This window comes from Streptomyces sp. NPDC096193 (assembly GCF_040302905.1).
GTDB lineage: Bacteria > Actinomycetota > Actinomycetes > Streptomycetales > Streptomycetaceae > Streptomyces.
This window is the reverse complement of the sequence record NZ_JBEOSJ010000030.1, coordinates 1-57,671: the sequence shown is the minus strand read 5'-3', so window position 1 is coordinate 57,671 and position 57,671 is coordinate 1. Positions and strand designations below refer to the sequence as shown.

General features: G+C 71.3%; 51 protein-coding genes and 2 pseudogenes (1 of these 53 running past the window's edge). 39 read left to right on the top strand and 14 right to left on the bottom strand.

The genetic code is table 11. The annotated features are described in order from the left end of the window. The 4 genes from ABTX78_RS31425 to ABTX78_RS31410 form a co-directional block, all read left to right on the top strand. On the top strand, positions 1-300 hold the 3' portion of the coding sequence (locus tag ABTX78_RS31425) for a TlyA family RNA methyltransferase (RefSeq protein WP_352210177.1). The gene continues 516 nt to the left of window position 1, outside the view; only the last 300 of its 816 coding nucleotides appear in the window; the start codon falls outside the window, past its left edge; the stop codon is at positions 298-300. Continuing rightward, entirely contained in the window at positions 297-1,211 is a 915-nt protein-coding gene (locus ABTX78_RS31420) for an NAD kinase (RefSeq protein ID WP_352210176.1), read from the top strand. The genes ABTX78_RS31425 and ABTX78_RS31420 overlap by 4 nt, the downstream gene beginning before the upstream one ends. Before the next feature lie 118 nt (positions 1,212-1,329). Then, positions 1,330-3,057: a DNA repair protein RecN gene (gene recN, locus ABTX78_RS31415; protein ID WP_352210190.1), complete on the top strand. Its 1,728-nt coding sequence runs from the start codon at positions 1,330-1,332 to the stop codon at positions 3,055-3,057. 186 nt (positions 3,058-3,243) lie between these two features. Further along, on the top strand, positions 3,244-4,332 hold the full coding sequence (locus ABTX78_RS31410; protein WP_352210175.1) for a glycosyltransferase family 4 protein: 1,089 nt from the start codon (positions 3,244-3,246) through the stop codon (positions 4,330-4,332). Positions 4,333-4,986: 654 nt separating this feature from the next. On the opposite strand, the pseudogene ABTX78_RS31405 reads toward ABTX78_RS31410, so the two are convergent. The 4 genes and pseudogenes from ABTX78_RS31405 to ABTX78_RS31390 all read right to left on the bottom strand — a co-directional run. Further along, a pseudogene (locus tag ABTX78_RS31405) lies at positions 4,987-5,289 on the bottom strand (glutamate synthase central domain-containing protein); the annotation flags it as partial. Between the two features lie 242 nt (positions 5,290-5,531). Continuing rightward, on the bottom strand, positions 5,532-7,169 hold the full coding sequence (locus ABTX78_RS31400; protein ID WP_352210174.1) for a PucR family transcriptional regulator: 1,638 nt from the start codon (positions 7,167-7,169) through the stop codon (positions 5,532-5,534). 98 nt (positions 7,170-7,267) lie between these two features. Then, on the bottom strand, positions 7,268-8,662 hold the full coding sequence (locus ABTX78_RS31395) for an FAD-binding oxidoreductase (RefSeq protein ID WP_352210173.1): 1,395 nt from the start codon (positions 8,660-8,662) through the stop codon (positions 7,268-7,270). A gap of 101 nt (positions 8,663-8,763) precedes the next feature. Beyond that, a complete protein-coding gene (locus tag ABTX78_RS31390) occupies positions 8,764-10,566 on the bottom strand; it encodes a glycoside hydrolase family 15 protein (protein WP_352210172.1) in 1,803 nt (600 codons plus the stop codon). 497 nt (positions 10,567-11,063) lie between these two features. On the opposite strand from ABTX78_RS31390, the gene pyrG reads away from it, so the two are divergent. The 14 genes from pyrG (at position 11,064) to ABTX78_RS31320 (ending at position 26,363) form a co-directional block, all read left to right on the top strand. After that, a complete protein-coding gene (gene pyrG, locus ABTX78_RS31385; protein ID WP_352210171.1) occupies positions 11,064-12,713 on the top strand; it encodes a CTP synthase in 1,650 nt (549 codons plus the stop codon). Between the two features lie 119 nt (positions 12,714-12,832). Next, the gene (locus ABTX78_RS31380; protein ID WP_352210170.1) at positions 12,833-13,459 is read left to right on the top strand and encodes an NUDIX domain-containing protein; all 627 of its coding nucleotides are present in this window, start codon (positions 12,833-12,835) and stop codon (positions 13,457-13,459) included. A 161-nt stretch (positions 13,460-13,620) separates the two neighbouring features. Continuing rightward, on the top strand, positions 13,621-15,642 hold the full coding sequence (locus ABTX78_RS31375) for a tetratricopeptide repeat protein (RefSeq protein ID WP_352210169.1): 2,022 nt from the start codon (positions 13,621-13,623) through the stop codon (positions 15,640-15,642). Between the two features lie 143 nt (positions 15,643-15,785). Further along, positions 15,786-16,901, top strand: a complete 1,116-nt coding sequence (gene ald, locus ABTX78_RS31370) for an alanine dehydrogenase (protein ID WP_352210189.1) — start codon at positions 15,786-15,788, stop codon at positions 16,899-16,901. 419 nt (positions 16,902-17,320) lie between these two features. Then, positions 17,321-18,451 carry a ParA family protein gene (locus tag ABTX78_RS31365; protein WP_352210168.1) on the top strand — a complete coding sequence of 377 codons (1,131 nt, stop codon included), beginning with the start codon at positions 17,321-17,323 and terminating at the stop codon, positions 18,449-18,451. Next, positions 18,448-18,990, top strand: a complete 543-nt coding sequence (locus ABTX78_RS31360) for a hypothetical protein (protein WP_352210188.1) — start codon at positions 18,448-18,450, stop codon at positions 18,988-18,990. Before ABTX78_RS31365 ends, ABTX78_RS31360 begins: the two co-directional genes overlap by 4 nt. 48 nt (positions 18,991-19,038) lie before the next feature. After that, entirely contained in the window at positions 19,039-20,322 is a 1,284-nt protein-coding gene (locus ABTX78_RS31355; protein WP_502994019.1) for a segregation and condensation protein A, read from the top strand. A 32-nt stretch (positions 20,323-20,354) separates the two neighbouring features. Next, on the top strand, positions 20,355-20,924 hold the full coding sequence (scpB, locus tag ABTX78_RS31350; RefSeq protein WP_327686925.1) for an SMC-Scp complex subunit ScpB: 570 nt from the start codon (positions 20,355-20,357) through the stop codon (positions 20,922-20,924). Next, on the top strand, positions 20,924-21,976 hold the full coding sequence (locus ABTX78_RS31345; RefSeq protein ID WP_340472334.1) for a pseudouridine synthase: 1,053 nt from the start codon (positions 20,924-20,926) through the stop codon (positions 21,974-21,976). Before scpB ends, ABTX78_RS31345 begins: the two co-directional genes overlap by 1 nt. A gap of 154 nt (positions 21,977-22,130) precedes the next feature. Further along, positions 22,131-22,784, top strand: a complete 654-nt coding sequence (pnuC, locus tag ABTX78_RS31340) for a nicotinamide riboside transporter PnuC (RefSeq protein WP_352210166.1) — start codon at positions 22,131-22,133, stop codon at positions 22,782-22,784. Beyond that, positions 22,781-23,860, top strand: a complete 1,080-nt coding sequence (locus tag ABTX78_RS31335; RefSeq protein ID WP_352210165.1) for an AAA family ATPase — start codon at positions 22,781-22,783, stop codon at positions 23,858-23,860. The genes pnuC and ABTX78_RS31335 overlap by 4 nt, the downstream gene beginning before the upstream one ends. Beyond that, on the top strand, positions 23,860-24,579 hold the full coding sequence (locus ABTX78_RS31330; RefSeq protein ID WP_352210164.1) for an NUDIX hydrolase: 720 nt from the start codon (positions 23,860-23,862) through the stop codon (positions 24,577-24,579). The genes ABTX78_RS31335 and ABTX78_RS31330 overlap by 1 nt, the downstream gene beginning before the upstream one ends. Further along, on the top strand, positions 24,576-25,607 hold the full coding sequence (locus tag ABTX78_RS31325; RefSeq protein WP_352210163.1) for an ADP-ribosylglycohydrolase family protein: 1,032 nt from the start codon (positions 24,576-24,578) through the stop codon (positions 25,605-25,607). Before ABTX78_RS31330 ends, ABTX78_RS31325 begins: the two co-directional genes overlap by 4 nt. Before the next feature lie 3 nt (positions 25,608-25,610). After that, positions 25,611-26,363 (top strand): nucleotidyltransferase domain-containing protein, encoded by a 753-nt coding sequence (locus ABTX78_RS31320; protein WP_352210162.1) that lies wholly within the window; start codon positions 25,611-25,613, stop codon positions 26,361-26,363. On the opposite strand, the gene ABTX78_RS31315 is transcribed toward ABTX78_RS31320, so the two are convergent. From ABTX78_RS31315 to ABTX78_RS31300, 4 genes are read right to left on the bottom strand one after another with little or no spacing between them, the layout of a single operon-like run. Beyond that, positions 26,289-27,032, bottom strand: coding sequence for a nucleotidyltransferase domain-containing protein (locus ABTX78_RS31315; RefSeq protein WP_352210161.1), 744 nt, complete (start codon positions 27,030-27,032; stop codon positions 26,289-26,291). The genes ABTX78_RS31320 and ABTX78_RS31315 overlap by 75 nt on opposite strands. Before the next feature lie 9 nt (positions 27,033-27,041). Continuing rightward, positions 27,042-27,497, bottom strand: a complete 456-nt coding sequence (locus ABTX78_RS31310; RefSeq protein ID WP_352210160.1) for a Rieske (2Fe-2S) protein — start codon at positions 27,495-27,497, stop codon at positions 27,042-27,044. A gap of 11 nt (positions 27,498-27,508) precedes the next feature. Continuing rightward, positions 27,509-27,739: a hypothetical protein gene (locus tag ABTX78_RS31305; RefSeq protein WP_502994016.1), complete on the bottom strand. Its 231-nt coding sequence runs from the start codon at positions 27,737-27,739 to the stop codon at positions 27,509-27,511. A gap of 20 nt (positions 27,740-27,759) precedes the next feature. Then, positions 27,760-28,092: a DUF952 domain-containing protein gene (locus tag ABTX78_RS31300; protein WP_352210159.1), complete on the bottom strand. Its 333-nt coding sequence runs from the start codon at positions 28,090-28,092 to the stop codon at positions 27,760-27,762. Positions 28,093-28,214: 122 nt separating this feature from the next. Here ABTX78_RS31300 and ABTX78_RS31295 point away from each other — a divergent pair, with 122 nt between their 5' ends. The 6 genes from ABTX78_RS31295 to der all read left to right on the top strand — a co-directional run bounded on the left by ABTX78_RS31295 (position 28,215) and on the right by der (position 33,204). Next, a complete protein-coding gene (locus tag ABTX78_RS31295) occupies positions 28,215-28,643 on the top strand; it encodes a YidB family protein (protein ID WP_352210158.1) in 429 nt (142 codons plus the stop codon). A 166-nt stretch (positions 28,644-28,809) separates the two neighbouring features. Then, the gene (gene aroH, locus ABTX78_RS31290; RefSeq protein ID WP_313947194.1) at positions 28,810-29,172 is read left to right on the top strand and encodes a chorismate mutase; all 363 of its coding nucleotides are present in this window, start codon (positions 28,810-28,812) and stop codon (positions 29,170-29,172) included. Then, entirely contained in the window at positions 29,169-30,254 is a 1,086-nt protein-coding gene (locus tag ABTX78_RS31285) for a prephenate dehydrogenase (RefSeq protein WP_352210157.1), read from the top strand. Before aroH ends, ABTX78_RS31285 begins: the two co-directional genes overlap by 4 nt. Before the next feature lie 122 nt (positions 30,255-30,376). After that, entirely contained in the window at positions 30,377-31,060 is a 684-nt protein-coding gene (gene cmk, locus ABTX78_RS31280; protein WP_352210156.1) for a (d)CMP kinase, read from the top strand. Next, the gene (locus ABTX78_RS31275) at positions 31,057-31,701 is read left to right on the top strand and encodes a lysophospholipid acyltransferase family protein (protein WP_352210155.1); all 645 of its coding nucleotides are present in this window, start codon (positions 31,057-31,059) and stop codon (positions 31,699-31,701) included. The genes cmk and ABTX78_RS31275 overlap by 4 nt, the downstream gene beginning before the upstream one ends. A gap of 54 nt (positions 31,702-31,755) precedes the next feature. Beyond that, complete coding sequence (gene der, locus ABTX78_RS31270; RefSeq protein WP_352210154.1) at positions 31,756-33,204, top strand: ribosome biogenesis GTPase Der; 1,449 nt, start codon at positions 31,756-31,758, stop codon at positions 33,202-33,204. A 79-nt stretch (positions 33,205-33,283) separates the two neighbouring features. Here the strand turns inward: der and ABTX78_RS31265 are convergent, their stop codons facing one another. Together ABTX78_RS31265 and ABTX78_RS31260 are read right to left on the bottom strand one after the other, a co-directional pair. Continuing rightward, positions 33,284-33,622 (bottom strand): hypothetical protein, encoded by a 339-nt coding sequence (locus ABTX78_RS31265; protein ID WP_352210153.1) that lies wholly within the window; start codon positions 33,620-33,622, stop codon positions 33,284-33,286. A 67-nt stretch (positions 33,623-33,689) separates the two neighbouring features. Further along, the gene (locus ABTX78_RS31260) at positions 33,690-34,466 is read right to left on the bottom strand and encodes a DUF8842 C-terminal domain-containing protein (RefSeq protein ID WP_313947200.1); all 777 of its coding nucleotides are present in this window, start codon (positions 34,464-34,466) and stop codon (positions 33,690-33,692) included. Between the two features lie 248 nt (positions 34,467-34,714). Here ABTX78_RS31260 and ABTX78_RS31255 point away from each other — a divergent pair, with 248 nt between their 5' ends. From ABTX78_RS31255 to ABTX78_RS31245, 3 genes are all read left to right on the top strand, one after another. Continuing rightward, the gene (locus tag ABTX78_RS31255) at positions 34,715-35,287 is read left to right on the top strand and encodes a transglycosylase family protein (protein ID WP_352210152.1); all 573 of its coding nucleotides are present in this window, start codon (positions 34,715-34,717) and stop codon (positions 35,285-35,287) included. A 113-nt stretch (positions 35,288-35,400) separates the two neighbouring features. After that, complete coding sequence (locus ABTX78_RS31250) at positions 35,401-36,366, top strand: helix-turn-helix transcriptional regulator (protein ID WP_352210151.1); 966 nt, start codon at positions 35,401-35,403, stop codon at positions 36,364-36,366. A 623-nt stretch (positions 36,367-36,989) separates the two neighbouring features. Continuing rightward, the gene (locus ABTX78_RS31245) at positions 36,990-37,205 is read left to right on the top strand and encodes an I78 family peptidase inhibitor (RefSeq protein WP_352210150.1); all 216 of its coding nucleotides are present in this window, start codon (positions 36,990-36,992) and stop codon (positions 37,203-37,205) included. Between the two features lie 289 nt (positions 37,206-37,494). On the opposite strand, the gene ABTX78_RS31240 is transcribed toward ABTX78_RS31245, so the two are convergent. Beyond that, complete coding sequence (locus tag ABTX78_RS31240) at positions 37,495-38,496, bottom strand: phosphatase PAP2 family protein (protein ID WP_352210149.1); 1,002 nt, start codon at positions 38,494-38,496, stop codon at positions 37,495-37,497. 429 nt (positions 38,497-38,925) lie between these two features. Here ABTX78_RS31240 and ABTX78_RS31235 point away from each other — a divergent pair, with 429 nt between their 5' ends. Continuing rightward, entirely contained in the window at positions 38,926-40,560 is a 1,635-nt protein-coding gene (locus ABTX78_RS31235) for an MFS transporter (protein WP_352210148.1), read from the top strand. 79 nt (positions 40,561-40,639) lie between these two features. Then, positions 40,640-41,830: an acyl-CoA dehydrogenase family protein gene (locus ABTX78_RS31230; RefSeq protein ID WP_352210147.1), complete on the top strand. Its 1,191-nt coding sequence runs from the start codon at positions 40,640-40,642 to the stop codon at positions 41,828-41,830. Positions 41,831-41,887: 57 nt separating this feature from the next. Here the strand turns inward: ABTX78_RS31230 and ABTX78_RS31225 are convergent, their stop codons facing one another. Next, on the bottom strand, positions 41,888-42,325 hold the full coding sequence (locus ABTX78_RS31225) for a cell division protein SepF (protein ID WP_352210146.1): 438 nt from the start codon (positions 42,323-42,325) through the stop codon (positions 41,888-41,890). Between the two features lie 288 nt (positions 42,326-42,613). Here ABTX78_RS31225 and ABTX78_RS31220 point away from each other — a divergent pair, with 288 nt between their 5' ends. The 4 genes and pseudogenes from ABTX78_RS31220 (at position 42,614) to ABTX78_RS31205 (ending at position 46,523) form a co-directional block, all read left to right on the top strand. Continuing rightward, positions 42,614-43,834, top strand: a complete 1,221-nt coding sequence (locus ABTX78_RS31220; protein WP_352210145.1) for a DUF5685 family protein — start codon at positions 42,614-42,616, stop codon at positions 43,832-43,834. A gap of 112 nt (positions 43,835-43,946) precedes the next feature. Further along, positions 43,947-44,763 (top strand): annotated as a pseudogene (locus ABTX78_RS31215) (DUF1684 domain-containing protein). Between the two features lie 256 nt (positions 44,764-45,019). Then, positions 45,020-45,919, top strand: a complete 900-nt coding sequence (locus tag ABTX78_RS31210) for a S1 family peptidase (RefSeq protein WP_352210144.1) — start codon at positions 45,020-45,022, stop codon at positions 45,917-45,919. A 124-nt stretch (positions 45,920-46,043) separates the two neighbouring features. After that, a complete protein-coding gene (locus ABTX78_RS31205; protein ID WP_352210187.1) occupies positions 46,044-46,523 on the top strand; it encodes a hypothetical protein in 480 nt (159 codons plus the stop codon). 40 nt (positions 46,524-46,563) lie between these two features. Here the strand turns inward: ABTX78_RS31205 and ABTX78_RS31200 are convergent, their stop codons facing one another. Beyond that, a complete protein-coding gene (locus ABTX78_RS31200; RefSeq protein WP_352210186.1) occupies positions 46,564-47,466 on the bottom strand; it encodes a DUF4231 domain-containing protein in 903 nt (300 codons plus the stop codon). A gap of 230 nt (positions 47,467-47,696) precedes the next feature. Between ABTX78_RS31200 and fxsA the strand changes: the two genes are divergently transcribed. The 5 genes from fxsA to fxsT all read left to right on the top strand — a co-directional run bounded on the left by fxsA (position 47,697) and on the right by fxsT (position 56,230). Beyond that, positions 47,697-47,861, top strand: a complete 165-nt coding sequence (gene fxsA / locus ABTX78_RS31195; RefSeq protein WP_313947211.1) for an FxSxx-COOH cyclophane-containing RiPP peptide — start codon at positions 47,697-47,699, stop codon at positions 47,859-47,861. 9 nt (positions 47,862-47,870) lie between these two features. Further along, on the top strand, positions 47,871-50,087 hold the full coding sequence (fxsBH, locus tag ABTX78_RS31190) for a radical SAM/SPASM protein FxsBH, inactivated beta-hydroxylase extension form (protein ID WP_352210143.1): 2,217 nt from the start codon (positions 47,871-47,873) through the stop codon (positions 50,085-50,087). A 58-nt stretch (positions 50,088-50,145) separates the two neighbouring features. Then, entirely contained in the window at positions 50,146-50,856 is a 711-nt protein-coding gene (locus ABTX78_RS31185; RefSeq protein ID WP_502994020.1) for an AAC(3) family N-acetyltransferase, read from the top strand. An 81-nt stretch (positions 50,857-50,937) separates the two neighbouring features. Beyond that, positions 50,938-52,302, top strand: coding sequence for a TIR-like protein FxsC (locus ABTX78_RS31180; protein WP_352210141.1), 1,365 nt, complete (start codon positions 50,938-50,940; stop codon positions 52,300-52,302). Next, positions 52,286-56,230 (top strand): FxSxx-COOH system tetratricopeptide repeat protein, encoded by a 3,945-nt coding sequence (gene fxsT / locus ABTX78_RS31175; RefSeq protein ID WP_352210140.1) that lies wholly within the window; start codon positions 52,286-52,288, stop codon positions 56,228-56,230. Before ABTX78_RS31180 ends, fxsT begins: the two co-directional genes overlap by 17 nt. Positions 56,231-56,322: 92 nt before the next feature. Here the strand turns inward: fxsT and ABTX78_RS31170 are convergent, their stop codons facing one another. Then, positions 56,323-57,186, bottom strand: a complete 864-nt coding sequence (locus ABTX78_RS31170) for an alpha/beta fold hydrolase (protein ID WP_352210139.1) — start codon at positions 57,184-57,186, stop codon at positions 56,323-56,325. Between the two features lie 189 nt (positions 57,187-57,375). Between ABTX78_RS31170 and ABTX78_RS31165 the strand changes: the two genes are divergently transcribed. Continuing rightward, positions 57,376-57,671, top strand: a 296-nt coding sequence (locus ABTX78_RS31165) for an SPFH domain-containing protein (RefSeq protein ID WP_352210138.1), incomplete at its 3' end; no start/stop codon positions are given.

The window sequence follows — 57,671 nt, the reverse complement described above, 5'->3', positions numbered from 1 at the left end:
GCACTCGTCCGGTGCACGGCCCCGGACGCCGATCTGGTGCTGATGGTCAAGCCGCAGTTCGAAGTCGGCAAGGAGCGCCTCGGCAGCGGAGGGGTCGTACGCAGCCCCGAACTGCGCAAGGAGGCTGTGAGGACCGTGGCCGGCAAAGCCGCGGGTCTCGGTCTGGGCGTACTGGGTGTCACCGCCAGCCCGCTGCCCGGACCCTCCGGAAACGTCGAATACTTCCTGTGGCTCAGGGCCGGCGCGCCCGAGCTCGATCCGGCGGACGTCGATCGCGCAGTTGCGGAGGGACCTCGTTGAGCACACCAGCAGCGACTTCAGGACGCACCGTTTTCCTGCTCGCCCACACCGGCAGGCCTGCGGCGATCCGCAGCGCCGAACTCGTCGTACAGGGGCTGATGCGCAATGGTCTCGGTGTGCGCGTGCTCCAGGCGGAGGCGGCCGACCTGCCGCTGCCGCCGTCCGTCCAGACCGTCCCCGAAGCGACACCGGGCGTGCTCGACGGCTGTGAGCTGCTGATCGTGCTCGGCGGCGACGGGACGCTGCTGCGCGGCGCCGAGTTCGCCCGCGCCTCCGGCGTGCCGATGCTGGGCGTCAACCTGGGGCGCGTCGGGTTCCTGGCCGAGGCCGAGCGCGACGACCTGGACAAGGTCGTCGACCGCGTCGTCACGCGGGCCTACGAGGTCGAGGAGCGGATGACGATCGATGTGGTCGTGCACCGCAACGGCGACATCCTCCACGAGGACTGGGCGCTGAACGAGGCGGTCGTCCAGAAGGTCTCGCCCGACCGCATCCTGGAGGTCGTCCTCGAGATCGACGGCCGCCCGGTGACCGGGTTCGGCTGCGACGGCGTCGTCTGCGCCACCCCGACCGGCTCCACGGCGTACGCCTTCTCCGCCGGCGGCCCCGTGGTGTGGCCCGAGGTGGAGGCGCTGCTGATGGTGCCCATCAGCGCGCACGCCCTGTTCGCCAAGCCGCTCGTGACCTCGCCGACGTCCGTTCTCGCGGTGGAGGTGCAGGCCCACACCCCGCACGGGGTGCTGTGGTGCGACGGACGACGGACGGTGGAGCTGCCACCGGGCGCGCGGGTCGAAGTACGGCGCGGAGCCGTTCCGGTCCGTCTGGCCCGGCTGCACCACGCGTCGTTCACGGACCGCCTGGTCGCCAAGTTCGCGCTGCCGGTGTCCGGTTGGCGCGGCGCGCCCCATTGACCGCCCCGTGACGAGGGCCCCGGAACCGCCTCTCGCGGCCCGGGAGAGTGAATCCGACACCGGGGTCCGTCGCACGGGCGGCCCCGGACCTCGTAAGGTCGTGTCCGTGTTGGAGGAGATGCGGATACGGTCGCTCGGCGTCATCGACGACGCGGTCGTCGAGCTGTCACCCGGTTTCACCGCGGTGACCGGCGAGACGGGCGCGGGCAAGACCATGGTCGTCACCAGCCTGGGGCTGCTGCTCGGCGGGCGCGCCGACCCCGCCCTGGTGCGGATCGGCGCGAAGTCGGCGGTGGTGGAGGGGCGTATCGGCGTACCCGCCGGGGCCCCCGCCGCCGTACGCGCGGAGGAGGCCGGGGCCGAACTCGAGGACGGCACGCTGCTCATCAGCAGAACCGTGTCGGCGGAGGGACGCTCCCGCGCGCACATCGGCGGCAGGTCCGTGCCGGTGGGTGTGCTGTCCGAGCTCGCCGACGAACTGGTCGCCGTCCACGGCCAGACCGACCAGCAGGGGCTGCTGCGCCCGGCGCGGCAGCGCGAGGCGCTCGATCGGTACGCGGGCGGGGCGGTGTCCGGACCCCACGCCAAGTACGCGTCCGCCTACCGCAGGCTGCGGTCCGTCGCCACCGAACTCGACGAGCTGACCACGCGCGCCCGCGAGCGCGCCCAGGAAGCCGATCTGCTGCGCTTCGGGCTGAACGAGATCGCCGGTGTGGAGCCGCGCGCGGGCGAGGACGTGGAACTCGCCGCGGAGGCGGAGCGGCTGGGCCACGCGGAGGCACTGGCGTCCGCCGCGTCCGTCGCGCACACCGCGCTCGCCGGCAACCCCGAGGACCCCGAGGGCGTCGACGCGACGACCCTCGTCGCGGGCGCGGGCCGGGCGCTGGACGCCGTACGCGCCCACGACCCGGCACTGGCCTCGCTCGCCGACCGGATGGGCGAGATCTCCATCCTGCTCGGCGATGTGGCCGGTGAGCTCGCCGGATACGCGGACAACCTGGACGCCGATCCGCTGCGGCTGGCCGCGGTGGAGGAACGCCGGGCCGCGCTGACCGGGCTGACGCGCAAGTACGGTGGGACCGGTGAAGGCATTGCCGCCGTGCTCGCCTGGTCCGAGGAGAGCGCGGGCCGGCTCACCGAGCTGGAGGGCGACGACGACCGGATCGGCGAGCTGACGGCCGAGCGGGATGCGCTGCGCGGCGAACTGTCGGGTCTGGCGCAGACCTTGACGGACGCCCGTACGGAGGCGGCGGCCCGGTTCGCCGAGGCCGTCACCGAGGAGCTGGCGTCCCTCGCGATGCCCCACGCACGCGTGTCCTTCGCGATCGGGCAGACCGAGGACCCGGAGGGCGTCGAGGTCGGCGGCCGGACGGTGGCCTACGGCCCGCACGGCGCCGACGAGGTGGAGCTGCTGCTCGCCCCGCATCCGGGCGCCCCGCCGCGGCCGATCGCCAAGGGCGCGTCCGGCGGTGAGCTCTCCCGGGTGATGCTCGCGGTCGAGGTGGTCTTCGCGGGCACGGACCCCGTGCCGACCTATCTCTTCGACGAGGTCGACGCGGGCGTGGGCGGCAAGGCGGCGGTGGAGATCGGCCGGCGTCTCGCGAAGCTCGCGAAGACGGCCCAGGTGGTCGTGGTGACGCACCTGCCGCAGGTGGCGGCGTTCGCGGACCGGCAGCTGCTGGTGGAGAAGACGAACGACGGCTCGGTGACCCGCAGCGGTGTCACCGTCCTGGAGGGCGAGGACCGGGTCCGGGAGCTCTCGCGGATGCTGGCGGGCCAGGAGGACTCGGAGACGGCGCGGGCGCACGCGGAGGAGCTGCTGGCGACGGCGCGAGCGGACGGCTGACGCCCGGCCCCCGACATCCGGCCCGCCCGCCGGCCGGGGACGCGGCCGCAGGCCGTCCGGTGACGCACCGAAGAGCGACAGCTCGTCACCCGCCTGGGTGAAGACCCTCGCGGGCTGCCGTGGTGCGACACGGGAACGACACCTGGACGGTGCCGGAACGTGCGTACGGGCTGGCATCCTTGGCGGGTGACACAGCTGCGTACGGTCCAGGTCCTGGGCGGCGGCAGCGCGGGCAGCGGCGCGCATGTCCGGTCGCTGGCCTCGGGGCTGGTGGCGCGGGGCGTACGGGTCACGGTGTGCGCGCCCGCCGGACTGGAGCACGTCTACGACTTCCCGGGCGCCGGTGCCCACTTCGCGCCGGTGCCGCGCCGCAGCGACCCCGCCGCCGTCGGAGCCCTGCGCGCGGCGTGTGCGCGGGCCGACGTGGTGCACGCGCACGGGCTGCACGCGGCCGTACGTGCCTCGGTGGCCCTCAGCGGTCTGCGGGTGCCGCTCGTCGTCACCTGGCACAGCCGCCCCGATGCCGACGGACCGCGCGGGCCGTTGCTTCGCCTGCTGGAGCGAAGGGCCGCCCGTGCGGCGGCGGTCGTGCTCGGCACCTGTTCCGAACTGGTCGACCGGGCCCGCGGGCACGGCGCCCGGGACGCCCGCCTCGCTCCGGTGGCGGTTCCCGCCCCGCGTCGCGCCGAGCGCTCGGAGGGTAAGGCCAGGGCCGAACTGGGCGCGGTCGACCGGCCGCTGGTGATGGCCGTCGGCTCCCTCGCTCCGCAGCGCGGGTACGGCACGCTGCTCGACGCGGCCGCGCGGTGGCGCGCCGTCGATCCGCTGCCGCTCGTGGTGATCGCGGGGGAGGGGCGCGAGCGGGCCGCGCTCCAGCGGCGTATCGAGGCGGAGGGTCTGCCGGTGCGGCTCGTGGGCCGCCGTGACGACGTCGGCGACCTGATCTCCGCCGCGGACGTGGCGGTGCTCCCCAGCCGCTGGGAGGCACGCGCCCTGCTGGCCCAGGAGGCCCTGCGGGCGGGGGTGCCGCTGGTCGCGACGGCCGTCGGCGGTGTCCCGGAACTCGTCGGCGACGCGGCGGAACTGGTGCCCTACGGCGACGGGGACGCGCTCGCGGAGGCGGTGGCGCGGCTTTTGCGGGATCCCGCGCGGCGCGACGAACTGGTGGCCGCGGGCCGCGCGCAGGCGGCGACCTGGCCGACCGAGGACGAGACGATCGCGCAGGTGCTGAGCGTGTACGACGAACTGACGGCGGGGAGTGCTCCTCTGGCATGACCAGGGGTCTGGCGGGCTGACCCCCGCGACGCCGGGGGGCCCACGTAGGCGACCCGGGGTCGCCCTGGCTGATTGCCGCGAGGCCGGGGAGGCTCGCCCCACGCCCGGGGCGGGCCCCGCGACGGCGGGAGGGTTCACGCGCGACCTGGCGTCGCCCATGCTGATCCCGCGACCTCGGGCAGGCTCACCTCCGCGCCCTGGGGTAGGTGGGGCCGATGCCCGCGACGGTAGGGAGGTTTATCCGCCCGGCCCGGGTAGATGGAGCTGTGCCGCCATGGCGGGGAGCGCTCACCCGCGCTGGACGGGCTGATGCCCGCGACGGCAGGGAGGTTGATCCGCCCGGCCCGGGTAGATGGAGCTGAGCCGCCATGGCGGGGAGCGCTCACCCGCGCTGGACGGGCCGATGCCGCGACGGCGGGGAGGTTCGCCCCACGCTCCGGGACTGCCCCCACGACGGCGGGCGGGTTCACGCGCGACCCGGGTCACCCTGGCTCATCTCCGCGAGGTCGGGGAGGCTCACCTTCGCGAACCCGGGCTAGTGGGCCTGATGCCCGCGATCCCTGCGCCGGTGGGAGGTTCGTCCGCCCCGCCGGGGATGCTCCGGGCCGATCCCTGCTCCGGCGGGGAGCGCCCACCCGCGGCCGCCGGGCTGATCACGCGACGGTGGTAGGTTCGCCGGCCCGGCAGCAGCGACGGGATGGGCGCGTGCTCGGCGTCGGAGTGCCGGTCGGACAGGACGATCAGACGGGCGCCGTCCTCGATCGCCGCGTCGGTCTCGGCGCAGATCTCCTCGATCCGGGCGGCGAGGGCGTCGCCGCCGCCGCTGACGCGGTAGAGGCCGGAGAGCGTGGCCGCCTTCATGCCGGGCATGTCGCCGTCGGCGTTGATGTGGATGAGCTTGGCCGGCTCGTCGTTGTCGATCACCGGGAAGGGCAGGGTGACGCTGCGACAGGACCCGGGTAGCTGAGCCGCCGCGGCGGGAGTGCTCACACCGCGCAAGCCGGGCTGATCCCGCGACGGCGGGGAGGTTCGCCCACACCACCCGGAGCCGACCGGCCCGATACCCATGACGCCCGGGAGCGCTCACCCCCGCGACCCGGGCCGAACCCGACGACGCCCGGGAGCGCACCCCCGACCCGACCGGGCCACCCGTCACCCGAAACCCGCAGCCCACGGCCACGCCCCGCACCCGCGTCACCTCACGGCAGATGCCGTCTCGCCCCCAGTGCCAGGCTCAGCGCCAGCACCGTCTGCGGGTCGTCCAGGTCCGTGCCCAGCAGTTCGGAGATGCGGGCCAGCCGGTTGTACAGCGTCTGACGGTTCAGATGCAGCTCGCGCGCCGTCTCCGCCTTGCGGCCCGCGTGGGCCAGAAACGTCTCCAGCGTCGGCAGCAGCGGCGGGCGCGAAGTGGCGTCGTGGTCGCGCAGCGGGCCAATGGCGCGCTCCACGAACGCGGCCAGGTCCGGATGGTCCCGCAGCCGCCACAGCAGCAGCTCGGTGTCCAGCCTGCGTGCGTCGTACCAGGGACGGTCGCTCAGCCCCTGGGCCGCTGTCGCCGTCTCGGCGGCATGGCGCAGGCCGGCCGACGCCGCGGCCCAGCCGCCCGCGACGCCCACCACCACGACCGGGGGGTGGCCGCCCGCGCGTTCGAGCCCGGCGCGTTCCACACCCGCCCGCAGCGCCACCGCCACCCGGTCCGCCACCGCCGTGCGTTCGGACTCGGTGCGCAGCCCCAGCAACAGCGGCACCCGGCCCTCGACCGGCCGTACGCCCAGCAGGACGGGCACGCCCACCACGGACAGTTCCTCCAGCACCGCGCGGGCGAGAAGCGCCCAGTTGCCCGACGGCGACAGTTCGGGTGCCAGTCGCATCACGATCGGCAGCAGCGGACCGTCACCGGGCTTGAAACCCAGTACCCGGGCCTGGGCCGGTGCGTCCTCCGCGGTGATGCGGCCCTCGGCGAGGTCGGTCAGGAAGTCACCGCGACCGCGGGCCGCGAGCTCCTCCTCCTGCCGGGCCTGCATCAGGACCACGGCCAGCAGTCCGGCGGCCCGTTCCGCCGCCATGCGGTGGACCGTCAGCAGCGGAGAGCCGACCGCGGGCACCACCAGCCGGGCCCGCACCGAGGCGGCGCCCTGCCCCCCGCCGGGCACGTCCACCAGGACCGTCCCGGCCGGCGGGCTCTCGCGTACGGCAGGCTGTCCGCGCAGTCCTTCCCACACCTGGAGGGGCTCGGCGCCCGCCTGCCCGGACCCGGAGCCCGCCGCGTACAGCAACTGGCCGTCGGCCGTCTCCAGGAAGACCGGGTTGGCGGTGAAGTCCGCGAGGATACGCAGCACCTGGGGCACTCCGCCGCCGCCGAGCAGCACCTCGGTGCACCGCCGGTGCACGTCCTCGGCCCGCCGCAGCAGCGCGTAGTGCCCGTTGACGATCTCGGTGTGGACCTCCTCCGTCACCGAGACGAAGGGGACCTCGCGGTGCAGCTGTACGAGCGGCAGCCCGGCCGCGCGGGCGGTGTCCACGATCGCGGCGGGCAGCCGGCTGAAGCGGGGCCCGAGTTCCACCACCAGCGCGGCGATGCCGCGGTCCGCCAGCTGCCGTACGAACGCGCGCTGCTCGGCGGGCCGGGTGCCCAGCCCGAGGCCCGTGGTGAGCAGCAGCTCGCCGCCCTTCAGCAGGGAGGCGATGTTCGGTACTTCGCCCGCGTGCACCCAGCGGACCGTCCGCTGAAGCCGTTCGGTCCCGGCGACGACCTCCGGAAGGCCGGAGCGCAGCCCCGGCAGCTCCAGTGCCCGGCGGACGGTGATGCCGCCCTGGGGCTCGCCTTGCGTCTCCACTGACGGTCGCCTCGCGCTTCACTCGGCAGTACGGGAGCTTCGGACGCTACCTGGCCGGGGGACTGCCGCACATCACCCGGGCCCCGCAAGGGGCCCGGTCACACAGCGGGCTGAAGCGGCTTGATGTTGTGATTGAGCCGGAACACGTTGTCGGGGTCGTACTCCGTCTTCACGGCCGCCAGCCGCCGGTAGTTCTCCTCGCCGAAGGCGGCGAGGACCCGGTCCTCGCCCTCCAGCCCGATGAAGTTGAGGTAGACGGTGCCGATCGCCCAGGGCCGCATGCCGGCGCGTACGTCACGGACCCACTCGACGGCCCGTTCGTCGTCCGCCGGACTCTCCCAGATCCCGAAGGGGTGCACCGCCCAGAGCGCCGTGCGCCAGGGCAGGGGATGGTCGGCGGGGCCTGAGGCCACGGCACCGCCCATCGGGAACAGGATGTGCTGCGAGCTGGAGGGGACCGGCATGGTCCCGGCGCGAGCGGTGAAGGCGTCGACGGCCGCGTTCGGGAAGCCGGCCAGATGCTCGGCCGACCAGTAGTTCCGCTGCCCGGGCGGGTCGTCGAGCATGCACTGGAGCTCCGCGTACGGGAGTTCGGCGATGAGCTCGGCCTCACGGGGGAGCGCCAGCAGCGGCTCGGCCGCCTTGCGGGCCTGGGCCTCGGTTCCCGCGTAGGTGATCAGCAGGAGGCAGGTCAGCTTGCCGACCAGATGATCGGGCACGAACGGTTCGGGCGGGCCGGTGAGATAGAACAGGCCGCCGCCGAGCTCGTCGGGCGCGGAACTCAGGAAGTCCCGGTAGGCGCGGGCGACTTGGAGTCCTTCCTCGGGCCGGAACAGCAGCATCATCATCGACATCGCCGGCAGGGGGTGCAGTTTCAGCGTGATGGCGGTCGCCACTCCGAAATTGCCGCCGCCGCCGTGCAGGGCCCAGAACAGCTCCGGGTTCTCCTCCGCGCCGGCGTGCACCGTGCTGCCGTCGGCCGTCACCAGTTCGACGGCGACGAGGTTGTCGGAGGCGAGCCCGAACTTCCGCTCCAGCCAGCCCGATCCGCCGCCGAGCGTGAAGCCGCCGACGCCGGTGGTGGAGGCCCGGCCGCCGGTGGTCGCCAGATCGTAGGGCTGGCAGGCCCGGTCGAGATGGCTCATCGTGGCGCCGCCGCCGATGCGCGCCGTACGTTCCACCGGGTTGACGATCACGGTGTGCATCCGGCGCAGGTCCACGACGATTCCGTCGTCGTTGAGCGCCATCCCGGCGACGCTGTGCCCGCCGCCGCGTACCGCGATCCCCAGGTCGTGCTCGCGTCCGAAGCGGATGGCCCGGGCGACATCGGCTCCTGTCTCGCACTGTGCGATGACCGCCGGGTGCCGGTCGATCATTCCGTTGAAGACGGCGCGAGCCTCGTCGTACCCGGGATCACCGGGGGCGATGGCATCGCCGGTCAATTGTTGACGGAGGCCGCCGAGCGCCGCCTCCGCGATGGCGTGGGGCGCCATGGCAGGCCCCCTTCCGAGGGCTGATCAGGACCATTTCATCGTAGTCCCGTTCGGCGGAGCCCGATCGGTGAACGGGCTCCGCCGGTCCTGCCGGGCCGGGGTCAGCCGCCGTACGCGCCGGAGGCCGTCAGCCGCAGCGCGGTGTCGATGAGCGGCACATGGCTGAAGGCCTGCGGGAAGTTGCCCACCTGCCGCTGGAGCTTGGGGTCCCACTCCTCGGCCAGCAGTCCCAGGTCGTTGCGCAGCGCGAGCAGCTTCTCGAAGAGCTTGCGCGCCTCGTCGACCCGCCCGATCATCGCGAGGTCGTCGGCGAGCCAGAACGAGCACGCGAGGAACGCACCCTCGTCGCCCTCGAGGCCGTCGACGCCCTCCTCCTCGCCCGCGGTCGGGTAGCGCAGGACGAACCCGTCCTCCGTCGACAGCTCGCGCTGGATCGCCTCGATCGTGCCGATGACCCGCTTGTCGTCCGGCGGCAGGAAGCCCATCTGCGGAATCAGCAGCAGCGAGGCGTCGAGCTCCTTGGAGCCGTAGGACTGCGTGAAGGTGTTCCGCTCCTGGTCGTAGCCCTTCTCGCAGACGTCGCGGTGGATGTCGTCCCGCAGGTCGCGCCACCGGTCCAGCGGGCCGTCGGCGTCGCCGGACTCGATGAGCTTGATGGTGCGGTCGACCGCGACCCAGGCCATCACCTTGGAATGGACGAAGTGGCGGCGCGGTCCGCGCACCTCCCAGATGCCCTCGTCCGGTTGGTCCCAGTGCTTCTCCAGATAGCGGATCAGCTTGAGCTGGAGCAGGGAGGCGTAGTCGTTGCGCGCCAGACCCGTCATATGGGCCAGGTGCAGTGCCTCGGTGACCTCGCCGTACACATCGAGCTGGAGCTGATGGGCCGCGCCGTTGCCGACCCGTACCGGCTGGGAGTTCTCGTAGCCGGGCAGCCAGTCCAGTTCGGCCTCGCCCAGCTCACGTTCGCCGGCGATGCCGTACATGATCTGGAGGTTCTCCGGGTCGCCCGCGACGGCACGCAGCAGCCACTCGCGCCAGGCGCGGGCCTCCTCGCGGTAGCCGGTGCGCAGCAGCGACGACAGGGTGATCGCCGCGTCGCGCAGCCAGGTGTAGCGGTAGTCCCAGTTCCGTACGCCGCCGATCTCCTCCGGCAGGGAGGTCGTCGGGGCGGCGACGATTCCGCCGGTCGGCGCGTACGTCAGCGCCTTCAGCGTGATCAGCGAGCGGACGACGGCCTCGCGGTAGGGCCCGTGGTAGGTGCAGTGCTCCACCCACTCGCGCCAGAAGTCCTGCGTCGCCTCCAGCGCCCCCTCCGGGTCCGGGATCGCGGGCGGGGTTCGGTGCGAGGGCTGCCAGCTGATGGTGAACGCGATGCGCTCGCCCGGGGCGACGGTGAAGTCGGAGTACGTGGTGAGGTTCTTGCCGTACGTCTCGGTCGGGGAGTCGAGCCAGACCGAGTCGGGTCCGGCGACCGCGACCGTGCGCCCGTCGACCTTGTGGACCCAGGGCACCACGCGTCCGTAGCTGAAACGCATCCGCAGCGCGGACCGCATCGGCACCCGTCCGCTGACACCCTCGACGATCCGGATCAGCTGCGGGGCGCCGTCACGCGGCGGCATGAAATCCGTCACACGGACCGTGCCACGTGGTGTGTCCCACTCCGATTCGAGGATCAGCGAGTCGCCCCGGTAGCGCCGGCGGTCGGCGGCCGGGGGGTCGGCATGCGCGGCGTGGGCCGGTCCCAGTCTCCAGAACCCGTGCTCCTCGGTCCCGAGCAGGCCGGCGAAAACGGCATGCGAGTCGAAGCGGGGGAGGCACAACCAGTCGGCGGTGCCGTCCCTGCAGACCAGTGCCGCGGTCTGCATGTCTCCGATGAGTGCGTAATCCTCGATGCGCCCGGCCACGTGTTTCTCCAGTCGAACGGCCACTTCGCCCCGGGGGGCGCTTACTGCGGTCCAGGGTCGTTGACGAGCGGGCCCGGGATGGGGGTTACCTCCCGGGCGAAGCTGTCGGGAAGGCGGTGAACCTGCCGTCAACCAGGGTCGCCCGCCGCCCCCACCAGCCTGCCCGATGCGCTTCGCGCGTTCCCTCTGCATCGCTCGGCAGAGCGAGTGTCCGAGCAGGATACGACGCACCTCGATGATCTGCGCGACGGTCTCGGCAACGCGGCTCCGCCGAACGGGTGAGCCAAGGGTGAGTCGCTGATGAGCGGGGTACGCGTGTGGCGGCGCGTGGCCGGAAGCAGCCTCCCCTGGTCGCTGATACCCTGGTACCCCGTGGACCGGTGGCCGTCCTGTGCAGAACGAAGGCCCCGAAACCGCAGCGGACGGCACCCCTGACCACCTGGAAGGGATGCCGGACACGCATCTCACCTCGCGACCACGGGAGCCCCCTCTTGGCGATGCCGCCCAAATCCATGACGACCAAGCACATCTTCGTCACCGGGGGTGTCGCCTCCTCCCTCGGCAAGGGCCTGACGGCCTCCAGCCTGGGTGCGCTGCTCAAGGCGCGGGGCCTGCGGGTCACGATGCAGAAGCTCGACCCGTACCTCAACGTCGACCCCGGCACGATGAACCCGTTCCAGCACGGTGAGGTGTTCGTCACCAACGACGGCGCCGAAACCGACCTCGACATCGGCCACTACGAGCGCTTCCTCGACGTCGACCTCGACGGCTCGGCCAACGTCACCACCGGCCAGGTGTACTCGCAGGTCATCGCCAGGGAGCGGCGCGGCGAGTACCTGGGCGACACCGTGCAGGTCATCCCGCACATCACCAACGAGATCAAGCACCGCATCCGCCGGATGGCGACCGACGACGTCGACGTCGTCATCACCGAGGTCGGCGGCACGGTCGGCGACATCGAGTCGCTGCCGTTCCTGGAGACCGTCCGCCAGGTCCGCCACGAGGTCGGCCGGGACAACGTCTTCGTCGTGCACATCTCGCTGCTCCCCTACATCGGCCCGTCCGGCGAGCTGAAGACCAAGCCGACCCAGCACTCCGTCGCCGCTCTGCGGAGCATCGGTATTCAGCCGGATGCGATCGTGCTCCGCGCCGACCGCGAGGTGCCGACCGCCATCAAGCGCAAGATCTCGCTGATGTGCGACGTCGACGAGGCCGCCGTGGTGGCCGCGATCGACGCCAAGTCGATCTACGACATCCCCAAGGTGCTGCACACCGAGGGTCTGGACGCCTACGTCGTACGCAAGCTGGACCTGCCGTTCCGCGACGTCGACTGGACCACGTGGGACGACCTGCTGGACCGGGTGCACAACCCCGACCACGAGGTCACCATCGCGCTCGTCGGCAAGTACATCGACCTGCCCGACGCCTATCTCTCGGTGACCGAGGCGCTGCGCGCCGGCGGTTTCGCCAACAAGGCACGCGTCAAGGTCAAGTGGGTCGCCTCCGACGACTGCAAGACCCCGGCAGGCGCCGCGCGGCAGCTCGGCGACGTCGACGGCATCCTGATCCCCGGAGGCTTCGGCGACCGCGGTGTGACCGGCAAGGTCGGCGCGATCACCTACTCCCGCGAGAAGAAGATCCCGCTGCTCGGCATCTGCCTCGGTCTCCAGTGCATCGTGATCGAGGCCGCGCGCCACCTCGCGGAGATCCCCGAGGCCAACTCCACCGAGTTCGACGCCGCCACCGCCCACCCGGTGATCTCCACCATGGAGGAGCAGCTGGCGTACGTGGAGGGGGCGGGCGACCTCGGCGGCACGATGCGTCTCGGTCTGTACCCGGCCAAGCTCGCCGAGGGCTCGATCGTGCGCGAGGTCTACGGCGACGAGCCCTACGTCGAGGAGCGCCACCGCCACCGCTACGAGGTGAACAACGCCTACCGCGCGGAGCTGGAGAAGAAGGCCGGCATCCTCTTCTCGGGCACGTCCCCCGACAACAAGCTCGTGGAGTACGTCGAGTACCCCCGTGAAGTGCACCCCTACCTGGTGGCCACCCAGGCGCACCCGGAGCTCCGCTCGCGTCCGACCCGCCCGCACCCGCTGTTCGCGGGGCTGGTGAAGGCCGCGGTGGAGCGCGCGTCGGGCGCGTAGTCGCAGGCGATACGGTGGACCGGGGTACGCATTCCGCACGGGATCCCTACCCCGGTTCCATCGGGGCACGTGGCCGCTCGCGGCCCGGCCCGGCGCGAGTACAGCGGGAGGACGGCGACATGGCGATCAAGGACACCCCCGAGGAGTGGCAGGTCGTCGCGACCGCCACCCCCTTCGAGGGCAAGAAGACCAGTGTCCGCGCGGACGACGTGGTCATGCCCGACGGCACGGTGGCGCGCCGCGACTACCAGGTGCATCCGGGCTCCGTCGCGGTCCTCGCACTCGACCCCGACGACCGCGTGCTCGTCCTGCGGCAGTACCGGCACCCCGTGCGCCAGCGGCTCTGGGAGATCCCGGCCGGTCTGCTGGACGTGCCAGGTGAGAACCCGCTGCACGCCGCCCAGCGCGAGCTGTACGAAGAGGCGCACGTCAAGGCCGAGGACTGGCGGGTCCTCGTCGACGTCTACACCACGCCCGGTGGCTGCGACGAGGCCGTCCGCATCTTCCTGGCCCGTGACCTGTCGGCCGCGGAGGGCGACCGCTTCGAGGTGGAGGCCGAAGAGGCCGACATGGAGCTGGCCCGGGTGCCCGTGCGGGAACTCGTCCGCGATGTGCTCGCCGGCGACCTGCACAACAACTGCCTCGTCGTGGGCGTCCTTTCGCTGGTCGCCGCGCGCGACGGCGACGGCCTCGACGCGCTGCGTCCGGCCGAGGCTCCGTGGCCGGCCCGCCCCTTCGACGCCTGATCGTCAGTCAGTCCGACTGTCCGACTGTCCGATTGATCCGATCGGGCGACCGGTCGGGCATGCTCCACCCGGTTCGTCGCAGAGAGTGAACTAGGCTCGGAGCGCCCGTGCGGAGCCCCTGCGGGCTCGGCTTGTGCGCGGACTGGACGGGAGCGTGGCCCGTGACGGATCAGGCGGTGGACTCGAGCGGACGGGCTGACGCGGTCAGGGGCCAATTCTTCGGCAGGCAAAGGGAGTTGAAGGCCCTCAGGGCCGACATCGAACGTGCCGGACTGGACACCATCGCCGGTCGCAAAGCTCCCCGCGCACGGGTTCTGCTGATCGCCGGACGGCCCGGCTCGGGACGGACCGCCCTCGCCGAGGAGCTCATCGGCCGGCTGACCGCCGCCTATCCCGACGGGGTGCTCCGCGCCCGGCTGACCGAACCGGGCGGGCGACGGGTCCCCACCGAGGAGACGGCCCGCGACCTGCTCGACACGCTCGGGGTCCCCTCGCCGCCCGGAGCCGACGAGGACGAACTGTCCGGCATGGTCCGCGACGCGCTCGCGGGCCGCCGCGTCGTGCTGCTGCTCGACGACGCCGCCGACGCCGAGCAGGTCGACCCGCTGCTGCCCGACAACCCCGACTGCCTGGCGGTAGCCGTCGCCGCGGGCCCGCTGACCGGCATTCCCGATGTGCGGCCCTGCACGCTCGGCGGGATGGACGCCAAGGCCGCCATCGAGCTGCTCGGCTCCTTCACCGGATCGGTGCGGATCACCGTGGATCCGCAGGCCGCCGAGACCGTGGCGGAGGAATGCGGGGGCCTGCCCGCGGGGCTCCTGCTGGTTGGAGGCTGGCTCGCCGCCCGGCCCAAGGCGTCGGTCGCCGACGCGACCAGGCAGCTGCGGGCCGTGCCCGACGACGACGAACAGCCGCAGGGCGCCCGGCCGCTCTCCCGGGTCTTCCGGCTGGCGTACGGATCGCTGAATCCGACGAACGCCCGGATGCTGCGGCTGCTGGCCCTCGCCCCCGCCGGGGTCGCCGACGCGCACACCGCGTCCGCGCTGAGCGGGTGTGCGGTGGAGGACGCGCAGCGGATGCTGGACGAGTTCGTGCTGCTGGGCCTGCTGCGCCGGGAAGGCGGCCGCTACCGGGTGCCCGGCTCGCTCGCTCCGATGCTGCGGGCCCTGTTGGAGTCGCAGGACAAGCCCGCCGAGGTGCAGCTGGCGCGGGCACGGATGCTGGAGCGCACCGTCCGGCAGCTTCAGGCGTGCCGTGCCGTCACCGAGCCCGAGGGCTCGCCCGCGCGCAAGATGCTGGCCGGGCTGCCGCGCGCGATGCGGTTCGCGGACACCTCGGCCGCCGGGAAGTGGCTGCGGTCCCGGCAGCCCGTGCTCATGGCCTCCGCGCGGCTCGCGGTGGAGGACGGCGGGCTGGACACGCTGGCGCGCAGACTGGTCGCCGCCCTCGTCCGGGCGCTGGCGGCACACCGCGGCACCGAGGCCGCCGCCCCCGAGCTCTACGGCCTGCACCAGCTGGTGCTCGGTGTCGCCGAGCGGCGCGGGCTGCACCGGGAACGGGCCGCCGCCCTGCTGAATCTGGGCGATCTGGACGCGCAGACCGGACGTACCGCGGACGCGCTGGCCCGGTACCGGGCCGCTCTGGACGCCGGACGAGCCGCGAACGACATGTACGCGACCGGCCGCGCGATGGAATCCGTCGGGGGTGCCTACCAGGAACTGGGGGACTGGCACCGGGCCGCCGACTGGTTCGGCCGGGCGCTCGCCCAGTGCCAGGGCCGCGGGGAGCGCGCGGACGAGGCGCGGCTGTACGGCCGCCTCGGCGCGGTGCACTCCTACGCCGGCCTCTACGGCGAGGCGCTGCGCAACTGGCGCGCCTCGGTCGCGGGCTACCGCAAGGTGGGCGACCTCGCCTCGCAGGCGCGTTCGCTGAGCGAGGCCGCCCGCGTCCAGGAGTACGCGGGCCGGCCGGAGGAGTCGCTGCACACCTGTCGGCAGGCGGTGGAGTGGGCCCGCCGGGCCGGCGACGACCGGCTCCAGGCCGCCCTGCAGCTCAGGCTGGCCGACACCCTCGACCGGCTGGGCGACCCGGCGGCGGCCCGTGTGCACCGCTCCACTGCCGACATGTTGCTCAGCGAGGAGGGTTCCACCTACGAAATCCGTAGTGCTTCGGCTCAAGATTAATGCTTTGTAAGGCTAGACAGGGAGAAGTCCTTCATTAGACTGGCTCCGCCGCGGTCGTTTTCGTGGTGTCTCTGGATGCCCCTGTGTGTCCGGGTAAGTATGGAAGTAGCCCTGTATCCCCTGAGCCAAGGACCGTGATCGACGTGAAGGTCGGCATCCCCCGCGAGGTCAAGAACAACGAGTTCCGGGTGGCCATCACCCCCGCCGGCGTCAATGAGCTGGTGCGCCACGGCCACCAGGTCGTCATCGAGCAGAACGCCGGTGCCGGCTCCTCGATCACGGACGTCGAGTTCGTCGCCGCCGGTGCGCAGATCCTGCCCACCGCCGACGAGGTCTGGGCCACCGCCGACCTGCTGCTGAAGGTCAAGGAGCCCATCGCGGAGGAGTACCACCGCCTGCGCAAGGACCAGACGCTCTTCACGTACCTGCACCTCGCCGCGTCCCGCGACTGCACGGACGCGCTGCTGGAGTCCGGCACCACCGCCATCGCGTACGAGACGGTCGAGACCGCGAACCGCTCCCTGCCGCTGCTCGCCCCGATGTCCGAGGTCGCGGGCCGGATCGCTCCCCAGGTCGGCGCCTACCACCTGATGCGCCAGGTCGGCGGCCGCGGTGTGCTGCCCGGCGGTGTCCCGGGCGTCGCCGCCGGCAAGGCCGTCGTCATCGGCGGTGGCGTCTCCGGCTGGAGCGCCACCCAGATCGCGGTCGGCATGGGCTTCCACGTCACCCTGCTCGACAGGGACATCAACAAGCTCCGTGAGGCCGACAAGATCTTCGGCACCAAGGTGCAGACGATCGTCTCCAACGCCTTCGAGCTGGAGAAGGCGGTCGTCGAGGCCGACCTCGTCATCGGTGCCGTTCTCATCCCCGGCGCCAAGGCGCCGAAGCTGGTCACCAACGAGCTCGTCGCCAAGATGAAGCCCGGGAGTGTCCTTGTCGACATTGCGATCGACCAGGGCGGCTGCTTCGAGGACTCGCACCCGACCACGCACGCCGAGCCGACCTTCCAGGTGCACAACTCGGTCTTCTACTGCGTCGCGAACATGCCGGGCGCCGTCCCGAACACCTCGACGTACGCCCTCACCAACGCCACGCTGCCCTACATCGTGGAGCTCGCGAACCGCGGCTGGGCCGAGGCGCTGCGCCGGGACCCCGCGCTCGCGCTGGGCCTCAACACCCATGATGGCCAGGTCGTTTACGGTCCGGTCGCCGAGGCGCACGGTCTCCAGAGCGTCGAGCTGAGCGCGCTTCTCGGCTGAGAGTCAACGCGCGTCGTCAACATCACGCCCCCGGCCGGATCTTGCAGAGCGAGGTCCGGCCGGATGCGTGTCCGAGGCCTTTGTGGCACTCGCTCAACTCGCGTCGAACGTAACCCTTTAACCGTTTCGCACACCCTCGAAACCAGAGCGCCGGGTTGCGTCGGAAGGCCTGAGCACCCTTGACAGAAGGGTGTTCCGTTGCCGACACATCGGGCCGGGTCCGGTTGATTGTGTTGCTGCGGAGCGGTGACACGCCATAGAGTCGCCAACCGTCGGCATGGTGCCACGCTGACCTATCGATAAGTTTCCTGGTCACGTCCAAGGAGGTAAGACGACTTGTGAATGAGTCGACATTTACTCCCGGGGGTGGTCAAGCAGGAACGCATCCCCTACGCCCCGCGGGCGTTGGGGTGCCACCAGTGCCGGGCCAGGGCCCGTCTTCCGGGCTCGAAGCTGTCGGCTCCGTCGCTGTCCGCACCTCCGTGACACACCAGGACTCCACGCACATGACGACAGCCCACACGATGAAGACGATGGACGGCCAACACGTGAACGCCATGGCCGGCAACGAGAGTGGCCGAGAGTCCACCCACTTCGCCGCCTACGAGGAAGTCCCTGAAGGGCACTTCTACGACCCCGACGCCGAGTACGAGCCCGATCCCGAGTACGCGGCCACCCTCGCCCCTGACGCCGCGCGTCAGCGCCGCGAGCGGATCGGCCCCACCGGGCGGCCACTGCCGTACTTCCCGATCCCGGGCCCGCTGACCGATCACGGTCCCGCGAAGATCATCGCGATGTGCAACCAGAAGGGCGGCGTCGGCAAGACCACGTCGACCATCAACCTGGGTGCCGCGCTCGCGGAGTACGGACGGCGCGTTCTGCTCGTCGACTTCGACCCGCAGGGTGCCCTGTCGGTCGGCCTCGGCGTCAACCCGATGGAGCTGGACCTCACCGTCTACAACCTGCTCATGGAGCGGGGCATGGCGGCGGACGAGGTGCTGCTGAAGACCGCGGTTCCCAACATGGACCTGCTGCCGAGCAACATCGATCTCTCGGCCGCGGAAGTGCAGTTGGTCAGCGAGGTCGCGCGCGAGTCGACGCTCCAGCGGGCGTTGAAGCCCCTGATGGCCGACTACGACTACATCGTGATCGACTGTCAGCCCTCGCTCGGTCTGCTCACCGTCAACGCGCTGACCGCCGCGCACAAGGTCATCGTGCCGCTCGAGTGCGAGTTCTTCGCGCTGCGCGGTGTGGCGCTGCTGACCGAGACGATCGAGAAGGTCCAGGAGCGGCTCAACCCCGACCTGGAGCTCGACGGCATCCTCGCCACGATGTACGACTCCCGCACGGTGCACAGCCGTGAGGTGCTGGCGCGCGTGGTCGAGGCGTTCGACGACCACGTCTACCACACGGTCATCGGGCGCACCGTGCGCTTCCCGGAGACCACGGTCGCCGGTGAGCCGATCACCACGTACGCCTCCAACTCGGTCGGTGCGGCCGCCTACCGCCAGCTCGCCAGGGAGGTGCTCGCCCGGTGTCACGCCGAGTGAGTCTGCCCGGGGCCGACGAGCTGTTCCGTACGACCGGGGGCATGGCGCTGAACTCGTCCTCCCCGCGCAGGCAGGCGAACGGCGAACCGCGGGTGCCCGCACCGGCGGGGGAGAGCGATCCGGTGGAGACGGCGGACGCGTCCGCCTCTCCGGCGTCGGCCGCACCGTCGTCGTCGGAGGAGCACTCCGCCGCCGGGTCCGACGCGGGTGACGAAGGACGCGCCCGGAGCACCGACGACGCCGAGGCCAAGCGCCGCCCCCAGGAGGCCGCGGCGGGTGCGCCGGCCCGCCGCTCCCGGGGAGGCCGCGGAGCGAACCGCCGGCCGAGCGGACGCGAACGGCACGACGAGAAGATCACGGTCTATGTCTCGGCCGAGGAACTGATGGACCTCGAGCACGCGCGGCTGGTGCTGCGCGGCGAGCACGGGCTGGCCGTCGACCGCGGGCGGATCGTCCGCGAGGCGGTCGCGGTGGTGCTGGCGGATCTCGAGCAGCGGGGCGACGCGAGCATCCTCGTACGCCGGCTGCGCGGCCGCTGACGGTAGCCTCGCGCTGCCCCTGCCTGCTCCTTCCGCCCCTGGACCACGATGCCACCGCCCGTTGACCCCACCCGTTCGTCCCGCCGCGCTCTCGGCCGGGGCCCGGGGTCGACGCGTCCGCCGGGGGATGCGGGGGCGGCCTCCTGGGGGCCTGCCGGTCCGTTGCCCGGCGATCCGGAGGTGGAGATCGAAGCGGCTCCGGAGCCCGGCACCGACGTGCCGGCGCCCGAGCCTGTCAGGGAAGCGGCCGACGCCCCCGAGAGCGTGCCGGCCGAGGCGCCCGAGTCCGATGGCCTGCCCGTCGCCCTGCCCGTCGCCTTGGACGGCACCCTCGCGCCCCCGGCGCACAGGCCCGGGCCTGCGGCCACGGAAGCCACGGAAATGCTCCCGCCCCCGCACAGCGCGCCCGGCGGCGCCGGGAACGTCCTCGACGAGACGGCCGCTCCGTCCGGGGCAGCGTCCGCGGTCCTGGCACCCGCCGAGCCCTCGCCCGACGCTCAGAAGCCGGGCCGGCCCGAGGAGCCCGAGCCAGATGACGGCCGCTTCAAGGTCCGGCTCGCGAACTTCGAGGGCCCCTTCGACCTGCTGCTCCAGCTGATCGCCAAGCACAAGCTCGATGTGACCGAGGTCGCCCTGTCCAAGGTCACCGACGAGTTCATGACGTACATCCGCGCCATGGGCAACGACTGGGACCTCGACCAGACCACCGAGTTCCTCGTGGTCGCCGCGACCCTGCTCGATCTCAAGGCCGCCCGCCTGCTGCCCTCCGCCGAGGTCGAGGACGAGGCGGATCTCGCGCTGCTCGAAGCGAGGGACCTGCTCTTCGCCCGGCTGCTCCAGTACCGCGCGTACAAGCAGATCGCCGAGATCTTCAGCGCCCGGCTGGACGCCGAGGCCCGTCGCTACCCGCGGACCGTGGGGCTGGAGGCGCATCACGCCGAGCTGCTGCCCGACGTGGTCATCAGCATCGGCCCCGAGGGCTTCGCCAGGCTGGCGGTGAAGGCCATGCAGCCCAAGCCCCGGCCGCAGGTCTACGTCGACCACATCCACGCCCCGCTGGTCAGCGTCCGCGAGCAGGGTGAGATCGTCGTCGCCCTGCTCAAGGAGCGCGGGCGGATCAGCTTCCGGGAGCTCGCGGACGACGCCGCGGACACCCTCACCGTCGTCGCCCGCTTCCTGGCCCTCCTCGAGCTCTACCGGGACAAGGCCGTCGTCCTCGACCAGGAGGACGCCCTCGGGGAGCTCCTGGTCACCTGGACCGGCGGGGACGCGGAGGCGACGGTCACCGACGAGTTCGACCGAGCACCCGAGATTCCTGAGGAGAAGGCGTGAGCGATCTCAAGCCCGCCCTCGAGGCCGTTCTGATGGTGGTGGACGAGCCCGCCACCGAGGAGCACCTCGCCAAGGTCCTGGAGCAGCCGCGCAGGGCGGTGGCGGACGCTCTGCGGGAGCTGGCCGACGAGTACACCGTCCAGGGCCGCGGCTTCGAGCTGCGGCTCGTGGCGGGCGGCTGGCGCTTCTACTCGCGCGCGGAGCACGCCGACGCAGTGGAACGCTTCGTCCTGGACGGGCAGCACGCCCGCCTCACCCAGGCGGCGCTGGAGACCCTCGCGGTCGTCGCGTACCGTCAGCCGGTCAGCCGTTCGCGGGTCTCCGCGGTGCGCGGAGTGAACTGCGACGGCGTCATGCGCACCCTCCTTCAGCGCGGTCTGGTCGAGGAGGCGGGCGCGGAACCCGAAACAGGTGCGATCCTGTACAGGACGACGAACTACTTTCTGGAGCGGATGGGCCTGCGCGGCCTGGACGAGCTCCCGGAGCTCGCGCCCTTCCTCCCCGAGGCCGAGGCGATCGAGGCCGAGACGCTGGAAGGGGTGCCGTCGTTCGATCCGGATGCTCCGGACACCGACGAAGACGACAAGACGACGGAACTTTGATGCGAAGCAGCGGCAACAACAGCAGCGGGCGCGGCAACTACCGGGGTGCCGGCAACAACCGCGACGACCAGCAGAAGCGCTCGGGCAAGCCCCGGCCCGAGGAGCGCCGCTACGACGTCGGTGGTTCCTCCGAGGCGCCGAAGAAGGGGCGGGGAGAGGGAGCCCGCGGCGGCGCCAAGGGCGGCCCGAAGCAGTCTCCCCAGCGAGGCGGCGGGCGGACCGCACCCTCGCGTTCGCGTGAGTACGACGCCCGGACCGAGGAGCGCAACCGCGAGCGTTACGCCAACAAGCCCGAGGTGAAGACGCCCAAGACCTTCCCCGGCGCCGAGCAGGAGGGCGAGCGGCTGCAGAAGGTGCTGGCCAGGGCCGGTATGGGTTCGCGCCGTTCCTGCGAGGAGCTGATCGACTCCGGCCGGGTCGAGGTCAACGGCCAGGTCGTCGTCGAGCAGGGTGTCCGGGTCGACCCGGAGAAGGACGAGATCAAGGTCGACGGGCTGACCGTGGCGACCCAGTCGCACCTCTTCTTCGCGCTGAACAAGCCCGCGGGCGTCGTCTCCACGATGGAGGACCCCGACGGCCGTCAGTGCCTGGGCGACTACGTGACCAACCGCGAGACGCGGCTGTTCCATGTCGGGCGGCTCGACACCGAGACCGAGGGCATCATCCTGCTCACCAACCACGGTGAGCTGGCCCACCGTCTCACCCACCCCAAGTACGGGGTGAAGAAGACCTACCTGGCCGCGATCCAGGGCCCCCTCCCGCGCGACCTCGGCAAGCGGCTCAAGGACGGCATCCCGCTGGAGGACGGCTACGCCCGCGCCGACCACTTCCGCGTGGTGGAGAACACCGGCAAGAACTATCTGGTCGAGGTCACCCTCCACGAGGGCCGCAAGCACATCGTCCGCCGGATGCTGTCGGAGGCCGGCTTCCCGGTCGAGAGGTTGGTGCGGACGTCGTTCGGGCCGATCGGTCTCGGCGACCAGAAGTCGGGCTGGCTGCGCCGCCTGACGAACACCGAGGTCGGCATGCTGATGAAGGAAGTCGGCCTGTAGAAGGCCCCGTTGCGCTGGAGCCCTCGGTTCCGGAGCGCACCGCACGCAGAGCCCGCGGCAGTTGATGCCGCGGGCTTTCGTCGTTCCCGGGGCCGCGCCTTGTGGGACCGCCCCGTCTGCCTTTATAGTCAGGGTGACTATTAAGGAGGCGGGCGTGAGTCTCGCGGACATCGTCGAAGCGTTGCAGCAACCGCTGTTCACCGTTCTGGACACCCCGGTGAGCTGGACCGAGGTCCTCGGCTTCGGCAGCGGCGCGCTCTGCGTCTGGCTCGTCGCCCGCCAGCATCTCGCCAACTGGCCGATCGGCATCGCCAACAACCTCTTCTTCATCCTTCTCTTCGTCCAGGCCGGGCTCTACGCCGACGCCGGCCTGCAGATCGTCTTCATCACCCTCGCCGTGTACGGCTGGTGGACCTGGACCCACGGGGGTGGACCAGGCCGCGACGGCCTTCCGGTGCGGCGCACGAGCCGCATGGAATGGTCGTGGCTGTGCGCGGCGGGGGTGGTGGGGACCGCCGGGCTGACACTCCTGCTCGCCCGCGCCACCGACTCGACCGTCCCCTTCTGGGACGCGCTGACCACCGCCCTGTCGCTGATGGCGACGTACGGGCAGTGCCGCAAGCGGGTCGAGTCGTGGTGGCTGTGGATCGCGGCCGACGTCGTCTACATCCCGCTGTACGCGTACAAGGAGCTGTATCTGACCTCGCTGCTCTACATCGGGTTCATGACGCTCTGCGTGCTGGGACTGCGCAGCTGGTCGCGTGATCTCGCGCCCGTGCCCCGCGAGCCGGCCGGGGTGAAGGCATGAGCCGGTACGGACACGGCCTCGTCCTCGGGAAGTTCTATCCGCCGCACGCCGGCCACCACCACCTCGTGACGACCGCGGCCGACCGGTGCGAACGGTTCACCGTCCTGGTCTGCGCCTCCGCGGTCGAGTCGATCCCGCTCGCGGAGCGCGTGGCATGGATGCGCGAAGTCCACCCGGACGTACGGGTCGTCGGCGCCGTCGACGACATCCCGGTGGATCTGAACGACCCGGACGTGTGGGAGGCGCACATGGAGGTCTTCCGCGCCGCCGTGCCCGAGCCGGTGGACGCGGTCTTCACCTCCGAGACCTATGGCGAGGAACTGGGCCGCCGGTTCGGCGCCGAGGCGGTGTGCGTCGACCCCGACCGCACACTCTTCCCGGTCTCCGGCACGGCCGTGCGCAAGGACCCCGTCGGCTCCTGGGACCTGCTGCGGGCCCCGGTCCGCGCCGCGCTCGCCAGGCGCGTCGTCGTGCTCGGCGCCGAGTCGACGGGCACCACGACGATGGCCCGTTCGCTCACGGATCACTACCGGCGGCGCGGCGGCGTCTGGTCGCGCACCCAGTACGTGCCGGAGTACGGGCGGGAGTTCAGCGCACTGAAGCTGGCGCGGCTGCGCGCCGGGCGACCGGGGGCCGACTGGAGCGAGGTCTGCTTCTCGTCGGACGAGTTCCCGGTCATCGCCCGGCGGCAGACGGAGCGGGAGGAGGCAGCCGCCCGCGCCGGTTCGCCGGTGCTGTTCTGCGACACCGATGCGTTCGCCACCACGGTGTGGCACGAGCGCTACCTCGGGGGCAGCCACGACGAGGTGGCGCGGATCGCCGCACGCGGCAGACAGCATCTGTGGCTGCTCACCGACCACGAAGGTGTGGACTTCGAGGACGACGGACTGCGCGACGGAGAACATCTGCGACCGTGGATGACCGGCCGCTTCGCCGACGAACTGCGGCGCACCGGCCGGCGTACCGTCCGTCTGCGCGGCCCGCACGAGCAGCGGCTCGCCACCGCCGTCGCCGCCGTCGACGCCCTGCTCGACGAGGGCTGGGACCTCGCCGACCCCCTCCCGGAGCGCCGCTGATGCAGGACTACGACCCGGGAGCCTTCCCTCCCTTCGCCGTCACCGTCGACCTCGCCGTCTGCACGGTCCGCGAGCAGCGGCTGCACGTCCTGCTCGTACGGCGCGGTGAGGACCCGTACAAGGGCGCCTGGGCCCTGCCCGGCGGCTTCGTGCGGCCCCGGGAGTCCGCCGAGATCGCCGCGCGCCGCGAACTGGCCGAGGAGACCGGACTGTCGCAGCGGACCGTCGAGCACCTCCACCTGGAGCAGCTGCGCACCTACAGCGACCCGGACCGCGACCCGCGGATGCGTGTCGTGTCCGTCGCCTACACCGCCCTGCTGCCCGACCTGCCGGAACCACGCGGCGGCGGCGACGCGGCCCACGCGCAGTGGATGCCGCTCGCGTCCGCCTCCCCGCTCGCCTTCGACCACGACCGGATCCTCGCCGACGCGTACGAGCGCATCGGCGCCAAGCTCGAGTACACCTGCCTGGCCACCAGTTTCTGCCCGCCCGAGTTCACCCTCGGCGAGCTCCAGCAGGTGTACGAGACGGTCTGGGGCGTCGAGCTGGACCGGCCCAACTTCCGGCGGAAAGTCCTCACCACACCCGGCTTCGTCGAAGCCGTCGAGGGCGCGCCGCGCCGCACCGGCGGCCGGGGGAAACCGGCCGCGCTCTACCGGGCCGGCGCCGCATCGGCCCTGCACCCTCCACTCCTGCGACCGGAAGGACGGCAGTCATGACCACGTTGAGGACCACGAGGACCGTCACCAAGCAGGCCGCGACCGGCTCGCTGATCGGACTGGCGATCGGGGACGCGCTCGGCTTCCCCACCGAGTTCGACGATGTACCGCAGATTCTCGCCAAGGCCGGGCCGTGGCGGGAGATGCGGCTGCCCAGGCCCGCGATCGTCACGGACGACACCCAGATGACCCTGGCCCTCGGCCGGGGCATACGCACCGCCATGGACCACGGACTGCTGGACGCGTCCCGGATGGCCGGCCCGGTGCGCACGGAGTTCGTCGACTGGTACCACTCACCGGACAACAACCGCGCCCCCGGCCGCACCTGCCTCGTCGCCTGCGAGAAGCTCGACAGCGACCGGCCCTGGCAGGAGGCGAGCCAGATCGGCTCCAAGGGCTGCGGCGCCAACATGAGGGTCGCGCCGGTCGGTCTCGTACCGGGACTGAGCGACGAACAGCGGGCGGGTGCGGCCCAGTTGCAGGCGGCGCTCACCCACGGCCACCCCACCGCGCTCGCGGCCTCCGACCTCACCGCCCGGGCGGTGTACCTGCTGGCGCAGGGCGGCGAGCCGATGGGCCTGGTGGGCCAGCTCCGCTCGTACGCCTACGAGAGCCGCGGCCGTTACCACGAGCGCTGGCTCGGCAACCTCTGGACCTACTCGCACGACCCGGCGCCCGAGGCCTTCATCGCCCGCGGCTGGGACGAGTGCCTCCAGGCGCTCGAACGGCTCGCCACCGCCCTGCGCGCCACCAACCCGGAGACCGATCCGTGCCTGGCCACCGGTGACGGCTGGATCGCCGAAGAAGCCCTGACGACCGGGCTGCTGTGCTTCCTGCTGTTCCCCGACGAGCCGGCCACCGCGCTGCGCCGGGCCGCCTGCACCCGGGGCGACTCGGACTCCATCGCCTGCCTCGCCGGTGCCTTCGCCGGGGCGCACCTGGGCGCGGGGGCGTGGCCCAAGGAGTGGTCGGAACGGATCGAGTACCGCAGCGACCTGATGTCCCTCGGAGCGCTCTGGGACTCTTGATCCATGACTGCCCCCCTCGACATGGACCTCGGCCCCGTCGTCGCCGAACAGCCCGATCCTCTGCTCTTCGCCACTGTCTCGGGGGCGCATCTGTACGGATTCCCGTCCAAGGACTCGGACGTGGATTTGCGGGGCGTCCACCTGCTCCCGGTGGCGGAGCTGGTCGGGCTGCACGAGCCCGAGGAGACCAGGTCCCTCATGTGGGACCGGGACGGGACCGAGATGGACCTGGTCACGCACGACCTGCGGAAGTTCGTCCGGCTCATGCTGCGCCGCAACGGCTATGTGCTGGAGCAGTTGCTGTCCCCGCTGGTCGTCCACACCGGCGAGGCCCACGAGGAGCTGGTGGCACTCGCCCCCGGTGTGCTCACCGTCCACCACGCCCACCACTACCGGGGTTTCGCGTCCACGCAGTGGCGGCTCTTCGAGAAGACCGGCGAACTCAAACCGCTGCTCTACACCTTCCGCGCCCTGCTGACCGGTGTTCATCTGATGCGCGGCGGCGGGGTGCAGGCGCATCTGCCCACGCTGCTCGACGAGGTGGCGGCTCCCACGTACCTGCCCGACCTGATCGCGGCCAAGGCGGACGCCGAGCACGGCCTCGCCTCCGGTGTCGACAAGGACCGGGCCCGGGCGGACGTCGAGGCGCTGCACCTCGTCCTCGACGAGTCGCAGCAGGCCTCACGGCTTCCCGACGAGGCCTTCGCCCACGCCGCCCTCGGCGCGCTCGTGGTCCGAGTCCGGCTGGAGGGCTGAGGCCCGCCTCACCCGTACGAGAAATTCCTCGACGCGGGCCCGGTCCGGCTCAGGCGGCAGCGGTGTGCGCAGCGCCGCCTCATCGGCCTCGTCGGTGGTGCGGGCCACCCACGACGCGATCTCGGGCCAGCTGAACTCGCCGCGCTTCACGGCCAGCAGACGCTCCCGGTCCTCGCCCACGTCGAGGACGAGTTCCCCGGTGCGCAGCAGGTCCCGGCAGGACGCCAGCAGCCGCAGCAGATGCATCGCGTGCTTCCAGCGCGGAGCGCCGTACCGGCGGACGTCCGACTCCAGTTTCTTGTGCTGGCCCTCGACGTAGCGCACGAACGTCCGGTGGACGTCGCGGGACAGGAACGCCTCGCGCAGGGCGAGCAGTTCACGGCCGGTGGCATCGAGGTACTCGACGTGCGGAGAGTGCAGGCACTCCAGGATGTTGGGGTTGGCGCGCAGCGCCAGATCGCAGAAGCGCTCCAGCTCCCAGGAGAACTGTTCGGCGGCCGGGCCCTCGACGTGCGTCGGGGGCTTCTCGAACCGCCAGTGGAGCGGGGTGGGTGCGACGAACACACCCCGCACATCGGTGTCGCTGTCCTCCGTCGCCAGCCCAAAGGCGCGCGAACCCATGACACATGAGTAGATCGTGTGGTCGCGCACCAGCTCATGCGGGGTCATACGGTCAGGCTACGTGAGCAGAATCGACTCCCCGGAGACGGTGATCTGCTTGGGCGGCAGGGGCTTCGTGGCCGGTCCCTTCGCCACCGACGCGTCCGCGACGCGGAACCTGCTGCCGTGGCAGGGGCAGTCGATGGTGCCGTCGGCGACCTTGTCCACGGTGCAGCCCTGGTGGGTGCAGATGGCGGAGAAGGCCTTGAACTGACCCGACGTCGGCTGGGTGACCACGACCTTCTGGTCCGCGAACACCTTCCCACCGCCCACCGGGATGTCGGTGGTCCGCGCCAGCTCCTGACCGGCCGGCGCCGAGCCCGCGGGCGATTCTTCGGTCGCGGTCGTCGCGCCGGGAGAGGTCGGCTGCTCGGACGCGGCCGCGCCCTCGTCGCCGTTCCCGCCGCACCCCGTCATCAGCGCCAGAGCACCTGCCGTGCCTGCCGTCAGCACCGTACGCCGCCGTGCGTCCATGGCCCGTCTCCCTACGTCGTGACCCCGGCCGTGCGGAAGAACCGCAGCGGCGACGTCATCCCGATCACCCAGATCTCCGTGAGCGCCGTGAAGGCGACCTCGCCGACGACCGACAGCACCCGCCAGGCAGGCTCTCCGCTCGCAGCACGAGCATCTTGGCGCTGAATGCCGCCGAGAAGAAGCGACCGGCCGGTGCGGGCTTCTTCGCGCGTGCGCCGTCCGCCGGACAGCCCAACGCGCACCGGCAGGACGCCACCGCGGGTCACGCCCAGGGGGCGAGCTCCCGTGCGTGGCCGTCCGCGTCGCGGCGCACCACGAGTACCGCCGTGACCGCGAAACGTTCGATCGGCCCGTAAACATGGGGGAACAGCATGTCCTCCGAGCCTTCCCAGCGGACCTCGGCGCCGAGCGCCGCCTCGTCGATCTGGAGCACCAGCAGATCGGGCACGTCGCGGTAGAGGCCGTCGGCGATGGCGAGCGCCGCCGGGCCGTCGGGCGAGCAGTGCACAAAGCCCTCGGAGACCAGTGAGGCAGGGGCGTACGGACGGTCGACGTCCGTCGTCCATTCGTCCACGGGTACGACGTGAAAGAGCATGCGCCAGTTGTAGCGCAGAGCGGCGGCACCCGGTCCGTCGCGGGGAGGGGCCCGAGTGGCGACCGCCCGTGATCCGGGGTGCCATGGACGGGCCTCATCGAACCTCCTCGAAGGGCACCACCATGGCGGGTAACGACCTCGGCGGTCTTCTGGGCAACCTTCTCGACGGTGGCCGGCAGGGTGCCGGATCCGGCGACGGCGGAAACATGCTGGGCGCACTGATCAGCGCGCTCGGCAACAGCAACGGCGCGGCCGGCGGCAGCCCGCTCGGCGGGCTGATCGACATGCTGGCCAAGTCCGGTCTGGCCGACCACGCCCAGTCGTGGGTCGGTACGGGCGACAACCAGCCCGTCAGCGGCGCGCAGATCGCCAAGGCGGTCCCGGGCGCAACTCTGCAGCAGGTCGCCCAGGAGGCGGGCGTGACACCGCAGCAGGCCGCCGACACCATCGCCGAGGCACTGCCGCAGGCGGTGGACAAGCTCACCCCCGACGGAACGGTGCCGCCCGCGGGCCAGTCGATCGAGGACCTCATCCGGCAGCAGCAGCTCTGACCGACGGAGCACGGCTGCTTCGAGGCTCGCGGCTTCGGGCGCCTCCGCCGCAGACACCTCGACGCGTGCCCTGCCGGCGTCCCGTCTCGGAGGGCGGTCGTGGCGCTCCCGCGTCCGACCGCGTGACTACGCTGAACGGAGCACTCGCACAGGTTAGGAGCACGAGGTGGCGGTACGAGCGGTCCGCGGGGCGGTCCAGCTGGAACGGGACGACGCCGGACACATGGACGAGCAGGTCAGTCAGCTGCTCACCGCCGTGCTGGAGCGCAACGGGCTGGTCGCGGACGATCTGATCAGCGTCTGGTTCACCGCCACCCCCGATCTGCACAGCGACTTCCCGGCCGCCGCGGCACGCAACCTCGGCATCGTGGACGTACCGCTGATCTGCGCGCAGGAGCTGGACGTCGTCGGCGCGATGCCCCGCGTCGTACGGATACTGGCCCATGTCGAGTCGCATCTCGACCGGTCCGAGATCGCCCATGTCTACCTCGGCACCGCCGCCGCCCTGCGCAAGGACATCGCCCAGTGAGAACGGCCGTCATCATCGGAACCGGACTGATCGGCACCTCGGCGGCGCTCGCGCTGGTCGGCCGCGGGATCGCCGTCCATCTCGTCGACCACGACCCGGAGCGTTCCCGTACGGCCGCCGCGCTGGGCGCCGGTACGGACGAGCCGCCCGAGGGACCGGTCGACCTCGCCGTCGTCGCCGTACCGCCCGCCCATGTCGCCGCCGCGCTCGCGGAGGCCATGCGTGCCGGGACCGCCCGCGGCTACCTCGACGTGGCCAGCGTCAAGGGCGGACCGCGGCGCGAGCTGGAGGCACTCGGCCTCGATCTCGGCTCGTACATCGGCTCCCACCCGATGGCGGGCAAGGAGCGCTCGGGTCCGCTCGCCGCCACCGCCGACCTCTTCGAGGGGCGGCCCTGGGTCCTCACCCCCACCCGCGACACCGACACCGAGGTCCTCAACCTCGCCCTCGAACTGGTCGCACTGTGCCGTGCCGTCCCCGTGGTGATGGACGCCGACGCCCACGACCGCGCCGTCGCGCTCGTCTCACACACCCCCCAGCTGATCTCGTCGATGGTCGCCGCCCGCCTGGAGGAGGCCGACGAGACGGCGGTACGCCTGTGCGGCCAGGGCATCCGCGATGTCACGCGCATCGCCGCGTCCGACCCCCGCATGTGGGTGGAGATCCTGTCCGCGAACCCGGGGCCCGTCGCCGATGTGCTCGCCGGAGTGGCCGCCGACCTGGACGAGACGGTCCAGGCCCTGCGCGCCCTGCAGTCCGCCGACGCGTCCAAGCGGCAGGGCGGCGTCGACGGCATCGAGGACGTCCTGCTGCGGGGCAACGCGGGCCGCGCCCGCGTCCCGGGCAAGCACGGCGCCGCACCGGCCTCGTACGAGATCGTCGCCGTACTGATCAGCGACCAGCCGGGCGAGCTGGCGCGGATCTTCGCGGACGCCGGCCGGGCCGGTGTGAACATCGAGGACGTCCGGATCGAGCACGCGACCGGCCAGCAGGCCGGCCTGGTGCAGCTGATGGTCGTCCCGGCGGCGGCCCCCGTACTGGCGGCTTCCCTGCGCGAACGCGGCTGGTCGATCCGGCAGTAGCGGGTTCCCCGAACCGGGTGATCCGGGCTCCGCCATCCGTGTGTCAAGGCGGTGTCCGGCAATCGGTAACCTTGTTCGGGGCCCCTCGGCATTCCGCCGGCCCTCTCCGCAGACCAGGAAAGGTGTCCGACACCGTGGAATCCGTGATCGTCGCCATCGACGGCCCCGCCGGCACGGGCAAGTCGAGCACGTCCAGGGCGGTGGCCGCCGCGCTCGGGCTGAGCTACCTGGACACCGGTGCCCAGTACCGGGCGATCACCTGGTGGATGATCACCAACGGTGTCGACGTCGACGACCCCGCAGCGATCGCGATGGCGGCCGGCAAGCCCGCGATCGTCTCCGGTACCGACCCGGACGACCCGACGATCACCGTCGACGGTGTGGACGCCGCGGCCCCCATCCGGACCCCTGAGGTCAGCGCCAGGGTGAGCGCGGTCAGCGCCGTCCCCGAGGTGCGGGCCAGGATCACCGAGCTCCAGCGCTCCATCGCGGCGTCCGCCACGGGCGGCATCGTCGTCGAGGGCCGCGACATCGGTACCACCGTCCTGCCGGACGCCGATCTGAAGATCTTCCTGACCGCGACGCCGGAGGTCCGTGCGGCCCGCCGCAGCGGTGAGCTCAAGGGCTCCGACGTGGCGGCCACCCGGGACGCCCTGATCAAGCGGGACGCGGCCGACTCCAGCCGCAAGACCTCCCCGCTCGCCAAGGCCGACGACGCCGTCGAGGTGGACACCAGCGAGCTGACCCTCGAGCAGGTCATCGAAGGTGTCGTCACCCTGGTCGAGGAGAAGCGGGCGGCCCGGTGACCCAACCGTCCGAGCGGGGCGCCGCCGTCGGGCGCCGTATCGGGATCGGTCTGATGTACGGGCTGTGGAGACCGCGGGTGCTGGGCGCCTGGCGGGTTCCCGCGACCGGGCCCGCCATCCTGGCCGTGAACCACTCGCACAACATCGACGGGCCGATGCTGATGGGCACCGCGCCCCGGCCCGTGCACTTCCTGATCAAGAAGGAGGCGTTCGTCGGTCCCCTCGACCCGTTCCTGCTGGGAATCGGTCAGCTGAAGGTGGACCGGTCGACCGCCGACCGCACCGCGATATCCAACGCGCTCGGCGTGCTGGAGACTGGGGGTGTCCTCGGCATCTTCCCCGAGGGCAGCCGCGGAGAAGGAGACTTCGCCTCGCTGCGCGCGGGGCTCGCCTACTTCGCCGTACGCTCGGGGGCTCCGATCGTGCCGGTCGCGGTGCTGGGAAGCAGTGAGCGCGGCGGACGGTTGATACGACAGCTGCCCCCGCTGCGCAGCAAGGTGGACGTCGTGTTCGGGGACGCCTTCGAAGCGGGCGACGCCGGTGGGCGCCGTACGCGCAAGGCGCTGGACGAGGCCACCGTACGGATCCAGGAGCGGCTCACAGCCCACCTGGAGAACGCCAGGCGCCTCACCGGGCGCTAGGCCAGACTTGAGTAGTGGATCGCGCGATCCATCGATGAACGAGGAACGGACTTCATGAACGACCAGCACGACCACGGAGCGCTCGGCGATGCCGAGTACACGGAGTTCATGGAGCTCGCCGCGGAAGAGGGCTTCGACGTCGAGGACGTCGAAGGTGCCATCGAGGAGGCCGGGCACGGCCCGCTGCCCGTCCTCGCCGTCGTCGGCCGCCCCAATGTCGGCAAGTCGACCCTGGTGAACCGCATCATCGGCCGCCGTGAGGCCGTCGTCCAGGACAAGCCGGGAGTCACCCGCGACCGCGTCACCTACGAGGCCGAGTGGGCGGGCCGCCGCTTCAAGGTCGTCGACACCGGCGGCTGGGAGCAGGACGTCCTGGGGCTCGACGCCTCCGTCGCCGCCCAGGCCGAGTACGCGATCGAGGCGGCCGACGCGGTCGTCTTCGTGGTCGACTCCACCGTGGGCGCCACCGACACCGACGAGGCCGTCGTCAAGCTGCTGCGCCGGGCGGGCAAGCCCGTGGTGCTGTGTGCCAACAAGGTCGACGGACAGAGCGGCGAGGCGGACGCCACCGCGCTGTGGTCGCTCGGCCTCGGCCAGCCGCACCCGGTCTCCTCGCTGCACGGCCGCGGTACGGGCGACATGCTCGACGCCGTCCTCGAGGCCCTGCCCGAGGCCCCGGCCCAGACCTTCGGCAACGCCGTCGGCGGCCCCCGCCGCATCGCTCTGATCGGCCGCCCGAACGTCGGCAAGTCCTCGCTGCTCAACAAGGTCGCCAACGAGGACCGGGTGGTCGTCAACGAGCTGGCGGGCACCACCCGCGACCCGGTCGACGAGCTGATCGAGCTCGGCGGCATCACCTGGAAGTTCATCGACACGGCCGGCATCCGCCGCCGCGTCCACCTCCAGGAGGGCGCGGACTACTACGCCTCCCTGCGGACCGCCGCCGCTGTCGAGAAGGCGGAGGTCGCGGTCGTCCTGATCGACTCGTCCGAGTCCATCAGCGTCCAGGACCAGCGGATCATCACCATGGCGGTCGAGGCCGGCCGTGCCATGGTCGTCGCGTTCAACAAGTGGGACACCCTCGACGAGGAGCGCCGCTACTACCTGGAGCGCGAGATCGAGACCGAGCTCGCCCAGATCGCCTGGGCGCCCCGGGTCAACGTCTCGGCCCTCACCGGCCGGCACATGGAGAAGCTGGTCCCGGCGATCGAGACGGCGCTCGCCGGCTGGGAGACCCGGGTCCCGACGGGACGACTGAACGCCTTCCTCGGTGAGATCGTCGCCTCCCACCCGCACCCGATCCGCGGCGGCAAGCAGCCCCGCATCCTCTTCGGCACCCAGGCGGGCACCAAGCCGCCTCGGTTCGTCCTGTTCGCCTCGGGCTTCCTGGAGCACGGCTACCGCCGCTTCGTGGAGCGCAGGCTGCGCGAGGAGTTCGGCTTCGAGGGCACCCCGATCCACATCTCGGTGCGGGTGCGGGAGAAGCGCGGCCGCAAGAAGTGACGCGCTGACACGACAGCGAAAGGGCGCTGCCCCCGACCGTTCACCGGTCGGGGGCAGCGCCCTTTCTGCGGCTGGGGCGTCAGATGCTCCGACGCGGGGCCGGCGGCAGCGCCGCCGGGTAGTGATGGCCGCCGTGCACGCTGCTGACGGGGTACGGCTGCCAGCCCGCGCCCGGGTGGACCGGCTGGGCGGCCGACGCGAAGCCGGAACCGCGGCTGCTGCCGAGTCCAGTGCCGAACGCCTTGAAGCCGAGGTCCTCCTCGCCGCTGCGGTCACCGGGCAGAGTCCGGAACGACCTCCGGTACTCCGAGTACAGCGCGTCGTAGATGGGCGTGGGCGAACCGGACGCCTCACGCGGGGGGCGCATGGCGGGGATCTGGCTCTGGTACGGCTGGCGGGAGGGGTCGTATGTGTGCACGTACCTGCAACGACCTACGACCCCGCCCGTCACGCGTCCGGCGTGCCCGGTCGGCGGCCCGGCGCGATCAGGTGCCCGCGAGCGGCATCGCGGCGGCCACCAGGCGGCCGCCGGCCGCGGCCTTCTCCAGCGCCTCGCGCAGCAGGTCCTCACGCGGCTGCTGCCCGATCGAGCCGACCGGCGCGGCGAACACCAGCACCGTGTGCGACTTGTTGGCCGCCGCTCGCCAGCCGTCGGTCACCTGGAGCGGCTGGTGGGCCTGCCACCAGGCGACCGGGCTGCCGCCGCCGGTGCCGGGCTGGAGCACGGCGTGCAGCTGTCCCATGGCGATCAGCACGGACCAGCCGGCCAGCAGCCCGGGCCGGTGGTTCACGTCGGAGATCGGCACGAAGCCCTGCTCGATGAGCAGCGGCAGGAAGTCGTCGCCGCCGTTCCCGGTGGTGCCGGGACGGGCGATCGGGGCGGTCGGCTCGACCACCAGAGCGGGGTGCAGCTCGCCGTCGATGAGCACCAGACCGCTGGTGATGCCCAGGACGGCCTGTCCCGGGGTGGTCTGCGGAGCGGGTTCCTCGGCGGTGATGGACCGCACGGCCCCCTGCAGCTGGTCCTCGGTGACCTGGACGACCTGCGAGGGGATGCAGGTGGCGTGGGCGAAGGCGAGAACGGCGGTCTCCTCACCCACGAACAGGACCGTGCTGGTGCGCTCCTGCTCGGAGTCGCCCGGGGTGCGGCAGGAGGTGCAGTCGTAGCTGCCCGGGGCGTTCTCGCCGGCGAGCAGCCGGTCGGCTTCTTCGTCGCCGATCTCGGCGCGTACGTCCTCGCTGACGTCGAGCATGCGCGGCACGGGTGGCTCCTCGGACTTGATCACGGACGCCGGGCGGGTCCCGGCTCATGAAGGGTTCAACGGGATATCCGGGGCCGGGGTCACGCAAAGGAGGGACGTAATCGAACCGTCCGGCACGCGCACGGGAGGGGGCGCGGGGGTCCGGCGGAACGATTCGGGTGGCCGGCCGAGGTCCGACCGGGTGGGGGTGGAAGCCTTCCGCGCGCGGCGGCGGTGGTCGGGGGAGCCGACTGCCTAGCGTGACCCCGATGCGGACAATTCAGTCACTTTCGACCACTGTTGCCACCCTGCTGCTGGCTCTCGTACCCCAGGGCGGCGCCCAGGCGGCGACCCCGGACGCCCCCGCCGCAGCGGCGACCCCCGCGGCCCCGCCGACATCGGCGACCACCACCCCTGCCTTCGCCTGCGCGGCGACCGGCTGGCCGTGGAACTGTGTCGCCGAGTGCGAGAGCGGCGGCAAGTGGGACACCAACACCGGCAACGGCTACTACGGCGGGCTCCAGTTCTGGCACCCGACGTGGAAGGCGTTCGGAGGCCTCGCCTACGCGCCGCGCGCCGACCTCGCGACCCGCGCCCAGCAGATCAAGGTCGCCGAAGAGGTGCTCCGCGTCCAGGGGTGGAAGGCCTGGCCCGTCTGCTCGAAGCGGTACGGGCTCAAGGGCCGTGCCCACACCGTCCAGCCCGGTGACACCCTCTCCGCCATCGCCACGCGCTTTCGCGTGAAGGGCGGCTGGCAGGCGCTGTACGCCGCCAACAGGACGCTCATCGGCAACTCGCCCGACCGCCTCACGGTCGGGATGATGCTGGCCCTCCCCGGGTGAGCCGGGGGCTCGCGCCGAACACCGCACCCTCCCGCCGTTGCCCGCACAGCGGTTGACGCACCCACCACGCATGCGGACAGAAGCTGTCCGCATGCGCTGGCAGACTCACCCTCATGTTGGAGACCTCGGCACGACTCCTGCGCCTGCTGTCCCTGCTCCAGGCCCACCGCGAATGGTCCGGCGCCGACCTGGCCGACCGGCTCGGTGTCACGCCGCGTACCGTCCGGCGCGATGTCGACCGGCTGCGGGAGCTCGGCTATCCCGTCAACGCCAGCCCCGGCACCGGTGGCGGCTATCAGCTCGGCGCGGGGGCCGAGCTGCCTCCGCTGCTGCTCGACGACGAGGAGGCGGTCGCGGTCGCCGTCGGGCTGCGTACCGCCGCGGGCAACGGCATCGAGGGCATCGGCGAGACCTCGGTGCGCGCGCTGGCGAAGCTGGAACAGGTGCTGCCCAACCGGCTGCGCCGCCGTGTCGGCGCCCTCAACGCCTTCACCGTCCCGATGCTGCGCGCACCGGAGTCCCGGGTCGACGCCTCCGTCCTCACGGAACTGGCCAACGCCTGTCGGGACAGCGAACGACTGCGCTTCGAGTACCGCGATCACAGCGGCTCCGTCAGCCGCCGTGCCGTGGAACCGCATCGCCTGGTGTGCACCGAGCGACGCTGGTACCTCGTGGCCTGGGACCTGGAGCGCGGCGACTGGCGTACGTTCCGCGCGGACCGCATCACGCCCACGCCACCGCACGGCCCCCGCTTCGCCCCGCGCACCCCGCCCGCCGACGATCTGGCCGCGTACGTCTCCCGGGGCGTCTCGACCCGCGCCTACGCGACGCAGGCCGTCGTCCGGCTGCACACGTCGGCGGAGGAGGCCGCCCGCACCATCGGCCCGTCCGACGGTGTTCTGGAGGCGGTGGACGCGACGAGCTGCCTGCTGCGCACCGGCGCGGCCGGCCTGGAGGTGATGGTGATCCATGTGATGCTCCTGGGCGTCGACTTCGAGGTGGTCGAGCCCGAGGAGCTGACGGAGCACATCAAGGTGCTGCGGGACCGTCTCTCCCGGGCCCTGGGACCGGCCGGCTGACGTCGTCCTGCGAGACGTCCGGCGTCGGTGTCTTCTCGCACCCGGCGGTCTTCGAGACGTCGGAGAGGAACGACACCGGAAAGCCGTGGTGGTCAGAAGGTCACTGGCCTTCGGAAAGGCCGGTGACCGCGGTTCGGGTCGTGCCATGGCTCCCGGTCTGGGTCTCCGTAACCCCGTCGCTGCCCCTCGCTGTACGCGGCTCGGGCGCCATCGCACGGGTGTGGGGCCGGGGCCACGACGCTCGCGCGCCCGGCGCTCCGCGCAGTGCGCGTCCCGGCCTCGGGCATGCACGGGCGGGCGGGGGGTACGCGATCCGGCAGTGGGGCCACAGGTCACGCGTACACGCTGGGAATTGCGTAAGGAAGCGGTGAATTCTTCACAGCCCGTCAATTCGCTCTCGGTGTTTGTCCCGGGTTGATCGGCCCGGGAATTGAGCGTGCCCGAATGGCTGTTCTCCATTCCTGCGGAAGCCCTCCTGGACTGCCCGTTCGGGTGATGGAGTTCGAGCTGATCGCGTGTCGTGATCCTGTGACAGAAGCGTGACCGGTGGGGCACGTGAGGTGGCTACGGCGCGTTGCGCACTCCGCTTCCGTCACCGTCCGCTGCCGCCTACGGTGGATGCCATGGCATCCATACCGAGCCCTTCAGCCCAGCCCGACGACAACGCCGACGCGTATGTCGGCCTTTCGGCGGAGGACGCCGAACAGCAGGCCCGTGAGCGCGGCTGGACCACGGTCCGGGCGCTTCCGCCGGGATCGATCATCACCATGGAGTACCTGGTGGGCCGGCTCAACTTCGAGGTGGAGGGCGGCACCGTCAAGCGCTGCTGGGTGGGCTGAGCGGTCCGCGGTCAGGGGAGCGCCTCAACTGCCGGACGGCGCGCGGGCGGCGCCCGGGAAAGGCGGAGCGGTCCGTCCGCGGCAGCCCGGGAAGCCTCCGACTTCCGCCCAGGGCCCGCGAGGCCCCGGAATGCGGCTCGTGCCACCCGTAACGGCCGCGGAGTTGCCGGACACGCCGAGACGCACGCCATGAACCCGTCAGGCCTGGAGCGCGTCGGCCACGGAAAGGCCCCGACCGGATCGGTCGGGGCCTTCGCCGTGGGCGACGGGCGGTGGTTCGGCAGCCGGATCAGCCGCCCGTGGCGGGCCGTGAGGTGGGCGGACGCCTGCTGCCCGAAGGCGTCACCGGTGTCCGTTCGGAACGCACGCTGTGGTGCGGATGCGGTCTCTGCTGGGTGTGGGCGAGGTGGGTACCCGGCCTGCTCGTGGGCGCCGACGACGGGCCGCCCACCGCCGCGACCGGCTCGCGGTCCCCGCCCTCCGGCAGGCCTCCACCACGCTGGGGGAGTATCCCCGGACGCGGACCACCGGCCGCCACCGGCAGCGAGGGGGCGAGACGGCGACGCGCGCGCCACTGTTCGCGGAGGTCGAGGATGAAGGCCTCCGCACGGCCGATCAGCGGCTCGCACCAGGGCAGCGCGAGCAGGATCAGCAGTCCGGCGGCCCAGCCGAGCAGGACATCGCTCAGCCAGTGCGTACCGAGGTACACGGTGGTCAGACCGACACCGAGCGAGACGGTGGCGGAGAGCGCCGACAGATAGCGGCGGGCCCGCGGGGTCGTGGCCAGATACGCCAGGATTCCCCAGGTCACAACCGCATTGGCGGTGTGGCCGGAAGGAAATATATCGCCGCCCGCGAAGAGCTCGGGGGACCCGATCTCCGTCGCGTAGTGGGGGCCGAGCCGGCCGAGTCCGATCTTGACGGCGCCCACCGTCACATTGAGCAGCAACAGCGAGACGCCCAGGGCGAGGAGGGGCCGCAGCGTGTGCTGGCGCCAGGAGCGCCAGCCCAGCCAGGCGGCGACCATCACGGCCGTGGGGCCGCGTTGGCCGAGGACCACGAAGTAGTCGAGAAAGGCGTGCAGGTCGGGCCACTGCTGGTAGGGCCGGAACAGCATGACTTTCCAGTCGATGATCACCAGCCAGCTCGACGCCAACACGGCGACGACGATGGCGAGATAGAACGCAGACGTCCCGCCGAAGAGGGCGAGACGGATGCGGCTCATCCGCGGGATCTCTATCTTCGGCGGTTCCGGCTCCCGGTCCAGGCGGGCGAAGATGTCGGTACGCACGCAATCGACGTTACAGCGAGTGAGTGCGCGACTAGGCCGATCCAGCGTCTTTGTGATGACGATGTGATGTGGAGTATGTCTCAGACTCCGGCTTTATTCCTGGCCAATTCGGAAATCCCGGAGGTCGCACGCGCTATTGCTCCGGAGGGCGTGTCGCCGGCCCATTCTGCCGGGCGAATTCCCGTTCATGACCTGCCCGCACGGATTTTTCCCCTCGTTCGGAAGAGGCCATGATCCTTTTCGTCCGGGGCTGCCGGGCGTGGCGTACGCCACACGTCCACGGCCGAAGAGGTGAGAGCTGGACCACGCGCCACCGGCCTGAACTCGCGTACGCTGACGGCTCACTCGCCTCGATGCCGGACCGCCTTGAGGGATCACCCCGTCCCCGGCTGGCCCGCCGAACGCGAGGGACTCACTGGGAGGTAGCACATGTCCGGGACGACAACGGCCGTGGCACGCCTGCGTGCCGCCGCCGGCGGTGCCAACCGCTGGGTCGTCCTCGTCGTCCTCTGTCTCAGCCTGCTGCTCGTCGCGCTGGACGCGACCGTGCTGCACGTCGCGGTGCCCGCCGTCACGGAGGATCTGCGCCCGAGCGGCGTGGAACTGCTGTGGATCGTCGACGCCTATCCCCTCGTCTGCGCCGCCCTGCTGATCCTCTTCGGCACCCTCGGCGACCGGATCGGCCGTCGCAGAGTGCTCCTGCTCGGCTATGCGATCTTCGGCATCGCGTCCGCCTTCGCCGCCTTCGCCGGCAGCCCGGGCATACTCATCGCCGCACGCGCCCTGCTGGGTGTCGGCGGCGCGATGATCATGCCCGCGACGCTCTCGATACTCCGCGCCGTCTTCCCCGACCGGCGGGAACGGGCGATGGCGATCGGCATATGGACCGCGGTCGCCGCGGTCGGCGCGGCCACCGGACCGGTCCTCGGCGGCTTCCTCGTCGAGCACTTCTGGTGGGGCTCGGTCTTCCTGATCAACATCCCGCTGATGGCGCTGATCCTGCCCATCGGCCGACTGCTGCTGCCGGAGTCCCGAGGGAAGTCGGACGGTCCCTGGGACGTGCTGGGCGCCCTGCTGGCCGCCGCCGGTGTACTCGGTGTCGTCCTCGGCGTGAAGCGACTGGGTGTCGGACACGGCCTGCTCGACGCGCGGACGGTCGGTCCGCTGCTGGTCGGCGCGGTGATGCTGGCGCTCTTCGTCCGGCGGCAACGGCGGCGCGAGCACCCGCTCGTCGACATCCGGATGTTCGCCCGGGTTACCTTCTCCACCTCCGTCGGCTGCATCGTCCTGGCCATGCTGGCGCTGGTCGGACTGGAACTGATAGCCGTCCAGTACCTCCAGCTGATCCTCGGGCTGAGCCCGCTGGAGACCGGGTTGCGGCTGCTGCCGCTCACCTTCGCGGCGATGGCCGCGGGCGCGACGGGCTCGTCGACCCTGCGCCGCGTCGGCCCGCGCGCGATGGTCGGCTGGGGCTTCGTGCTCACCGCCGCGGCCGTCCTGCTGCTGGTGATGATGGGACAGCACGACCGCCCCTGGCTGCTCACCACCGGATTCGTCCTGCTCGGCTTCGGCCTGCAGACCACGCTCTTCGCGGCGTACGAGTCGATGCTCAGCGAGGCGCCGCAGGAGCACGCGGGCGGCGCGGCCGCGATCGGCGAGACGTCCTACCAGCTGGGCGCCGGCATGGGCATCGCGCTGCTCGGCAGCGTCATGAACGCGGCGTACGCACCCGCCTTCAGCTCACTGCCCGGGGTTCCGGCGTCCGCGAGCAGTGCCGCCTCCCATTCGCTGGGCGAGGCCTACCAGGTGTCGGACCGCCTCGGCGGCGGCGCGGGGGCGACGCTGCGGGCGACCGCGCGGCACGCGTTCGTGGAGGGGCTGCATGTCACGCTGCTGGTCAGCGCCGGTCTGCTGCTGCTGGGCGCGCTCGCCGCGCTCAAGCTGCCGCGGGTCATGGACTGCTCGACGGCCGAGCAGTGTCCGCGCCCCAGGCGGCCGGACGTGTCGATCCCGGCGAGCCGTGAGCCCGTCGAGGCGTCCGGGTCTGGACGCGCGGCACACTGAGTCGTACCGTCGGGCGGAACGGATAACTACCACTGCTAGTTTTCTTCTTCCGCTCTGTCAGCGCTGCCGGAGGCCCTGAATGTCCGCACCCGCGAAGCCCACGCGTTTCGATGCCGGTGATCCGCTCGGCATCGACGATCTGCTCGACCCCGAGGACCTCGCGGTCCGCGACACCGTCCGCAACTGGGCCGCCGACCGGGTCATACCGCACATCGCCGACTGGTACGAGCGCGGCGAGCTGCCCGGCATCCGCGAGCTGGCCCGTGAGCTCGGCTCCATCGGCGCGCTCGGCATGTCACTGAAGGGCTACGGCTGCGCGGGCGCCGGCGCGGTCCAGTACGGCCTCGCCTGCCTCGAACTGGAGGCGGCGGATTCCGGCATCCGCTCCCTGGTCTCCGTGCAGGGCTCGCTCGCCATGTACGCGATCCACCGCTTCGGCTCCGAGGAGCAGAAGCAGCGGTGGCTGCCCGGTATGGCGGCCGGCGAGATCATCGGCTGCTTCGGTCTGACCGAGCCCGACCACGGCTCCGACCCGGCGGGCATGCGCACCTACGCCAAGCGCGACGGCTCGGACTGGGTGCTCACCGGCCGCAAGATGTGGATCACCAACGGTTCGGTGGCCGGTGTCGCCGTCGTCTGGGCGCAGACCGACGAGGGCATCCGCGGATTCGCCGTGCCGACGGACGCCCCCGGGTTCTCCGCGCCGGAGATCAAGCACAAGTGGTCGCTGCGCGCGAGCGTGACCAGCGAACTGGTCCTCGACGAGGTGCGGCTGCCCGCCGACGCGGTCCTGCCGGACGTCACCGGTCTGAAGGGCCCGCTGAGCTGTCTGACCCACGCGCGGTACGGAATCGTCTGGGGCTCCATGGGCGCCGCCCGCGCGTGCTTCGAATCGGCGCTGCAGTACTCACGTACGCGTGAGCAGTTCGGCCGTCCCATCGGCGGATTCCAGCTCACCCAGGCCAAGCTCGCGGACATGGCCGTCGAACTGCACAAGGGCATCCTGCTCGCCCACCATCTGGGGCGGCGCATGGACGCGGGAACGCTGCGCCCCGAGCAGGTCAGCTTCGGCAAGCTCAACAACGTGCGCGAGGCGATCGAGATCTGCCGCACCTCGCGCACCATCCTCGGTGCGAACGGGATCTCCCTGGAGTACCCGGTGATGCGGCACGCGACGAATCTCGAATCGGTGCTCACCTACGAGGGCACCGTCGAGATGCATCAGCTCGTGCTGGGCAAGGCGCTCACCGGCCTCGACGCCTTCCGGTGAGCCGGGACCCTCGGTCCCCGGACGCCGGTCGGGCCTGCCGGCCGGCGATCGCCTCGCTCAGCTCTGGTTGAAGAAGCCGTCCTGCGAGCGGCCCGGGGCCTCCCCGCTGACGACCTGGGTGTCCGACGGGCTCAGCAGGAAGACCCGGGTCGCCACGCGCTCGATGGAGCCGCGCAGTCCGAAGGTCAGTCCGGCGGCGAAGTCCACCACGCGCTTGGCGTCCGAGGGCTCCATGGACGTCAGGTTCACGATGACCGGGACACCGTCCCGGAACAGCTCACCGATACCGCGGGCGTCCCGGAAGCTGGAGGGCGACACCGTGGCGATCCGGCGTCCCTCTGCCTGGGCGGACTCGGAGGCGACGTGCACCCGGGGGTCGGTGACCCAGGCGTTGTCACCCGTCTCCGTACCCTCGGCGTACTCGTCGTCGTAGTAACGCTCGTCGCTGTCCTCGACGAGTCCCAGCCAGGCGCTCGCCTTGCGCACAGATCCCATGGACGCCTCCTTCCACTGCAGTCCGCTCACTGCGGTCTTCCGTCTTCCCTATCCCTATGGTCGTCCATAATGCGGATCGCGCGCCAAGTGGATAGTCGCCGCGCGAGGGATTCGTGACGGTACTGGCACAGAAGATGTGGCGATTCGTCAAGGTTCCTCCTGTGTATGGGGTGTGTTCGGCCCAAAATATGAAGTTCGGGCCAGATGGGTGACGTCGGGGACGTACGGGTGAACGGATCGCTCGATACGATGCGTGCCGCACTGTCGAACGGCTCTCGGGGGAACGTCGTGTTCGGAATCGTCAGGCCATGTGGCCACCGTCTCGGGGACGGGCTCAAGGCCGAGTGGATGGCCCATCTCTGCGGTCTGTGCCTGGCACTTCGTGCCGACCACGGCCAATTCGCCAGGGTCGTGACCAACTACGACGGCCTGATCGTCTCTGTTCTGACGGAGGCTCAGGCCGAGCGCACCTCCGCGGCACGGCGCACGGCGGGCCCCTGTCCGCTGCGCGCGATGCGCATCGCATCCGTGGCCCAGGGCGAGGGCGCACGCCTCGCGGCCGCCGTCTCGCTGGTCCTCGCCTCCGCCAAGGTGCGCGACCACGTCGCCGACCGGGACGGGATGTTGGCGCGCAGGCCGGTGGCCGCCGCCGCGCGCCGGGTCGCCACCGGCTGGGACCGGGCAGGCGCCCGTACCGGTGCGGCGCTGGGCTTCGACACGGCGGTCCTGGTCGACGCCGTCGACCGGCAACCGGGGGTCGAGGCGCTGGCCGGCCCCGGAACCCCGCTGCTCACGGTCACCGAGCCGACGGAGACGGCGACGGCCGCCGCCTTCGCACACACCGCCGTACTCGCCGGGCGCCCGGAGAACGTGGCCCCGCTAGCCGAGGCCGGACGCCTCTTCGGACGGCTCGCGCATCTGCTGGATGCCGTCGAGGACAGGGAAGCTGACGCGGCGTCGGGTGCCTGGAACCCGCTCACCGCGACCGGCACCTCGCTCGCCGAGGCCCGCCGCCTCGCCGACGACGCGGTCCACGGCGTACGGCTCGCGCTGGCCGACGCGCGCTTCACGGACGACAAACTGCTGCATGTGCTTCTCGCCCACGAGCTGCGGACGTCGGTGAACCGGTCCTTCGGCACGACGACCTGTTCGCACCAGGGGCACGGCACACCACAGGGGCCGCAGAACCCCTACCAGGGCGGCGGTCAGGGGCCGTACGGCAACAACCCCTACGGCAACAACCCTTACGGCGGGAATCCCTACGGCGGCGGCAACCCGGGCGGCCCGGGCCACCCCGGCGGCCCCGGTGGTCTGCCGCCCCGGTTCGGCGGCGAACCGACTCCGCCCAAGCGGCGCGGTCTCCTCGCCGGTTGCGCGGTCTTCACCGGACTCTTCTGCACCTGCCAGATCTGCTGCGCCAAGGAGTACGAGGGGCCCTGGTCGCGCAAGAAGCGCGAGGGCTGCTGCCGGGACTGTGACTGCTGCGACTGTTGCGGCTGTGACTGCTGAGGGCGCGACCTCCGCACGGCGCGCGAGGGTTCCGTAGGGGTGCACAGCCGCACAGGCTCTGTTCTGCGCTCCCGCCCCGGGCTCCCCGAAGGGGTGTGGAAATGGTGAGGGCATGAGCGCGGACGTACCGCAAGCAGGTCAGGACGGGCACGAGCCGCAGAACTGGCAGAAGTGGCACGAACAGCGCGTCGGATTTGTCTCCGCGCCGTACGGACCGCTCTCGCTCACCGGCACGCACTGGCTCGACGGCCACGCGGAGGGTCGACTTCCGGCCGTCCCGGGGAGCTCGGTGCCGGACGGCGACGAGGTGGTGCTCACCGCCGGGCCCGAGGCCCGCCTGACCGTGCACGGCAAGCCGCTCACCGGCTCGATCCGTCTCACCGCCGACCACGCGCCCGACCTCCGGGTCCCCGGTCGCGCACGGCCGGCGGCGTCTGGCCGTGCTGCGCCGCGAAGGGCGGTGGGCGGTACGCGACTTCGATCCCGACTCGCCGGCGCGCCGGGCGTTCGAGGGCATCGAGGCGACGGCGTACGACCCTCGCCGGGCCGTGCCGGGGACCTTCCGTGCCTACCCGCGAAGCCGCAGTGTGCGGGTGGCGAACGCGGACGGGCGGGAGCGCGGTCTGGGCCTCGGTGGCGAGATCACGTTCCCCCTCGACGGCGTGGAGCACACCCTGCGGGTGGCCATCGAGCAGGACGGCTGGCTGTGGGCCGTCTTCGCCGACGCGACCAGCGGTGACGGTAGCTACCGCTTCCGGTTCCTGCGTCCGCCCGCCCCCGCGGCGCACGGCACGGTGACCGTCGACTTCAACCGCTCGCTGCTGCCTCCGTGCGCGTTCGCGGACCACTTCATCTGCCCCTTCCCGCAGCCCGGCAACACACTCGCCGTGGAGATTGCCGCGGGGGAGCGGAACCTCCGCGACCGCTGACCCGTCCTATCGGCCGGACGGATGTGCCGCAGCCCCGGAGGCCGATGACAGACCCAAGCCCCCGGGGCCATGAGTCGTGCGTGCCCGCGGCGGCCGAAAGGCGCCCTTGCGCCGACAGTTGACGGCCCGAATACTCCCGAACAGCGCTTGTCAGGAGCACGGTATGTCCGTTAGTCGGACGGTGTTTCATGGCTGCGCCTCACGGGCCCCGAACCCCACAACGGGAGCCCCCGATTCCCCTCTGGAGGAACGACAAGTGAGGATCAAGCGCACCACCCCCCGCAGTGCCACGGCGAGACGTACCCGCCTGCTCGCCGTCTCCACCGGTCTGGTCGCCGCCGCAGCACTGGCCGTCCCCACGGCCACTGCCGACCAGTCCCAGACGTTCAGCGCAGCCGAGCTCACCGCCGCGAGCGACGCCGTCCTCGACGCGGACGTGGCCGGCACGGCCTGGAACATCGACCCTGCGACGAAGAGCCTCGTCGTCACGGCCGACAGCACCGTCTCCCAGGCCGAGATAGCGAAGATCAAGAAGGCCGCCGGAAGCAACGCCGACACCCTTCGCATCGAGCGCACCCCCGGCGTCTTCTCCAAGCTGCTCGCCGGCGGCGACGCGATCTACGCCTCCAGCTGGCGCTGCTCGGCGGGCTTCAACGTCCGCAGCGGCAACACCTACTACTTCGTGACCGCCGGTCACTGCACCGACGGCGCGGGCACCTGGTACACCAACTCCGCCCGCACCACCACCATCGGCCCCACGGCCGGATCCAGCTTCCCCGGGAACGACTACGGCCTGGTGCGCTACTCCAACACCTCGCTCGCCCACCCGGGCACCGTCGGCAGCGTCGACATCACCAGTGCCGCGAACGCCACGGTCGGCATGTCCGTGACCCGCCGAGGCTCCACCACGGGCACCCACAGCGGCAGCGTCACCGGTCTCAACGCCACGGTGAACTACGGCGGCGGCGATGTCGTCTACGGCATGATCCGCACCAACGTCTGTGCCGAGCCCGGCGACAGCGGCGGCCCGCTCTACTCCGGCAGCAGGGCCATCGGCCTGACCTCCGGCGGCAGCGGCAACTGCTCCTCCGGCGGTACGACGTTCTTCCAGCCGGTCACCGAGGCGCTCAGCGCCTACGGAGTCAGCGTCTACTGACGCGCGGCGACTGAACCGTCCGGGTCGAGCCCTCGTCCGTACGAAGGACGGGGGCTCGACGCGGCTCTGTCATCTGAGACGATGTCAGGGCGTCGGGCGCGGGAGATACGGGGGTCGCGTGGCAGTGAAACGCATCGGAGTGACCGGCCACCGAGACATTCCCGCCGAGGCCACGGACCACGTGCGCGCGGTGATGCGCGCGGCGCTGTGTGGACACGACGGATCGATGGAGGCGTTCTCCAGCCTGGCCGTCGGCGCCGACCAGCTCTTCGCGGACGTCGCACTCGACTGCGGGGCCGAACTGACCGTGGTCATCCCGAGCGGCGACTACGCGGACGGCTTCACCGACCCCGGCGAACTGGCCCGGTTCCAGCAGCTCCGAGGCCGCGCCGCGCGCGAGGTCCAGCTCGGCTTCCCGCACTCGACGGACGAGGCCTACTACGCCGCCGGCGCCTACATCGCCGACAACTGCGACCGTCTGCTCGCCGTCTGGGACGGCTGCCCGGCCCGGGGTCTGGGAGGCACGGCGGACATCGTCAGCTACGCGCGCGACCTGGGAAAGCCGGTGACCGTCATCTGGCGGGAGGGCCTGCGGCGTAGCTGATTCCGCCGAGGGCCCCGTGCGGCGCCTTGTTGACGGTCACTCAACTGCCGTGCCGCACCAGCCAGTCCGTGTGCTGCGGAGACACGATGCGCTCGGTCTCGTACACCGCGGACGGCCACTGGTCGTCGGTGACCGAGGTCTCCATCGCCGTGTGCATCGTGGCCAGGTCCTCTTCGACCAACGAGTGTGCCGCGATGAGGGGTTGGTGCCGGCGGATCTCGCTCCAGGCCAGACAGGCCGCCGCGGCCGCCGACAGCAGACCGCCCACATTGACCGACACGGCGAGCGAGAAGGTGTGCAACAGCGCGAAGAACAGGGCCAGCAGGGTGAGCAGTCCGATCGACGCCGACCACAGCCGGGTCGCACGGCGCGAGATCTCGGCGCTGCGGTGGTACCAGTTGCGCTGCTCGATCAGCCGGTCCCGTACGTAGGTCTCCTTGCGTACGCTGTAGGGCTTGGCGCGGAGCCGTCGCATGGCCGGGGTGATGAGTTCGGCCGCCGCGAGGTCGCTCCCGCCCGTCCGCGGGTCCTCCCAGCCCACCTTCACCAGTTCCCGTAACCCTTCCTCCAGCCGGGCGACGAACAGCTCGTCGGCGTCGGCGGCGCGGGCGTCGAACGGGGCGCCGTGCACGGAGTAACGCCAGCACACCGATTTGATGAACTCCGCCGCAGACCGGTTCAGTTGCCACTGCGACTTTGCTCGACGGCGTGAGGAACGGTAGCCGAGCACTAGGACCCCGATGTACGCCAACGCGCTGAGCGCGCCGGGCAGTTGAAAGGTGTCCCCGAGCTTCAGGGACGACGGCAGTGTCGCCACGGCGGCTCCCGCGACCAGGAGCAGCAGCTGGTAGCGGGTGGAGCCGACAGCCTCGCGTTGCCTCGATATGGCGATGGCATCCGAATGATGGAAGAGATCGGGCAGATCGGTGTTGCGGAACACCATGCTGTGCAGTGGGCCGGTAAACCCGGTCATACGCCCCCCTGTCTGCAGTTTTGCCTTCACTCTTTAGACGGAATCGCTCGTTCCGTCCGCTGCTGCGAGAATGTGATGCAACTCTTCTCTTCCGCGACCACGGCTTGAGTTGCCGAGGGTCGCCATGAGAGTAAAGTCGTGCCGCCGGCACTGCAATGGTGCGTGGTATCTGCGCTGTACACAACACAAGGACGGCCCCCATGACGATGCAGACCTCGCGGTCATTCGCTGCTGCGAAGAAGAACCGTATTCCGTTGGCACAGATCGATGTCCGTGGTGGGGATGCCGCAAGGAAGCTGGCGAGGGTCATGCCGGCCGCAGCTGACCGAACCGTGCGTATCTCTTCCTTCAACTCCGCCCTCTAGACTGGCGGAATGACTGGACCCCTGGTCCCATTCCGCGAGATCGTATTGAAGGTCCACAGCAGATGTGATCTTGCATGTGACCACTGCTATATCTACGAACACGCTGATCAGAGCTGGCGTACCCGCCCCAAGGCAATCTCTGACGAAGCCATTTCCTGGACAGCTCTGCGACTGGCCGAGCATGCCAAGAGTCATGCCCTGCCCTCCGTGTCAGTGATCCTGCACGGAGGGGAGCCTCTGCTCGCGGGCCCCGAACGACTGCGACGCATCTGCGAGGAGCTCACCGCCGCCCTCGACTCCGTCGCCTCTCTCGATCTGCGGATCCACACCAACGGGCTCCAGCTGAGCCACCGCTATCTCGACCTCTTCGACGCGTACGACGTCAAGGTGGGTATCTCCCTCGACGGCGACCGTCTCGCGAACGACCGCCACCGCCGCTTCGCGGACGGGCGCACCAGTCATCCCCTGGTCCTTCGGGCCGTCGATCTGCTCCGCGAGGAGCGCTACCGCCACCTCTACCTCGGCCTGCTGTGCACCGTCGACGTGGCCAACGACCCGGTCGCCGTGTACGACGCCCTCGCCGAGCTCGAACCCCCGCGCATCGACTTCCTGCTGCCGCACGCCACCTGGGACGACCCGCCGGCCCGCCCGGACGGATCGCCCACCGCCTACGCCGAGTGGCTGCTGAGGATCTACGACCGCTGGGACGGCCAGGGCCGGAAGGTTCCCGTACGGCTCTTCGAGTCGGTGTTCTCCACCCTCGCCGGAGGCTCCAGCCTCACCGAGTCACTGGGCCTGGCCCCCACCGACCTCGTCGTCGTCGAGACCGACGGCACCCTGGAACAGGTCGACTCGCTCAAGAGCGCCTACGACGGCGCGGCGGCCACCGGATTCGACGTCTTCTCGCACGCGTTCGACGACGTGGCCGCCCACCCCGGCGTCCGGGCACGCCAGCTGGGCCTCGCCGGCGTGAGCGCCACCTGCCGCCGGTGCCCGGTCGTCCGCTCCTGCGGCGGCGGTCTCTACACCCACCGCTACAGCTCGCGGAACGACTTCGACAACACCTCGGTGTACTGCGCCGACCTCGAAGCGCTCATCCGCGGCATCGAGCAGCGCGCCGGCGCCGGGGCCGTGCCGGCGGCGGTCACCGAGCCGGGCGCGCTGATGGCCGAACACCAGGACGTGACGCGCACGCTTCTCGCCGAGCTCAACGAGAAGCTGGGCGGCCGCGGCGGCGAGGCCTGGGCCGAGGCCTGGGAGTTGACCTGCGACCTGGAGGGCCGGGGCGACCTGCTCGACGAGGTCTGCGGCCACCCGTACACCTACACCTGGCTCCAGGACACACTGGCCGCTCTGCGCGAGGGGCGGCAGGGGGCACTCGCGCTCGCGCTGCGGCTCCCGTCGTACCTCGCCGCCGCGCTCGTCACCGGCCGGGACGCCACACCGGTCCGGCTGCCCCACGAAGGCGGCAGGCTCCGGCTGCCCACCCTCGGTGAATTACGGCTGCACGGCGCGGCGCGGGACGGCAGCGCCGAAGTGCGGGCCGTCGGGGAGGGATTTCTGGTCACCGTGGACGGCGTGGAGCCCCGGCTCGTCCGCCTCGACGGCCGGCACGATGAGCGCAGCGACTGGCGGCCCGTGCGCACGCTCGGCGGCGACGGGGTCCCGCTGCTGCGGCTGGACGACATCGACCCGTACCGCGACTGCTTCGGCGCACCCGTGCGCGGCCGGCTCGGCGCCCCCGAGGCGGCACTCTGGGACGAGCGGCTGACCGAGGCCTGGGCCGTGCTGGCCGATGCCGCGCCGCAGCAGGCCGCGGAGGCCGGCGAGTGCCTGAGCACGCTCACCCCGCTCGTCTCCGGCGAGGCGTCCCTGTGGGCGCACGGCTTCGGCGCGCTCGGCCTCGTCCTGCCGGAGACGGCCCAGGAGCTGGCGGTCGCGCTGCTGCGCGGTTTCCGCCGGGCGAAATTGCACGCGCTCCTGGAGGTCACCGACCTCTATGCACAGGACGGCTGGTGGAGCCATTCCGCGCCCTGGCAGGACGATGAGGTCCCGGTGTCCGCGCTGCTCGCGGGCGCGTACGAGAGGGTGGGCCTCGCCCCCTTCGACCCCGAGGGGGCAGATCAGGCCATGCGCGCCCTCACCACCCTGGAGAGCGCCCCGGAGCTCACGGTGAGCGGGCACCGGCTCTTGGACGAGCTGCGCAAGGAGTGGGGCCGTGGCTGACGCGGGGGACCGGTCCCTCCTGACCCGCGCGGTGCGCGAGCTGGGCGTGGAGCAGGGCATGACGCTGCTGGTGCACGCCTCGCTGCACGCCACGGGACTGCGCGCCGAGGCCCTGCGGGACACACTGCTGGAGGCCCTCGGGGAGGACGGCACGCTGGTGGTGCCCGCGTTCACCGCCCACAACTCCGACACATCGCCCGCCTACCGCTCCCGGGTGCGGGGCATGACACCCGAGCAGTCGGCAGCCTTACGGGCGGACATGCCGGCCTTCGACCCGGCGCACACGCCGACCCAGGGGATGGGCCGGTTGGCGGAGGCGGTGCGGACCACCGAGGGGGCCGTCCGCAGCTCCCATCCGCAGACCTCTTTCGCGGCGGTGGGACGGCGGGCCGGGGAATTGCTCGCCGGACATCCACTGACCTCGCACCTCGGTGAGGACTCACCCCTCGGCGCGCTCTATCGCGCGGGGGCGTACGTTTTGATGATCAATGTGGATTTCGCCGTGTGCACTTCGTTCCATCTCGCCGAATACCGGACCGGAGCACCTCTGCGCACCTACCGTTGTGTGGTGCAGCGACCCGGTGGGGGTAAGGAATGGACGGAGTACACGGACGTCGAACTGGACGACAGTGACTTCGACGCGATCGGCGCCGCCTTCCCCTGGGGTATGGAACAGAAAGGACAACTGGGCCGAAGTCCTGCGCGGTTGTTCTCGATCAAGGACGCGGTCGACCACGCCGTGAGCTGGATGACCGAAAAACGCTGTTGATTGACTGAACGTCCGGGGATGGAGTGTGTCGGGCTCCGGAATGATTAATCAGTTCGCATCTCTCAGCGATGCCGGCAATGGATGCGGGCGTTCACACAGGACGGGGGTCGTGTGTCGGAATCAGGGCAACGGGCGGCTGACCATCGGCCGTACTTCTTTCTGAGTTACGCGCATACGCCGCGGTACGGGGCAGGCGGCCCGGACCCCGACATGTGGGTGGAACGGCTCTTCCGTGACCTCTGCGGTCATGTCATGGCGATGACGGATCTGCCCGCCGGCGCCCCCGCGGGTTTCATTGACCGGGAGATCCGGTCCGGAGAAGGCTGGTCCGAGCGGCTCGGCGAGGTGCTCGCCACCTGCCGGGTGTTCGTGCCGCTGTTCTCGCCGCGGTACTTCGCCAGCGAGATGTGCGGCAAGGAGTGGTACGCCTTCGCCCAACGGGCCATCTACCACCAGGCCAAGAGCAACCGCTCCGCCGAGGCGATCGTGCCCGCGCTGTGGGTACCGATGCCCCCGGAGCAACTCCCGGGCCCCGCCGAGCGGTTGCAGTTCAACCACCGGGCCTTCGGCGACCGCTATGTCACCGACGGCCTCTACGGCCTGATCAAGCTGCGGATATTCGCCGAGGAGTACGAGGCGGCCGTCTACGAACTGGCCAAACGGATCGTCAGCGTCGCTGACACTACGCGCGTCGGTTCCGGCAGTCCCGTCGACTACCGGCACGCACCCAGCGCGTTCGGCAAACCCACCGGCGGCCCGCGTCCGATGCACCTGACGGTCGCCGCGCCCACGAGCCACGATCTGCCCGAGGGCCGGGCCCCCGACTACTACGGCAAACAGTCGCAGGACTGGAATCCCTACCACCCGGACTCCGCACGACCACTGGCGTACATGGCCCAGGACCTGGTGCGCTCCCTCAACTACCAGGCCACCGTCTCGTCGTTCGACCACGAGACCCCACCGGACATCAGCCAGCCGCCCACCCGCCCGGAGATACTCCTGGTCGACCGGTGGGCACTGGAGGACGACGAACGGTGTCAACGGCTCGCGGCGTTCGATGCCCAGCCGCGGCCCTGGGTGAGCGTCGTCGTGCCGTGGAACCGCGAGGACCCGCAGAGCCGGCTGTCCGAAGCCGCGCTCGTCGAGAAGCTGGAGCGCACGATGCCGCACCAGATGCAGCAGGGCCGGGCCGCCTGCCGGGCCGCCGCCCGGGGCGTGTTCAGCATGGAGGCGTTCGGGCAGATCCTGCCGCAGGTCGTCGAATCGGCGGCCCAGGAGTATCTGCGGCACGCCCAGGTCTATCCACCTGCCCAGCCCCCCGGAGCGGGTCGCACCGAACGGGCCAGGCTCCGCGGGCCCATGGCCGAACACGGCACCACCCAGTACGCCCCGAAGACGCGTGGAATCGTTCCCGATGCGGAGGACACGGATGACAGCCAGTCGTGACGGGCGCATCGTCACCTTCTATTCCTACAAAGGAGGTACGGGCCGCACGATGGCCCTGGCCAACACGGCCTGGATTCTCGCCGCGAATGGCAAGCGGGTGCTCGCCGTCGACTGGGACCTGGAGGCGCCGGGCCTGCACCGGTTCTTCCACCCGTTCCTCGACCCCTCCACCCTCGGCGCCACCACCGGGGTCATCGACCTGATCACCGAGTACGCCTGGGCCGCGATAACCCCCGACACCGGCCGCCGCGACGACTGGCACACGGACTACGCCCGGATCCAGCCGCACGCCGTCTCGCTCACCCCGGAGAGCCTCGGCTGGGAGTTCCCGGACGGCGGCACGCTCGACTTCGTCTCCGCCGGCAAGCAGAACCGCGAGTACTCGGCGACGGTCTCCACCTTCGACTGGGACAACTTCTACGACCGGCTCGGCGGCGGCCTGTTCTTCGACGCGCTGCGCGAGGACATGAAGGCCAACTACGACTACGTCCTCATCGACAGCCGTACCGGCCTCAGCGACATCGCCGACATCTGCACCGTCCATCTGCCCGATGTACTCGTCGACTGCTTCACCCTCAGTGACCAGTCCATCGACGGCGCGGCCTCGGTGGCCCGGCAGATCGACGAGCGGTACGGCGGCCGGGGCATCAAGATCTACCCGGTCCCGATGCGGATCGACGAGGGCGAGAAGGAGAAGGCGGACGCCGGACGCGCGCTCGCCCGGCTGAAGTTCGACCGCTTCCCCACCGGGCTCACCGGCGAGGAGTCCACCGCCTACTGGGGCGCGGTGGAGATCCCGTACCGGCCGTACTACGCGTACGAGGAGACGCTGGCCACCTTCGGCGACGAGGCGGGGCTCACCAACTCCCTGCTGTCCGCGTTCGAACGGCTCACCGCCGTCATCACCGAGCAGCAGATCACCTCGATGCCCACGGTCGGTGAGGACGTCAGGCTCCGCATCCGGGACGCCTTCACCCGGCGCCGGCCCGCCCTGCCCGCCGACCTCTTCCTCAGCTATGTCGCCGAGAACCGGATGTGGGCGGACTGGGTCGAATACCGGCTCACCCGCGCCGGGTTCCGGGTCGTGCCGCGCGACGTCTCGGCCGAGCACGATCCGGCCACCGACGACGCGCACCCCGCCGAACAGGCCGCCCGCACGGTGGTCCTGCTGTCCAGCGCGTATCTGAAGTCCGCGCGGGCCGTGGAGGTCTGGCAGCGGTCCGCGGCCGAGGACCCCGGCGGCGGTCGGCACCATCTGCTGCCCGTCCGCGTCGGCGACGTGCGGCTCACCACGCCGTACATCGACCGCAATCCCGTGGACCTCTTCCGGCTCGACGAAGTGAACGCGACCACCGCCCTGTTGCGCGCACTCGACCGTCCCGTCCAGCTTCCCGACAGCGGATCGCCTGGCCCGCGCTTCCCCGGCACCGTCCCGAAGATCTGGAACGCGCCGCCGCGCAACCCCGGATTCACCGGCCGCTCCGTGGTGCTGGAGCGGATGCGCGACCAGCTCGGCGGCGGCATGGCGGTGGCGGCCGTGCTGCCGCAGCCGCAGACGCTGTACGGACTCGGCGGCGTCGGCAAGACGCAGGTGGCCCTCGAATACGTCCACCGCTTCATGGCCGACTACGACCTGGTGTGGTGGATCTCCGCCGAACAGAGCGACGACGTGATCGCCGGTCTCGCCGAACTCGCTGTACGGCTCGGGGCGCAGGTCGGCGAGGACATGGCGGCCGCCTCGCAGGAGGCCATCGACCTGCTGCGGCGCGGCGTGCCCTCGTCCCGCTGGCTGCTCGTCTTCGACAACGCCGACGACCCCGAGCAGCTCAAGCGGTTCTTCCCGCCGCAGGGGCCCGGGCACATCCTCGTCACCTCCAGGAACCAGACCTGGTCGCAGTACGGCGACGCCCTGCCCGTCGACGTCTTCCTGCGCGAGGAGTCCATCGAGCACCTCCAGCGGCGCGCCCGCGGACTGGGCATCGAGGAGGCCGACCAGGTCGCGACCGCGGTCGGTGACCTGCCGCTCGCCGTCGAGCAGGCCGCGGCCTGGATCGCGGAGACCGCCACCCCGGTCAGCGCCTATCTGGAACAGCTCAGGGAGCAGGCCGCGAGCGTGCTCGCGCTCAACCAGCCCGCCGGATACCCCCAGCCGGTCGCCGCGACCTGGAACGTCTCCATCGAGCGGCTCAAGGAGCGCTCACCGGCGGCGGTCCGTCTCCTCCAGCTCTGCGCCTTCTTCGCACCCGAGCCGATCTCCGCGAACCTCCTCTACAGCAAGGAGATGATCGACGCGCTCAAGCCGTACGACTCCTCCCTCCAGGAGAAGCTGGTGCTCGGCCGGGTCATCCGGGAGATCGGCCGGTTCGCGCTGGCCAAGGTCGACCAGGTCTCCAACAGCATCCAGGTGCACCGGCTGGTCCAGGCCGTCATCCGGGCACAGCTGACCGAGGAGGAGCAGCGGGACGCCCGGCACGCCGTCCACCGGGTCCTCGCGGGCGCCCGGCCCGACGACGACGAGCCGATCGACAACCCCGAGACCTGGGCGCGGTTCGCCACCATCTGGCCGCACCTCGGACCCTCGGAGGCCCGGTACTGCAAGGAGCCGGAGACCCGTCGGCTGATCATCGACCGCGTGCGCTACCTCTGGAAGCGCGGCGACTGGATGACCGCCGCGACTCTCGCGAACGACGTGCGCGAGACCTGGCGCGACATGCTGGGCAACGACGACCTCCAGTACCTCTATCTCCGCTTCCACCTCTCCAACATCTACCGCTCCCAGGGGCGTTACGTGGAGGCGAAGGAACTCGACGAGGTGACCCTGGAGCGCCAGCAGGCCGTGCTCGGCGAGTCCCATCCGCACACCTACATGACCACCAGCGGCCTGGCGATGGACCTCGGCACCCTCGGTCAGTACGGCAGGGCCATGGAGCTGGCGACCGAGGCGCACGAGGGATTCAGCCAGATCTTCCACGAGTCCCACCCCCGGACGCTGGCGGCCGCCAACAACCTGGCGCTGAACCTGCGCATGGTCGGCCAGTACGCCCGCGCCCGCGAGATCGACCAGGACGTCTTCGACCGGCGCACCGAGGTGCTCGGCCCGGAGCATCCGTACACCTTGTCCTCGGCCATCAACCTCGCCCGGGACCTGCGCGAGATCGGCCGCTACGAGGACTCGGTCACCCTCCTCAGCCGGACCTACGAGCTGTACAAGGAGCAGCTGGGCCGGACCTTCCCGGGCACCCTGGCGGCGGGCAAGTCCCTTGCGGTGTCCCTGCGCAGGGCCGGCCGGCTGGAGGACGCGCGGCGGCTGACCACGGCCACCCGCAACCGCTACCGCGCCCGGTACACCTCGGCCAACCCGGACTCGCTGGCCTGCGACCTGAACCTGGCGGCCGACCTGTTCGCCGCGGGGGAGCCCGTCGCGGCCAGGGATCTGGCGCAGGAGGTCGTCGACCAGTACCGGAAGGCGCCGGGGGAGAGGCACCCGTACACTCTCGCCGCCATCAACAACCTGGGCATCTTCCAGTGGGGCTGCGGCGATCCGGAGTCCGCGGAGCAGTTGCTGCTCAAGGTGACGAGGACGATGAGGGAGGTACTGGGAGAGAGCCACCCGCACGCCCTCTACAGCACGATCAACCTCGCGAACGCGCTGGCGGACCTGGGCGGACTGGAGGAGGCCCTGGAGATCGAACAGCGGACCGTGGCCCGGCTGCGGGACGTCCTGGGCGCCCACCATCCGGAGGTGCTGGGCGTCGCCTCCAACCTGGCGGTCACCCTCGGGATGCTCGGCCGCAAGGACGAGGCGATGCAGCTGCGGTCCGAGACGGTCGCGGAACTCCAGAGACTGCTGGGCGAGGAACACGCGCTGACGCGGATCGCACGGGACGAACGGCGGGTGCACCGCGACCTGGAGCCGCTCGCCGTGTGAGCCGGTCCCTGTGCACCGGCAGGGCGCAGACTGCGTCCTGCCGGTTCACGAGCGCGGCACGGCCGAAAGCGACAGGCCCTGAGCGGCAGACCTCAGTTCAACAGCCAGGTCAGGACGCGGGGCAGCGCGTGCAGGGCGTCGAAGTGTGCCGCCGCCGGTTCCAGCACCGCCGTCGCACCGGGGATGCGCTGCGCGAGCCAGCGGGAGTGCCCCACCGGTGAGAACACGTCCTTCTCGCCGTGCCAGAGCATCACTTCGCCCTTGATGTCGGCCGGGTCGAACCCCCACGGGCTGCAGAAGGCCAGCGCGTCGTCGATCCAGCCGTACGCCGAGGCGCGCAGCGCCTCCTGGTAGTTGCGCAGCAGCATGGACCGCACCCCGGCGTCCGCCACCACCATCCGGTCCGAGTCGGTCAGCTCCCGGCGCAGATCGTCCAGGAGCCGGATCGGGTCCTTCCTGATCTCGGCGGACCGCAGGATGAACCGCGCCGTGAGCCCCGCGGGGTCGTCCGACGCGGAGGTGTACTCCAGGACGTTGGACGCGGCCATGCCCTCGAACCAGTCGAGTCCGTCGGCGTCCCGGGGCGCGAGGGTGACCAGTGCCGCGGTACGGGTGACCCGGTCCGGCATCAGCGCCGCGCAGGCCAGCGCGTGCGGCGCGCCGCCCGACCGGCCCACCACGGCGAACCGCTCCAGCCCGAGTTCGTCGGCGATCGCCCGGACGTCCTCGGCCACATCGGCGACGGTGCGCCCGGCCAGCCGGTCCGAACCGCCGTAACCGGGACGGTCGTACGCGATCAGCTGGGTACGGCGCTGGTAGAGCACCATGCCGCGCGGGGCAGGGCCCAGCCGGCTGCCGGGAGTGCCGTGGAGCAGGAACACGGGCTTGCCGCGGGGATCCCCCAGCCGCTCCACCACCAGATGCCGCCCGTCCGACGCGCGCACCCGACGTCGCACTCCCGCCCCCTTCGTGTCGGTACCCGTACAAGAATGCCCTGTACAAGCAAGGTGAGCCTTTGGCATTCCCCAACCGTTCGATGATTACCCATCAGAGCGTGTGACCGGGTCTCCCTTTGCGGCCGGCGGGGAGTTACCTTCGAAGAGGCACTGCATGCCGGTCCGCATCGCACCCCAGGGGGGCCCGTGATGATCGAGGCACTGGTGACGGCCGGCGTGACCGTCGCGTCCGCGGGCGTCGTCTACGTGATGACGGCCGCCCGGGTGGTCAAGCAGTACGAGCGCGGGGTGGTCTTCCGGCTCGGAAAGCTCCGGCCCTCCGTACGCGGCCCGGGATTCACTCTGATAGTCCCGGGTGTGGACCGGCTCCGTAAGGTCAATATGCAGATCGTGACGATGCCGGTTCCCGCGCAGGACGGCATCACGCGGGACAATGTGACGGTCCGGGTCGACGCGGTGATCTATTTCAAGGTGATCGACCCTTC

Coding starts and splice junctions, on each gene's coding strand:
- ABTX78_RS31245 (WP_352210150.1), top strand. CDS start 36,990: ATGGCATCCATACCGAGCCCTTCAGCCCAGCCCGACGACAACGCCGAC.
- ABTX78_RS31335 (WP_352210165.1), top strand. CDS start 22,781: ATGAGCCGGTACGGACACGGCCTCGTCCTCGGGAAGTTCTATCCGCCG.
- ABTX78_RS31180 (WP_352210141.1), top strand. CDS start 50,938: ATGCGGGCGTTCACACAGGACGGGGGTCGTGTGTCGGAATCAGGGCAA.
- recN (WP_352210190.1), top strand. CDS start 1,330: ATGCGGATACGGTCGCTCGGCGTCATCGACGACGCGGTCGTCGAGCTG.
- ABTX78_RS31320 (WP_352210162.1), top strand. CDS start 25,611: ATGACTGCCCCCCTCGACATGGACCTCGGCCCCGTCGTCGCCGAACAG.
- ABTX78_RS31325 (WP_352210163.1), top strand. CDS start 24,576: ATGACCACGTTGAGGACCACGAGGACCGTCACCAAGCAGGCCGCGACC.
- scpB (WP_327686925.1), top strand. CDS start 20,355: ATGGTGGTGGACGAGCCCGCCACCGAGGAGCACCTCGCCAAGGTCCTG.
- pyrG (WP_352210171.1), top strand. CDS start 11,064: ATGCCGCCCAAATCCATGACGACCAAGCACATCTTCGTCACCGGGGGT.
- ABTX78_RS31380 (WP_352210170.1), top strand. CDS start 12,833: ATGGCGATCAAGGACACCCCCGAGGAGTGGCAGGTCGTCGCGACCGCC.
- fxsA (WP_313947211.1), top strand. CDS start 47,697: ATGACGATGCAGACCTCGCGGTCATTCGCTGCTGCGAAGAAGAACCGT.
- ABTX78_RS31355 (WP_502994019.1), top strand. CDS start 19,039: ATGCCACCGCCCGTTGACCCCACCCGTTCGTCCCGCCGCGCTCTCGGC.
- ABTX78_RS31345 (WP_340472334.1), top strand. CDS start 20,924: ATGCGAAGCAGCGGCAACAACAGCAGCGGGCGCGGCAACTACCGGGGT.
- ABTX78_RS31230 (WP_352210147.1), top strand. CDS start 40,640: ATGTCCGCACCCGCGAAGCCCACGCGTTTCGATGCCGGTGATCCGCTC.
- ABTX78_RS31185 (WP_502994020.1), top strand. CDS start 50,146: ATGACGCTGCTGGTGCACGCCTCGCTGCACGCCACGGGACTGCGCGCC.
- ABTX78_RS31315 (WP_352210161.1), bottom strand. CDS start 27,032: ATGACCCCGCATGAGCTGGTGCGCGACCACACGATCTACTCATGTGTC.
- ABTX78_RS31235 (WP_352210148.1), top strand. CDS start 38,926: ATGTCCGGGACGACAACGGCCGTGGCACGCCTGCGTGCCGCCGCCGGC.
- ABTX78_RS31395 (WP_352210173.1), bottom strand. CDS start 8,662: ATGGCGCCCCACGCCATCGCGGAGGCGGCGCTCGGCGGCCTCCGTCAA.
- fxsT (WP_352210140.1), top strand. CDS start 52,286: ATGACAGCCAGTCGTGACGGGCGCATCGTCACCTTCTATTCCTACAAA.
- ABTX78_RS31250 (WP_352210151.1), top strand. CDS start 35,401: ATGTTGGAGACCTCGGCACGACTCCTGCGCCTGCTGTCCCTGCTCCAG.
- ABTX78_RS31200 (WP_352210186.1), bottom strand. CDS start 47,466: ATGGTGTTCCGCAACACCGATCTGCCCGATCTCTTCCATCATTCGGAT.
- ABTX78_RS31330 (WP_352210164.1), top strand. CDS start 23,860: ATGCAGGACTACGACCCGGGAGCCTTCCCTCCCTTCGCCGTCACCGTC.
- ABTX78_RS31225 (WP_352210146.1), bottom strand. CDS start 42,325: ATGGGATCTGTGCGCAAGGCGAGCGCCTGGCTGGGACTCGTCGAGGAC.
- ABTX78_RS31310 (WP_352210160.1), bottom strand. CDS start 27,497: ATGGACGCACGGCGGCGTACGGTGCTGACGGCAGGCACGGCAGGTGCT.
- ABTX78_RS31255 (WP_352210152.1), top strand. CDS start 34,715: ATGCGGACAATTCAGTCACTTTCGACCACTGTTGCCACCCTGCTGCTG.
- ABTX78_RS31300 (WP_352210159.1), bottom strand. CDS start 28,092: ATGCTCTTTCACGTCGTACCCGTGGACGAATGGACGACGGACGTCGAC.
- der (WP_352210154.1), top strand. CDS start 31,756: ATGAACGACCAGCACGACCACGGAGCGCTCGGCGATGCCGAGTACACG.
- ABTX78_RS31295 (WP_352210158.1), top strand. CDS start 28,215: ATGGCGGGTAACGACCTCGGCGGTCTTCTGGGCAACCTTCTCGACGGT.
- fxsBH (WP_352210143.1), top strand. CDS start 47,871: ATGACTGGACCCCTGGTCCCATTCCGCGAGATCGTATTGAAGGTCCAC.